This is a genomic window from Reyranella sp., from assembly GCF_044224635.1.
Taxonomy (GTDB): Bacteria; Pseudomonadota; Alphaproteobacteria; order Reyranellales; family Reyranellaceae; genus Reyranella.
This window is the reverse complement of record NZ_JBGAKA010000053.1, coordinates 1-55,308: the sequence shown is the minus strand read 5'-3', so window position 1 is coordinate 55,308 and position 55,308 is coordinate 1. Positions and strand designations below refer to the sequence as shown.

General features: G+C 68.2%; 56 protein-coding genes (1 of these 56 only partly in view). 35 read left to right on the top strand and 21 right to left on the bottom strand.

What is annotated here, in order from left to right; all coding sequences use genetic code 11:
• The 8 genes from queF to ACILR9_RS31700 all read left to right on the top strand — a co-directional run.
• Positions 1–249 carry the 3' portion of a preQ(1) synthase gene (queF, locus tag ACILR9_RS31735; protein WP_395713988.1) on the top strand. It extends 210 nt beyond the left edge of the window, so only the last 249 of its 459 coding nucleotides appear in the window; the start codon falls outside the window, past its left edge; it ends in the stop codon at positions 247–249.
• Between the two features lie 12 nt (positions 250–261).
• Positions 262–1,431: a tRNA epoxyqueuosine(34) reductase QueG gene (gene queG / locus ACILR9_RS31730; protein WP_395713987.1), complete on the top strand. Its 1,170-nt coding sequence runs from the start codon at positions 262–264 to the stop codon at positions 1,429–1,431.
• A 20-nt stretch (positions 1,432–1,451) separates the two neighbouring features.
• Positions 1,452–2,297: a class I SAM-dependent methyltransferase gene (locus ACILR9_RS31725; protein WP_395713986.1), complete on the top strand. Its 846-nt coding sequence runs from the start codon at positions 1,452–1,454 to the stop codon at positions 2,295–2,297.
• Positions 2,298–2,599: 302 nt separating this feature from the next.
• A complete protein-coding gene (locus ACILR9_RS31720; protein ID WP_395713985.1) occupies positions 2,600–2,956 on the top strand; it encodes a PadR family transcriptional regulator in 357 nt (118 codons plus the stop codon).
• Positions 2,953–3,522 (top strand): DUF1700 domain-containing protein, encoded by a 570-nt coding sequence (locus ACILR9_RS31715; RefSeq protein WP_395713984.1) that lies wholly within the window; start codon positions 2,953–2,955, stop codon positions 3,520–3,522. The genes ACILR9_RS31720 and ACILR9_RS31715 overlap by 4 nt, the downstream gene beginning before the upstream one ends.
• Positions 3,523–3,544: 22 nt before the next feature.
• Entirely contained in the window at positions 3,545–4,258 is a 714-nt protein-coding gene (locus tag ACILR9_RS31710; protein WP_395713983.1) for a GIN domain-containing protein, read from the top strand.
• Positions 4,259–4,477: 219 nt separating this feature from the next.
• Positions 4,478–6,643, top strand: coding sequence for a 2OG-Fe(II) oxygenase (locus ACILR9_RS31705; RefSeq protein ID WP_395713982.1), 2,166 nt, complete (start codon positions 4,478–4,480; stop codon positions 6,641–6,643).
• A 43-nt stretch (positions 6,644–6,686) separates the two neighbouring features.
• A complete protein-coding gene (locus tag ACILR9_RS31700) occupies positions 6,687–7,406 on the top strand; it encodes a hypothetical protein (RefSeq protein WP_395713981.1) in 720 nt (239 codons plus the stop codon).
• Between the two features lie 183 nt (positions 7,407–7,589).
• Here ACILR9_RS31700 and ACILR9_RS31695 read toward each other — a convergent pair whose 3' ends face one another.
• Entirely contained in the window at positions 7,590–8,021 is a 432-nt protein-coding gene (locus ACILR9_RS31695; RefSeq protein ID WP_395713980.1) for a nucleoside deaminase, read from the bottom strand.
• A gap of 68 nt (positions 8,022–8,089) precedes the next feature.
• Between ACILR9_RS31695 and ACILR9_RS31690 the strand changes: the two genes are divergently transcribed.
• The 6 genes from ACILR9_RS31690 to ACILR9_RS31665 all read left to right on the top strand — a co-directional run bounded on the left by ACILR9_RS31690 (position 8,090) and on the right by ACILR9_RS31665 (position 13,653).
• Positions 8,090–9,217, top strand: a complete 1,128-nt coding sequence (locus tag ACILR9_RS31690) for an acyl-CoA dehydrogenase family protein (protein WP_395713979.1) — start codon at positions 8,090–8,092, stop codon at positions 9,215–9,217.
• Positions 9,218–9,228: 11 nt separating this feature from the next.
• Positions 9,229–10,491, top strand: a complete 1,263-nt coding sequence (locus ACILR9_RS31685; RefSeq protein ID WP_395713978.1) for an acyl-CoA dehydrogenase family protein — start codon at positions 9,229–9,231, stop codon at positions 10,489–10,491.
• A 177-nt stretch (positions 10,492–10,668) separates the two neighbouring features.
• On the top strand, positions 10,669–11,385 hold the full coding sequence (locus ACILR9_RS31680) for a gamma-glutamyl-gamma-aminobutyrate hydrolase family protein (RefSeq protein WP_395713977.1): 717 nt from the start codon (positions 10,669–10,671) through the stop codon (positions 11,383–11,385).
• Complete coding sequence (locus tag ACILR9_RS31675; protein WP_395713976.1) at positions 11,382–12,173, top strand: pseudouridine synthase; 792 nt, start codon at positions 11,382–11,384, stop codon at positions 12,171–12,173. Before ACILR9_RS31680 ends, ACILR9_RS31675 begins: the two co-directional genes overlap by 4 nt.
• A complete protein-coding gene (gene rsmD / locus ACILR9_RS31670; protein ID WP_395713975.1) occupies positions 12,173–12,742 on the top strand; it encodes a 16S rRNA (guanine(966)-N(2))-methyltransferase RsmD in 570 nt (189 codons plus the stop codon). Before ACILR9_RS31675 ends, rsmD begins: the two co-directional genes overlap by 1 nt.
• A complete protein-coding gene (locus tag ACILR9_RS31665) occupies positions 12,739–13,653 on the top strand; it encodes a histidine phosphatase family protein (RefSeq protein ID WP_395713974.1) in 915 nt (304 codons plus the stop codon). The genes rsmD and ACILR9_RS31665 overlap by 4 nt, the downstream gene beginning before the upstream one ends.
• Here the strand turns inward: ACILR9_RS31665 and ACILR9_RS31660 are convergent.
• The 8 genes from ACILR9_RS31660 to ileS all read right to left on the bottom strand — a co-directional run bounded on the left by ACILR9_RS31660 (position 13,643) and on the right by ileS (position 23,284).
• Positions 13,643–13,828: a hypothetical protein gene (locus ACILR9_RS31660; RefSeq protein ID WP_395713973.1), complete on the bottom strand. Its 186-nt coding sequence runs from the start codon at positions 13,826–13,828 to the stop codon at positions 13,643–13,645. The two genes, ACILR9_RS31665 and ACILR9_RS31660, sit on opposite strands and share 11 nt — an antisense overlap.
• 238 nt (positions 13,829–14,066) lie before the next feature.
• Positions 14,067–14,561, bottom strand: coding sequence for a hypothetical protein (locus ACILR9_RS31655; RefSeq protein WP_395713972.1), 495 nt, complete (start codon positions 14,559–14,561; stop codon positions 14,067–14,069).
• Positions 14,561–16,402 carry a DNA mismatch repair endonuclease MutL gene (gene mutL / locus ACILR9_RS31650; protein WP_395713971.1) on the bottom strand — a complete coding sequence of 614 codons (1,842 nt, stop codon included), beginning with the start codon at positions 16,400–16,402 and terminating at the stop codon, positions 14,561–14,563. The genes ACILR9_RS31655 and mutL overlap by 1 nt, the downstream gene beginning before the upstream one ends.
• A gap of 89 nt (positions 16,403–16,491) precedes the next feature.
• Positions 16,492–17,820, bottom strand: a complete 1,329-nt coding sequence (locus tag ACILR9_RS31645) for a M16 family metallopeptidase (RefSeq protein WP_395713970.1) — start codon at positions 17,818–17,820, stop codon at positions 16,492–16,494.
• An 11-nt stretch (positions 17,821–17,831) separates the two neighbouring features.
• Complete coding sequence (locus ACILR9_RS31640) at positions 17,832–19,052, bottom strand: M16 family metallopeptidase (RefSeq protein WP_395713993.1); 1,221 nt, start codon at positions 19,050–19,052, stop codon at positions 17,832–17,834.
• A 155-nt stretch (positions 19,053–19,207) separates the two neighbouring features.
• Positions 19,208–19,807, bottom strand: coding sequence for a DUF3035 domain-containing protein (locus ACILR9_RS31635; protein ID WP_395713969.1), 600 nt, complete (start codon positions 19,805–19,807; stop codon positions 19,208–19,210).
• Between the two features lie 45 nt (positions 19,808–19,852).
• A complete protein-coding gene (lspA, locus tag ACILR9_RS31630; protein ID WP_395713968.1) occupies positions 19,853–20,311 on the bottom strand; it encodes a signal peptidase II in 459 nt (152 codons plus the stop codon).
• Between the two features lie 174 nt (positions 20,312–20,485).
• Positions 20,486–23,284: an isoleucine--tRNA ligase gene (gene ileS / locus ACILR9_RS31625; protein ID WP_395713992.1), complete on the bottom strand. Its 2,799-nt coding sequence runs from the start codon at positions 23,282–23,284 to the stop codon at positions 20,486–20,488.
• Positions 23,285–23,647: 363 nt separating this feature from the next.
• Between ileS and ACILR9_RS31620 the strand changes: the two genes are divergently transcribed.
• Both ACILR9_RS31620 and ACILR9_RS31615 read left to right on the top strand, forming a co-directional pair.
• Positions 23,648–24,187 carry an adenylate/guanylate cyclase domain-containing protein gene (locus ACILR9_RS31620; RefSeq protein WP_395713967.1) on the top strand — a complete coding sequence of 180 codons (540 nt, stop codon included), beginning with the start codon at positions 23,648–23,650 and terminating at the stop codon, positions 24,185–24,187.
• Between the two features lie 123 nt (positions 24,188–24,310).
• Positions 24,311–25,279, top strand: a complete 969-nt coding sequence (locus tag ACILR9_RS31615; protein WP_395713966.1) for an NAD(P)H-dependent flavin oxidoreductase — start codon at positions 24,311–24,313, stop codon at positions 25,277–25,279.
• Positions 25,280–25,407: 128 nt separating this feature from the next.
• Here ACILR9_RS31615 and ACILR9_RS31610 read toward each other — a convergent pair whose 3' ends face one another.
• Genes ACILR9_RS31610 through ACILR9_RS31595 form a run of 4 tightly spaced genes read right to left on the bottom strand, consistent with a single transcriptional unit; the run spans position 25,408 to position 27,331 of the window.
• Positions 25,408–25,683 carry a DUF2442 domain-containing protein gene (locus ACILR9_RS31610; protein WP_395713965.1) on the bottom strand — a complete coding sequence of 92 codons (276 nt, stop codon included), beginning with the start codon at positions 25,681–25,683 and terminating at the stop codon, positions 25,408–25,410.
• Between the two features lie 4 nt (positions 25,684–25,687).
• On the bottom strand, positions 25,688–25,915 hold the full coding sequence (locus ACILR9_RS31605) for a DUF4160 domain-containing protein (protein ID WP_395713991.1): 228 nt from the start codon (positions 25,913–25,915) through the stop codon (positions 25,688–25,690).
• Between the two features lie 37 nt (positions 25,916–25,952).
• Positions 25,953–26,888, bottom strand: coding sequence for a bifunctional riboflavin kinase/FAD synthetase (locus tag ACILR9_RS31600; RefSeq protein WP_395713964.1), 936 nt, complete (start codon positions 26,886–26,888; stop codon positions 25,953–25,955).
• Positions 26,885–27,331: a MaoC family dehydratase gene (locus tag ACILR9_RS31595; RefSeq protein ID WP_395713963.1), complete on the bottom strand. Its 447-nt coding sequence runs from the start codon at positions 27,329–27,331 to the stop codon at positions 26,885–26,887. Before ACILR9_RS31595 ends, ACILR9_RS31600 begins: the two co-directional genes overlap by 4 nt.
• 85 nt (positions 27,332–27,416) lie before the next feature.
• Between ACILR9_RS31595 and ACILR9_RS31590 the strand changes: the two genes are divergently transcribed.
• The 3 genes from ACILR9_RS31590 (at position 27,417) to ACILR9_RS31580 (ending at position 29,732) form a co-directional block, all read left to right on the top strand.
• Complete coding sequence (locus ACILR9_RS31590; RefSeq protein WP_395713962.1) at positions 27,417–28,427, top strand: phosphotransferase family protein; 1,011 nt, start codon at positions 27,417–27,419, stop codon at positions 28,425–28,427.
• Positions 28,428–28,444: 17 nt separating this feature from the next.
• Positions 28,445–28,804: a DUF6285 domain-containing protein gene (locus ACILR9_RS31585; protein WP_395713961.1), complete on the top strand. Its 360-nt coding sequence runs from the start codon at positions 28,445–28,447 to the stop codon at positions 28,802–28,804.
• A gap of 229 nt (positions 28,805–29,033) precedes the next feature.
• The gene (locus tag ACILR9_RS31580) at positions 29,034–29,732 is read left to right on the top strand and encodes an ArsR/SmtB family transcription factor (protein WP_395713960.1); all 699 of its coding nucleotides are present in this window, start codon (positions 29,034–29,036) and stop codon (positions 29,730–29,732) included.
• On the opposite strand, the gene ACILR9_RS31575 is transcribed toward ACILR9_RS31580, so the two are convergent.
• From ACILR9_RS31575 to ACILR9_RS31560, 4 genes are all read right to left on the bottom strand, one after another.
• Complete coding sequence (locus tag ACILR9_RS31575) at positions 29,688–31,115, bottom strand: metallophosphoesterase family protein (RefSeq protein WP_395713959.1); 1,428 nt, start codon at positions 31,113–31,115, stop codon at positions 29,688–29,690. The two genes, ACILR9_RS31580 and ACILR9_RS31575, sit on opposite strands and share 45 nt — an antisense overlap.
• 5 nt (positions 31,116–31,120) lie before the next feature.
• The gene (locus ACILR9_RS31570) at positions 31,121–31,654 is read right to left on the bottom strand and encodes a PaaI family thioesterase (RefSeq protein ID WP_395713958.1); all 534 of its coding nucleotides are present in this window, start codon (positions 31,652–31,654) and stop codon (positions 31,121–31,123) included.
• Positions 31,655–31,656: 2 nt separating this feature from the next.
• Positions 31,657–32,094, bottom strand: coding sequence for a PaaI family thioesterase (locus ACILR9_RS31565; RefSeq protein ID WP_395713957.1), 438 nt, complete (start codon positions 32,092–32,094; stop codon positions 31,657–31,659).
• Between the two features lie 310 nt (positions 32,095–32,404).
• The gene (locus tag ACILR9_RS31560) at positions 32,405–33,151 is read right to left on the bottom strand and encodes a TSUP family transporter (protein WP_395713956.1); all 747 of its coding nucleotides are present in this window, start codon (positions 33,149–33,151) and stop codon (positions 32,405–32,407) included.
• A gap of 297 nt (positions 33,152–33,448) precedes the next feature.
• On the opposite strand from ACILR9_RS31560, the gene ACILR9_RS31555 reads away from it, so the two are divergent.
• The 11 genes from ACILR9_RS31555 (at position 33,449) to ACILR9_RS31505 (ending at position 45,125) form a co-directional block, all read left to right on the top strand.
• On the top strand, positions 33,449–34,336 hold the full coding sequence (locus ACILR9_RS31555) for a LysR family transcriptional regulator (RefSeq protein ID WP_395713955.1): 888 nt from the start codon (positions 33,449–33,451) through the stop codon (positions 34,334–34,336).
• Positions 34,337–34,458: 122 nt separating this feature from the next.
• Complete coding sequence (locus ACILR9_RS31550) at positions 34,459–35,034, top strand: DUF488 family protein (RefSeq protein ID WP_395713954.1); 576 nt, start codon at positions 34,459–34,461, stop codon at positions 35,032–35,034.
• A gap of 83 nt (positions 35,035–35,117) precedes the next feature.
• Complete coding sequence (locus ACILR9_RS31545) at positions 35,118–36,347, top strand: transporter substrate-binding protein (protein ID WP_395713953.1); 1,230 nt, start codon at positions 35,118–35,120, stop codon at positions 36,345–36,347.
• Positions 36,348–36,561: 214 nt separating this feature from the next.
• Positions 36,562–37,428 carry a branched-chain amino acid ABC transporter permease gene (locus ACILR9_RS31540; protein WP_395713952.1) on the top strand — a complete coding sequence of 289 codons (867 nt, stop codon included), beginning with the start codon at positions 36,562–36,564 and terminating at the stop codon, positions 37,426–37,428.
• A 230-nt stretch (positions 37,429–37,658) separates the two neighbouring features.
• On the top strand, positions 37,659–38,717 hold the full coding sequence (locus tag ACILR9_RS31535; protein ID WP_395713951.1) for a branched-chain amino acid ABC transporter permease: 1,059 nt from the start codon (positions 37,659–37,661) through the stop codon (positions 38,715–38,717).
• Entirely contained in the window at positions 38,714–39,433 is a 720-nt protein-coding gene (locus ACILR9_RS31530; protein ID WP_395713950.1) for an ATP-binding cassette domain-containing protein, read from the top strand. The genes ACILR9_RS31535 and ACILR9_RS31530 overlap by 4 nt, the downstream gene beginning before the upstream one ends.
• Before the next feature lie 184 nt (positions 39,434–39,617).
• Positions 39,618–40,331 (top strand): ABC transporter ATP-binding protein, encoded by a 714-nt coding sequence (locus ACILR9_RS31525; protein WP_395713949.1) that lies wholly within the window; start codon positions 39,618–39,620, stop codon positions 40,329–40,331.
• A gap of 26 nt (positions 40,332–40,357) precedes the next feature.
• Complete coding sequence (locus ACILR9_RS31520; protein ID WP_395713948.1) at positions 40,358–41,881, top strand: amidase; 1,524 nt, start codon at positions 40,358–40,360, stop codon at positions 41,879–41,881.
• Between the two features lie 295 nt (positions 41,882–42,176).
• On the top strand, positions 42,177–43,226 hold the full coding sequence (locus ACILR9_RS31515) for a TRAP transporter substrate-binding protein (RefSeq protein ID WP_395713947.1): 1,050 nt from the start codon (positions 42,177–42,179) through the stop codon (positions 43,224–43,226).
• 19 nt (positions 43,227–43,245) lie between these two features.
• Complete coding sequence (locus ACILR9_RS31510) at positions 43,246–43,842, top strand: TRAP transporter small permease subunit (protein ID WP_395713946.1); 597 nt, start codon at positions 43,246–43,248, stop codon at positions 43,840–43,842.
• Positions 43,839–45,125, top strand: a complete 1,287-nt coding sequence (locus tag ACILR9_RS31505; RefSeq protein WP_395713945.1) for a TRAP transporter large permease — start codon at positions 43,839–43,841, stop codon at positions 45,123–45,125. The genes ACILR9_RS31510 and ACILR9_RS31505 overlap by 4 nt, the downstream gene beginning before the upstream one ends.
• Positions 45,126–45,267: 142 nt before the next feature.
• Here the strand turns inward: ACILR9_RS31505 and ACILR9_RS31500 are convergent, their stop codons facing one another.
• Together ACILR9_RS31500 and ACILR9_RS31495 are read right to left on the bottom strand one after the other, a co-directional pair.
• The gene (locus tag ACILR9_RS31500) at positions 45,268–47,364 is read right to left on the bottom strand and encodes a hydantoinase/oxoprolinase family protein (RefSeq protein WP_395713944.1); all 2,097 of its coding nucleotides are present in this window, start codon (positions 47,362–47,364) and stop codon (positions 45,268–45,270) included.
• Between the two features lie 5 nt (positions 47,365–47,369).
• A complete protein-coding gene (locus tag ACILR9_RS31495; protein WP_395713943.1) occupies positions 47,370–49,199 on the bottom strand; it encodes a hydantoinase B/oxoprolinase family protein in 1,830 nt (609 codons plus the stop codon).
• A 237-nt stretch (positions 49,200–49,436) separates the two neighbouring features.
• On the opposite strand from ACILR9_RS31495, the gene ACILR9_RS31490 reads away from it, so the two are divergent.
• Together ACILR9_RS31490 and ACILR9_RS31485 are read left to right on the top strand one after the other, a co-directional pair.
• Positions 49,437–50,741, top strand: a complete 1,305-nt coding sequence (locus ACILR9_RS31490) for an MFS transporter (RefSeq protein WP_395713942.1) — start codon at positions 49,437–49,439, stop codon at positions 50,739–50,741.
• Between the two features lie 213 nt (positions 50,742–50,954).
• Complete coding sequence (locus ACILR9_RS31485; protein WP_395713941.1) at positions 50,955–51,845, top strand: NAD(P)-dependent oxidoreductase; 891 nt, start codon at positions 50,955–50,957, stop codon at positions 51,843–51,845.
• Positions 51,846–52,020: 175 nt separating this feature from the next.
• Here the strand turns inward: ACILR9_RS31485 and ACILR9_RS31480 are convergent, their stop codons facing one another.
• Positions 52,021–52,935, bottom strand: a complete 915-nt coding sequence (locus ACILR9_RS31480) for a cyclase family protein (protein WP_395713940.1) — start codon at positions 52,933–52,935, stop codon at positions 52,021–52,023.
• A 98-nt stretch (positions 52,936–53,033) separates the two neighbouring features.
• On the opposite strand from ACILR9_RS31480, the gene ACILR9_RS31475 reads away from it, so the two are divergent.
• Both ACILR9_RS31475 and ACILR9_RS31470 read left to right on the top strand, forming a co-directional pair.
• Positions 53,034–53,468 carry a rhodanese-like domain-containing protein gene (locus tag ACILR9_RS31475; RefSeq protein ID WP_395713939.1) on the top strand — a complete coding sequence of 145 codons (435 nt, stop codon included), beginning with the start codon at positions 53,034–53,036 and terminating at the stop codon, positions 53,466–53,468.
• An 81-nt stretch (positions 53,469–53,549) separates the two neighbouring features.
• Positions 53,550–53,864 (top strand): helix-turn-helix domain-containing protein, encoded by a 315-nt coding sequence (locus ACILR9_RS31470; protein ID WP_395713938.1) that lies wholly within the window; start codon positions 53,550–53,552, stop codon positions 53,862–53,864.
• A gap of 81 nt (positions 53,865–53,945) precedes the next feature.
• Here ACILR9_RS31470 and ACILR9_RS31465 read toward each other — a convergent pair whose 3' ends face one another.
• Positions 53,946–54,128: a hypothetical protein gene (locus tag ACILR9_RS31465; RefSeq protein ID WP_395713937.1), complete on the bottom strand. Its 183-nt coding sequence runs from the start codon at positions 54,126–54,128 to the stop codon at positions 53,946–53,948.
• Between the two features lie 98 nt (positions 54,129–54,226).
• Between ACILR9_RS31465 and ACILR9_RS31460 the strand changes: the two genes are divergently transcribed.
• Positions 54,227–55,308 (top strand): rhodanese-like domain-containing protein (locus ACILR9_RS31460; protein WP_395713936.1); only part of this gene is annotated, 1,082 nt, incomplete at its 3' end.

Below are 55,308 nucleotides of genomic sequence, written 5' to 3'. Positions count from 1 at the left end.
CTGGTGGAGAGCAAATCGCTGAAGCTGTTCCTCGGCAGCTTCCGCAATCACGCCGACTTTCACGAGGCCTGCACGCTGGCGATCGGCCAGCGCCTGGCCAAGGTGCTGGCGCCGCGCTGGTTGCGCATCGGCGGCTACTGGTACCCGCGCGGCGGCATGCCGATCGACGTGTTCTGGCAGACCGGCCAGCCACCGAAAGGCCTGTGGCTGCCCGACCAGGGCGTGGCGCCGTATCGCGGTCGGGGATGAGCCGCGACGGAGATGAGCCGCACTCCGCCGACACCCAAGCGCCCGCCGCGCCCGGCGACGCCGGTCGAGCTGCGCGACGCGATTCGCGCCGAGGCGTTGCGGCAGGGCTTCGATGCCGTCGGCTTCGCTCCGGCCGTGCTGGAACCCGACGCGCGGCGTGAGCGCCTGCGGCGCCTCACCGACTTCGTCGATGCCGGCTGGCAGGGCGACATGGGCTGGCTGGGCGAGCGCACCGAGGCGCGGGCCGATCCGCAGCACCTGTGGCGCGACGCCAGGACGGTGGTATCGCTCGCGGTGAACTATGCGCCCGCGGCCGATCCGCTCGCGGTCCTGGATGAGCGCGAGCACGCGGCCATCTCCGTCTATGCCCAGGGCCGCGACTACCACGAGGTGATGAAGAGCAAGCTCAAGGCGCTCGGCCGCTTCATCTGGGACACCTACCGGCACAGCCTGAAGGTCTTCGTCGATACCGCGCCCCTGATGGAGAAGCCGATGGCGCAGGCGGCCGGTCAGGGTTGGCAAGGCAAGCACACCAACCTCGTGTCGCGCCAGTTCGGCTCGTGGCTGTTCCTGGGCGAGCTCCTGCTGTCGGTCGAGCTGCCCGCCGACCCGCCCGAGACCGACCATTGCGGCAGCTGCCATGCCTGCCTCGACATCTGCCCGACGCGCGCCTTTCCGGCACCCTACCGGCTCGATGCCCGGCGGTGCATCTCCTACCTGACGATCGAGCACGCGGGACCGATCGACCGCGAGCTCCGGCCGCTGCTCGGCAATCGCATCTATGGCTGCGACGATTGCCTCGCGGTCTGTCCCTGGAACAAGTACGCGCACCAGGCGCGCGAGAGCGCGCTTGCGCCGCGGGCTCAGTTGAACGCCCCACCGCTCGTCGAGCTGGCGGCGCTCGACGACGCGACCTTCCGGCGCCGCTTCGCCGGCACCGCCATCAAGCGCATAGGCCGCGACCGCTTTGTGCGCAACGTCGCCTACGCGCTCGGCAACAGCGCCGCGCCGGCCACGGCGCTGCCCGCCGTCGAGCGCCTGCTGGGCGATCCTTCGCCGCTGGTGCGCGGCGCCGCGGTATGGGCATTCTCCCTATTGGCGCCCGACCTGATAGCCGAACGACGACGTCTCACCCGGGAGAGCGATCCGGAGGTGCGCGCCGAATGGCAGGCGGCCGCGTAAGGTCTGAGGAGGAAACGATCATGAAAATCCTATTCGCCGCTCTCGCCGCCGTGTTGCTGGCGACGGCGGCAACGAAGGCCCAGACGCTCACCGCCGATCAGGTCGCAGCCATCATCGCCAGCCCCGATCGCACGGCGGCCGATCGCACCAACGATCTGCGCCGCAAGCCCGATCAGATGCTGACGTTCATCGGTATCCGGCCCGGCATCACGGCGCTCGATCTCAGCGCCGCCGGTGGCTACACCACGGAGCTGCTGGCACGCGCCATTGGCCCCGACGGCACGGTCTACGGCCAGAGCCGGCCACGCAATCCCAACCAGCCCGTGACACCGCCGCCGGCGCCCGAAGGCAACAGCAATCCAACCATCCCGTCGCCCGCGCCACCGCCGGCTGCAGCCGGACCGCGGCCATCACCCGTCGCCCTGGCCGAGCGCAGCGCCGCAATGAAGAACGCCGGCATCAAGGCGGCGCCGATCACCGCCCTCGTCCGTCCGTTCGAGGATCCGCTTCCGCCCGAGCTCGCGACCGACCGCTTCGATCTCGTGACCTTGATGTTCAACTATCACGACCTCGGCCATCTCGGGACCGATCGCGCCGCCATGAACCGTGCGGTGTTCAAGGCGCTCAAACCGGGCGGCTTCTATGTCATCGCCGATCACTCCGGCCGTCCGGGAACCGGCATCTCGGAAGCCGGCACGCTCCATCGCATCGAGGAGGCCTTCCTGCGCCAGGAAGTCGAGGCGGCAGGCTTCAAGCTGGCGGCCGAAGGCAACTTCCTGCGCAACCCCAACGATCCGCGCGACAAGAACACGCCGGACCCGCCGCAGCCCAAGGACGAGTTCGTCCTGAAGTTCGTCAAGCCCTAAGGAGGCTACGCCTCGCCCCCGAAGCGCGCGCCGCCAATGCATCGCAATGAGAAGTAGCCACAGATAAACACAGATGACGATGCGATTGTGGCTCCACCGGCGCCCATCCTCGCATCGGTATCGGGCGGCTCTCGTTTCGAGTTCAGCCATCCCTGTTCATCTGCGTTCATGGGTGGCTGAACTTATGGACGTCAGAGAACGACGGACGCAGGCGATCCATGCCCCCTGGACAAGGCTTCCAGAATCCTCTACCTTGTTTTGCAAGGTACCATGTTATATATTGTAGCAAGGAATTGAGCCTCTTGTCCGATTCCCTCCTGGTGCAGCTTCGCAAAGGCGTGCTCGACATGTGTGTGCTTGCCATGCTGGCGCGCAGCGACGGTTACGCCTACGACATCGCGAGCCGCCTGGCCGAGGAGATCGGCATGGGCGAAGGCACGATCTATCCCCTGATGCGGCGCATGCAGGCCGACGGCCTGGTGAAGACGTATCTCGAAGAATCGAGCAGCGGCCCGCCGCGCAAGTACTACCAGCTCACCAAGTCAGGCCACGCGGCACTCGCGACCCAGAAGGCCGAATGGAACAGCTTCACCGCCGCCGTCGCGCGCGTGCTGTCGGCGAGCGGGACGGCAAGCAAACTCTCAGGAGCAGGCCGATGACCAAGGCAGAATTCCTCGACACGCTGCGCCGTCGCCTCGCCGGCATGCCGCAGGACGAGATCGACGACGTCATCATGGACTATGCGACCCACTTCGCCGACGGGAGGGCGGCCGGCCGCAGCGAGGCCGACATCGCCCGCGCGCTGGGCGATCCGATGCGGCTCGCCCGCGAGCTGCGCGCCGAGGCGGGCTTCCGGCGCTGGGAATCGGAGCGTACCCCGTCGAGCTTCTTCGCCGTGCTGTTCGGCCTGCTGGCGCTGATTGCCGTCGACTTCGTGTTCCTGCTGCCGCTGGTCGGCGCCCTCCTGCTGGTCGCCCTGATCGCCGGGCTGGTCTTCTTCGGCCTCTGCCTCGCCGGCCTGGCGGTGCTCACGCACATGTTCAGCTGGCACGGTCTTTTCGCGTTCCCCTCGCCGACGCGTGCGCTGAGCGGGCTTGGCCTGCTCGGCATCGGCATCGGCGGCAGCGCGCTGCTGATGCTGATGGTCGATTACGTCGTGCGCATGCTCGGCCGGTTCGCGCGCCTGCACTATGCGCTGATCGACCGCGCGACCCCGGCAACCTGACCGCTGGCTTCGGAGGATTCCCATGATCAGAGGTCTGGGCTGGGTGGCCCTCGCCGGCTTCGGCGTCGGCGCCGCGTTTCTGTCGCTGGCGTTCGCCATCGGCGGACCCGAGCTCGACGATCTGCGTCGCGACCTATCGCTTGGCGCGTCGTGCGAGGGCGGCGGCCCGGCGAGCAGCGATCGGCGCGAGAAGCAACTCGCCTGGGACGACGGCGACAGCCTCGAGCTGTCGCTGCCGGGCACGGTCTATTTCCGTGGCGGCCAAGGCAGCGACGTGACGGTGCGCGGCCCCGGCGATCTCGTCGACCATGTCGAGATCAAGCACGGCCGTATCACCCTCCATTGCCGCAGCCGGGCCCCGACGCGCGACCTCGAGGTGACGCTGCCCGGTCGCGCCTTTCGCAGCATCCGCATCGCCGGATCGGGCAAGCTTGTCATGGAAAGCGTCGATCAGCCCGAGCTGGCGCTCGCCATTGCCGGCAGCGGCACGATCCGCGCCCAGGGCAAGGTCGATCCTGCAACGGTGAAGGTCGCCGGGTCCGGCGACGCCAGACTTGGCGAGCTCGCAGCCAGGCAGATCACCATCGACATCTCGGGTAGCGGCACGGTCGAGGCCAGGGCCAAGGATTCGGCCGACATCAAGATCTCGGGCTCCGGCGACGTACGCCTGCTCGAACGTCCGGCCGATCTGCGCAGCAAGCTCTCGGGCTCCGGCCGGATCACCGGCGTTCCCTGACGATTCAATCGTCCGGACCGCGCCCGTTGCGATCTGGCCCGCACATCCGTTGTGGGTAAGTCCCGAAGTCCCGGCAATTCAGGATCGACTATGGTTGGGGAACTGTCGCCCTGCTTGCCCGAAATCGCCATGCCCTCGGTCGGTGCCGCCCTCGTCTCCCTGCTTCGACCGGTCGAGCGACCGGGTGACTTCTGCGTCGGTGGTCAGCGGGAAATCATCATGCCGGCGATCGACATCGAAGGCGTCGGCAGGATCTCCTTTCCGCTGCCGCCCGCGCAGGTCGAGCAGCTCATCGGAATTGCCCAGAGCGCGCCGTACGGGCGCGGCGCGGAAACGCTCGTCGACCGTGACGTCCGCAGAACCTGGCAGATCGATACCGGCCACGTCCGGATCGGTGGACGTCACTGGCAGAACACGCTCGACGAGCTGGTCGCCGACATCGCCCTTGGTCTCGGCGTGAACGGGCCGGTCGCGGCCGATCTCTACAAGCTCCTCGTCTACGATTCCGGCAGCTTCTTCGTCGACCACCGCGATACCGAGAAGGTTCCCGGCATGTTCGCGACGATGGTGCTGGTGCTGCCCTCGGCTCATCGCGGTGGCGAGCTGGTGGTCCGGCACCTCGACCGCGAGGTGGTGTTCGACCACCATCCCGAGGAGCCGTCGGAGATCGGCTTCGCGGCCTTCTATGCCGACTGCGTGCACGAGCTTCGTCCCGTCGTCGCGGGCAGCCGCGTGGCGCTGATCTACAACTTGCGCTTTCCGGACCGGAAGCGATTGCCCAAACCGCCCGACCATCGAACCGAGCAGAAGCGGATTGCGGAGCGGCTTCGACAATGGGCCGACTCGGGCGAGGAGCCCGACAAGCTGATCCTGCCGCTCGAGCATGCCTACACGCCAGCCGAGCTGTCGTTCGAAAGGCTCAAGGGGCGCGATGCCGCCGTCGCGTCCGTCCTCGTCGGCGCGGCCGCGCAAGTGGAGTGCGACCTCCATCTGGCGCTGGTCTCGATCGAGGAAAGCGGCAGCGCCACCTATGCCGACGATTATCGCGGAAGGGGTTGGGGAGACGAGGACGACGACGAGGCATTCGAGGTCGAGGAAGTGACTGACCGGGACCTGACCCTGTCGCACCTGCAGCGGCCGGATGGCGGCGCATCGGACTTCGCCGATTTCCCCTTCTCGGAGAAGGAGTTGTGCCCGCCCGACGCCTTCGAGGATCTGACGCCGGACGATCAGCATTTTCACGAAGCCACGGGCAATGAAGGCGCCTCGTTCGACCGCACCTACGTTCGCGCCGGCCTGGTGCTGTGGCCGCGCGCCCGGCGGCTCGCCGTGCTGAACCAGGCCGGGCTCGCGGCGACGCTGCCGCATCTCGAGGATCTGGCGGCCCGCTGGCGGGCGAGCGGTGCTTCGGGAACCGACTCGCCGCTCTGGCGGGAGGCCGACGAGCTTGCCCGGCACATGCTGGGCACCTGGCCCTCTTGGCGACGCGACGACGATGCCAATGCGCGCCGGATGCTCGAGGCGCTGGTGCAGCTGGGCGCCATCGCCCGCATCGATGCGTTTCTCGCCTCGCGCTCGGCCGAGGGAGACTATGCCGCGTCCGACAACGAGGCGATCGTACGCGCCGCGGCGCTGCTGGCGCCGTCGCGGGCGAGCGAGCTGCTGATCCGGATCGTCCGGCGCAACACGGCGACCCGGCCCGGAGCGTGCGCCGACCTGCTGAAGCGCTGCACGATGGCCTCGGGCGGCCGCGTCGGCGACCTGGCGAGCATCGCGGCGGCGTTCATCGACGTTTTGCCGGGCGCATCGGGCGGGCGAGCGGAGAAACTCACCTGGCAACGTCCCGATCCCGTGACCGCGGACCTGGTCGACGATCTCCTGACGGCGACGAGCCTGGTCGATTCGGGACTTGCGCGGCGGGCGGTCGACCACGTTCTGGCCTGGCCCAAGACCTACAAGCTCGACTCCGTGGTGGTGCCGGCCGCTGTCGCCCTGGCCAAGCGGCCCGAGTGCAGAGGATGGCCGGCCGTCGAGCAGTTGCGCGAAGCCTCCCTGCATCATTTGCGCAAGCGCATCGCTGTCGAGCTGGAGGCGCCACGAGACTGGACGCGCGACGACCCGATCAAGTGCAAGTGCGCCGACTGCCGTGATCTCGGCGTGTTCCTGGTCGATCCGAAGCGATCACAATGGCACCTGAAGGCGGCTCAGCAGCGCCGCAATCACGTGGAGACGAACGTCCGGAACTACCTGTGCGACGTCGACGTCGCGACGGATCGGCGCGGCAACCCCCACATGCTCGTCGCGACCAAGAATCAGGCGAGCTACGAACGGCGGGCGGCACAGCGCCAGGCAGACCTCGAGCGCGAGGCGGCGCTGGCCGGATGACGGCCGGCCTTGCGCGTTCGCCGGACCGGCGCATCATGTCGCCATGAGCCGGAAGAATCGACGCCCCATTGCCGACCGCGTCGCCGAGGCTGCCGAGGCCTCGCTGGCAGCCCAGCACTATGTCAGCGCCATCGACGTGCTCGTCCGCATCGGCTGGCTCGATCCGGGCGCGGTCAAGCTCTGGCGGCTCGGACGGGTCCCGTGCCTCGAGCGCGTCGTCCAGACCAATCTGCCGCGCATATCCGAGGCCATGAAGCTCTTGCGGTCGTGGGCTGCCGCGAAGGGCTTGTTCCCCAGCGAGACTCACTACGTTGCGCGCACGCCGCAACGCCAGACCCTGCGCTTCAGCCAGAGCGGCGACCCGACGATCGAGAGACTCTACAGGACGCACTGGGTATCGAACGTTCTTTCGGAGAGGAAGCGCGAGCGCCTGGCGGAGAAGGCGAGCAAGGCGCCCGAGCTGGTCGTGATCCTGCCCTTGAACAGCGATTGGACCTGTCACCGTTGCGGCGGTAGCGGCGGCATGCTGATCATGGAAAATGCCGGACCGGCGTGCCTGCGCTGCATGGGCCTCGATGACCTGGAGTTCCTGGCGGCAGGCGATGCGCTGCTGACGCGCCGCGTCAAGGCGAAAAGCGCCAGGAGCGCGGTCGTCGTCCGGCTCAGCCGGACCCGCAAGCGCTACGAGCGGCAAGGCCTGCTGGTCGATCCGCAGGCCCTGGCGGAGGTTCAGCGCGGCCTGGGAGAGCGCGATCGCCCGTAAGGGCATGTGGCGAAACAGCGGCTTTGGGTTGAAAGACTTCTTCTGGACCGCGGGCATCTTGCCCGCTCCTGATTCTGAGCGGGCAAGATGCCCGCGGTCCAGAAGAGGCTCCTCGCCGTCACAAACGCCAAGCCGGCGAGCTGCCAGCTCTGAGCCGGCCGCCGGCGAATCGAGGGCTGCAGGTCACCGCCGCTCCTTGAAGAAAGCACGCAGCAGCTCGGCCGAGTCGCGCTCGCCGAGCCCGGGATAGAGTTCCGGCCGGTGATGGCACGAGGGCTGATCGAACAGGCGCGGGCCGTGCTCGACGCCGCCACCCTTGGGATCGGACGCTCCCCAATAGAGCCGCCGGATGCGCGCGAAGGAAATCGCCTGGGCGCACATCGGACAGGGCTCGAGGGTGACGTAAAGATCGCAATCGACCAGGCGCGGCGCACCGAGCGCCGCCGCCGCCCGGCGAATCGCCAGCATCTCGGCATGCGCCGTCGGATCGCGATCCTCCTCTGTGCGATTGCCAGCCTCGGCCAGCACCGCACCATCGGGACCGACGATCACGGCGCCGACCGGCACCTCCCCCCGCACAGCGGCTGCACGCGCCGCGGCCAGCGCACGTTCCATGGGCGACGGTCTTGTCGGGCCGGTCATAAGGAGGAAAATAGCGTCAACACGAGTGGGAGGAGTATGCCATGCGATTCAGCTTCACGCCCGAGCAGGAGGAGTTCCGCGCCGGCCTGCGCCGTGCACTCGAAGCCCGCTCGCCCACCAAGGAGGTGCGCCGCCTGATGGCCACCGAGGCGGGCTGGGAGCGCGACGGCTGGCAGCGACTCAATACGGAGCTCGGCCTGACGGCGATCCAGATCCCCGAGGAGTATGGCGGGCAGGGCTTCGGTTTCGGCGAGCTCGGCATCGTGCTCGAGGAGATGGGCCGCAGCCTGCTGTGTGCGCCGTTCCTGTCGACGGCGCTCGCGGCCATGGCAATCCAGAATGCCGGCAGCGAGGAGCAGAAGCGCGCCCTGCTGCCGGCCCTCGCCGACGGCAGCAAGACCGCGACGCTCGCCGTCAGCGGCGACAGCGGACGCAACGATGCCGACGGCGTGGCGATGACGGCGACGCAATCGGGCGGCGCGTGGCGGCTGGTCGGGACCAAGAGCTTCGTGCTCGACGGCCACACCGCCGATCTGATCGTGGTGCTCGCGCGCCTGGCCGGCACCAAGGGCGAGAACGGCCTCGCTTTCTTCACCGTGCCCGGCGATGCGGCAGGGCTCACGCGACAACGGCTCGACACGATGGACGAGACGCGCAAGCTCGCCCGCCTGCAATTCGCGTCGGTCGAGGCGACGCCGCTCGGCGAGCCGGGCAAGGCGGCCGCGGCTTTCGCCCGGACCATGCAGCAGGCTGTCATCTGCCTCGCCAACGAGATGGTGGGCGGCGCCGACCGGCTGCGCCAGGACGCGCTGGAGTACACCAAGATGCGCATGCAGTTCGGCCGCTCGATCGCCTCCTTCCAGGTCACCAAGCACAAGACGGCCGACATGCTGGTCGATGTCGAGATGGCGAAATCGGCGGCCTATTACGCGGCGGCGGCACTCGACGAGGGCGATGACGACCTGCCGGCGCTGGCGGCGCTGGCCAAGGCGTCGGCGTCGGAAGCGTACCTGCAGACCGCGATCCATGCCGTGCAGATGCATGGCGGCATCGGCTTCACCTGGGACAACGACACGCATCTCTGGTTCAAGCGCGCCAAGAGCTCGGAAATCATGTTCGGCGACGCCAACTGGCATCGCGAGCAGATGATGCGGCACTGGAAGCATTGAGGAGCGGGATCATGAGCGAGCACGACGAAGCCCAAATCCGCGCCGAAGTCCGCGCCTGGCTGGAAGCCAACTGGAATCCCGAATACGGCCTGATCGAATGGCGCACCAAGCTGATCGAATCGGGTTGGGGCGCGCCGCACTGGCCCAGGCAATGGTACGGCCGCGACCTCCCGGTGGCGATGAACGCCGTGGTCGACGAGGAGTTCGCCCGCGTGGGCGCGGTCGGCGTCGCCAAGGCGGGCATCCGCACGCTCGCTGCCGCGACTATCCTGGCGCACGGCACCGATCTCCATAAAGAGAAGTTCCTGCGCCGCATCCTGACGGGCGAGGACACCTGGTGCCAGCTGTTCTCCGAGCCCGGCAGCGGCTCGGACATGGCGGGCGCGGTGACGCGCGCCGACCGGCGCGGCAACCAGTGGGTGATCAACGGCCAGAAGGTGTGGACCACCAGTGCGCACAAGGCGCATTGGGGCCTGCTGCTGGCGCGCGCCAACTGGGACGTCGCCAAACACAAGGGGCTCGCCTACTTCGTCCTCGACATGAAGCAGCCCGGCGTGCAGGTCCATCCGCTGAAGCAGATGAACGGCCATGCCTCGTTCAACCAGGTGTTCTTCACCGACGCCATCGTCGAGCCCGAGATGATGATCTGCGACGTCGGCGATGGCTGGACGGTGGCGACCACCACCCTGATGCACGAGCGGCGCGGCGCCGACGGCTTGCGCAGCTGGGCGACCGGCTCGGACCGCAAGGGCCGCATCTACGAAGAAGAGCGCGCCGAGGTCGCCACGACCATGGAGCCTTACAAGTGGTACCCGCAGCGCGCCGGCCGCGTCGACCTTGTGCTCGAGCGCGCCAAGGAGACCGGCAAGATCGACGACCCGATCGTGCGCCAGGAGATCGCCAGGCTGCTCATCATGTCCAAGACCGCCGAATGGACCGCCCGGCGCGCGCGCGCCGCCCAGGAACAGGGCCGGCCGCAGGGCCCCGAGGGCTCGCTCGGCAAGCTGGTGTCGAGCAACGTCGCGCGCCAGGCGGCGCGCGTGCACACCTACATCACCGGGGCTGACGCCCTGCTGCGCGGCAAGGACAGCCCGATGGGCGGCGTCATCGCCGAGATCCTGATCTCCGTCCCCGCCACCTCGATCGCCGGCGGCACCGACGAGATCCAGCGCAACATCATCTCCGAACGCGTGCTCAAGATGCCCAAGGAGATCAGCGTCGACACCGACAAGCCGTTCCGCGACGTGCCGCGGAATATCGTGTCCTCTTCATGATCTTCCGGACCGCGAGCGTCCCGCTCGCTCATGGATCATGAACTCTTCCTGATCCGCGGGCGCCTGCCCTGAGCTTGCCGAAGGGTCTCGCCCGATCCCGGCCATGAGCGAGCGGAACGCTCGCGGTCCGGAAGACCATGAGTGGCGTCCGAGGCCCGGCGCGCGTATCTTGCCGACATGCCTCGTCCCTTCATCGGAGTCACCCTGGATGCGGAAAAGCCGGGGGGCTATTCGAAATTTCCCTGGTATGCGCTGCGCCAGAACTATCTCGACGCCATCGACGCGGCGGGCGGCCTGGCGGTCGCGCTGCCGCACGAGCCCGACCGCGTCGGCGACTATCTCGAGCGCATCGATGCGCTGGTGGTGACCGGCGGCGCCTTCGACGTCGACCCGTCCTACTATGGCGGCGGGCCGGCCCACGCCACCGTCGTCACCAAGGATCGCCGCACCGCCTTCGAGTTCGGCGTCACCAAGGGCGCGCTCGACCGCAACATGCCGGTGCTCGGCATCTGCGGCGGCCAGCAGCTGCTGCACGTCGTGCTGGGCGGCAAGCTGATCCAGCACATCCCAGACGCGGTGGCCGAGGCGCTGGCGCACGAGCAGCCCAACCCGCGCAACGAGCCCGGCCATGTCGTGACCGTGGCGCGCGGCACGCAGTTGCATGGCATCGTCGGCGCCGACGAGCTCGCCGTGAACAGCGCCCATCACCAGGCGGCGGCCGATTCACCCGCCGGCATCGTGGTCAACGCGACCGCGCCGGACGGCGTGATCGAGGGCATCGAGGCGCCACGCTATCGTTTCTGCATCGGCGTGCAGTGGCATCCCGAGTTCCTGATCTCCGAAGGCGATGCCCGGCTGTTCCGCGCCTTCCTGGGGGCGGCCGCGGCGACGTGAGCGAGCCGGAAAGAATCGCCAAGCGCCTGGCGCGCGCCGGCCTGTGCTCGCGACGCGACGCCGAACGGTGGATCGCCGCCGGCCGCGTCAAGGTCGACGGCAAGGTGCTCGAATCGCCCGCCTTCACGGTCACCGACAGGAACGTGATCGAGGTCGACGGCAAGAAGCTGCCCGATAGCGATCGGGCGCGGCTGTGGCGCTACCACAAGCCGCCCGGCGAGCTGGTGACGGCGCGCGATCCCGAGGGCCGGCGCACCATCTTCGACTCGCTGCCCAAGACCTTGCCGCGCGTGGTCACGGTCGGCCGCCTCGATTTCATGTCAGAGGGCCTGCTGCTGCTGACCAACGATGGCGGCCTGGCACGCCGGCTGGAGCTGCCGGCCAACGGCTGGCCCCGGCGCTATCGCGCGCGCGTGCACGGCACGGTCGACCCGGCGCGGCTCGCCGGGCTGGCCAATGGCATCACCCTGGAGGGCGTCCGCTACGGCGCCATCCAGGCCCGTCTCGAGCGCCAGCAGCGCACCAATGCCTGGCTCGAGATCGCGCTCACCGAGGGCAAGAACCGCGAGGTGCGCCGCGTGCTCGCCCATCTCGATCTGCCGGTGATGCGCCTGATCCGCGTCGCCTTCGGCCCGTTCTATCTGGGCGAGCTCGAGCGCGAGCAGGTGGAGGAAGTGCCGCCGCAGGCGCTCGACAACCTGCTGGGCCTCGAGGCGCCGCGGCGCAAGCAGGGCTGGGCCAAGCCCCAGGTCAAAGCCAAGCCCAGGCCAAAGAAGCGGCGGGCCTGATGCTGCGGGTCATCGGCGGCAAGCATCGCGGACGCCCGCTGGCGGCGCCCGAAGGGTACAGCGTGCGGCCGACCGCGAGCCGTGCCCGCGAATCGCTGTTCAACATCCTGATGCACGCCAACTGGCGCGACGACAGCGCCTCGCCCCTGATCGACGCGCGCGTGCTCGACGCCTTCGCCGGCTCCGGCGCGCTCGGCATCGAGGCGCTGTCGCGCGGCGCCGAGCATGCCACCTTCCTCGACAAGGACGCCGACGCGATCCGCTCGATCGGCGAGAACCTGCGCAAGCTGGGCGAGACCGGTGCAGCCAAGGTCGTGCGCGCCGACGCCACGCGCCCGCCGCCCGCGCAGGCCGCCTGCGACCTGATCTTCCTCGACCCGCCCTACCGTTCCGGCCAGGCTGCACCGGCGCTCGCCGCCCTCGACGCCGCCGGCTGGCTCGCCCGCGAGGCCATCGCCGCCATCGAGCTGGCGCACAACGAGGATTTCGATCCTCCGCCGGGGTTCGAAGCGATCGACGAACGCCGCTATGGTGCGGCCAAGATCGTGATCCTGCGAAAGAGCCGATGACCCTGACCGTTCCGCTTTACGTGCTGCGTCACGGCGAGACCTTCTGGAACACCGAACGGCGCATGCAGGGGATGCGCGATTCCAAGCTGACGGAGCGCGGGCGTCTGCAGGCGGAGGCGATGGGCCGCACCCTCGAGCGCGAGCTCGAGGCCGCCGCGGGGCCGACGGTGTTTCTCCGCAGCCCGCTCGGCCGGGCCTGCGAAACCGCCGAGATCATCGGTCGCGCGATCGGTCTCGATCCCGGGCAATGGCGCGACGACCCGCGACTCGTCGAGCTGGGCTACGGCGACTGGGAAGGCCTCCACTGGAAAGAGATCGAGGTCACCCATCCGACGGCGCTGGCCGACTGGCGCGCCGATCCGCACGGCTACTACCCGCCCGGCGGCGAGACCCACACCGACTTGCGCGCCCGCTCGGCCGCCGTGCTGGCCGAGATCGCCGCCTCCGGCGTGCGCACGGCGTCAGCGGCGCCGTCCTGCGCGGCCTCAATCTCGGCCTCGATGCCCGCGCGATGTTCGTCCTGGAGAAACCGCAGGACGCCTTCTTCCGCTTGCTCGCTGGCCGCGAGGACCGGATCATCTGCGGGTAGTGTGCCCATGGTCCAAGACGTAGTGGTGTACAGTTTGCCGGTTAGTGGCCGGACCGGGCTTGGATTAGTTGGCGCTCCAGCCGTTCGTGTGATTTCACCCTCGGCTGGCACCGTAATCATGAACGTTTGCCTTGCTGGCGGAACCGGGTTGGGACGCGAGCACACCAAGTCGACACCGAAGGGATTGCCATTCGACCAGAATCTAAGTCACAGGCTGGTCGAGCGTCTGCGAGAAGAGTTTCCCGATTCTCTCCATGTTCGTGAGTCCATCGAGGCGCCGCCAACGACCCCTCGCAGATCATCAAGATCGTCTAGAGCGTGATCGTCTTTGGTTGAAGCGCCAACAAGGCCTTGCGCACAAGCTCGCCATCCTCTTCTGGCGCGTCATGGTCAAAGGCATGGATTATGTCGAACAGGGTCTCGCCCACTACGAGGCCCAGGTCCTTCAAACCCGGCAACGCCTCCTCCGCAGTCTCGCCAAACAGTTCGGTCAGCAACTCATCCCAATCCAGGCCAATCCCCCTGACCCCGATCACAAGCCGGTCTGGCACTCCCAAGCCTATGTGTTCATGGAGAGAGAGGAGCCACGCGCAGCGTGGCGTCTCGATTCGGGCGAAGTAACCTTCGCCCTGTTGTCGGCAACAGACGTGATTCGGCCCACCCTTCGAGACGCGGCCTGCGACCGCTCCTCAGGGTGAGGTAGCCTTTGGGGCCTCAACCTAAGAAAATCACGCTCTAACCGCGCGCCAGCCGGGCGGTGCGGCGACAACCGCTGGTTTCGCTGATCACCAGACCACCGCCCTCGCTTTGGACGGTCAGCTTGCCCGAGCGGCGGTCGGCGGCCTTCACCGAGGCGACGGTGACCAGCGAGAACGGGCCAGGGCTCTTGGCGACGCCGTGGATCTGCCACAGGCTCGGCGTCGGCGCCGGCGGCGGTCCCTTGCGCTGGTTGGGCACCGGGCCGTGCGCGGTGGTCTCGTAGGCCGAGCCGTCGACAAAGCCGTTCTCGATGACGAGCAGGAAATCGAGCGGCGCGTTGCAGGAGCCGCCATCGCTGCGGCCGCGCCACTGGCCGTCGAGGGGTGAAACCGGAGCGGCCGTGCCGTCGCGCGAGGTCGCCGCCGGCGGCACCGCGGCTGGCCGCGTCTGGGCATTGGCGGCCGGTCGCGTCTGGGCACTGGCTGTGACGGCACTCGCCAACAGCAGCAGCAGAACGACCAGGGCGCGCATCACCGCCTGCCGAACAGGCGCTCGATGTCGGCGAGTCTCAGCTCGACATAGGTCGGGCGGCCATGATTGCACTGGCCGGAATGCGGCGTCGCCTCCATCTGGCGCAGCAGCGCATTCATCTCCTCGACGGAGAGACGCCGGCCGGCGCGCACCGAGGTGTGGCAGGCGAGCGTGCCGCAAACTTCTTCGACTTTCTCCTTGAGCGACAGGTGATCGCCCAGCTCGGCGAGCTCGTCGGCGAGATCGCGCACCAGGCCCTGCACGTCGAGCTCGCCCAGCACGGCTGGCGTCTCGCGCACCACCACGGCGCCCACGCCGAACGGCTCCAGCACCAGGCCCATGTCGGCGAGCTCGCCCATCCGGCCGGCGAGGCGGCGCGCGCCGTCCTCGCCAACCTCGACGACCTCGGGCAGCAGCAGCGCCTGGCGCTTCACGCCGTCGGCCTCGAGCTGACCCTTCAGGCGCTCGTGCATCAACCGCTCGTGCGCGGCGTGCTGGTCGACGATCACCACGCCCTCGGCGGTCTGGGCGACGATGTAGGTCTCGTGCAATTGTGCGCGCGCCACGCCCAGCGGCCAGGCGGCGCCGTTGCCGTTGGCGGCAGGCCCGGCAGCCGCCGGCTCGACGCGCGCCGACGGCTGGCCAAGCGGCGCCATGAACTGCGCCGCCGCTTCGGCGAGGCCGCGCGGCGGCAACGTTACCGGCCTGCTGCCGCCCATCGGCAGTGCCAGCGCGTGACCGGTGTGCGGGCGGAAGGCGCCAAGGGCGGCGTCCGCCACTGTCGTGCTGGCGCGATGGCCGGCCGCCGCCAGCGCCGTGCGCAAGGCGCCGACGATCAGGCCGCGCACGATTCCGGCATCGCGGAAACGCACCTCGGTCTTGGCCGGATGGACATTGACGTCGACCAGGCCGGTCGGCGCTTCGAGGAACAGCGCCACCATGGGATGGCGGTCGCGCGCCAGGAAATCCTGGTAGGCGCCACGCACCGCGCCGACCAGCAGCTTGTCGCGCACCGGCCGGCCATTGACGAACAGGTATTGATGCTGGCTGGTCGGCCGGTTGAGCGTCGGCAGGCCGGCGAAGCCGGTGAGCCGGAAGCCTTCGCGATTGGCATCGATGGCGACCGTGTTGTCGGCGAACTCGCGGCCCATGATGGCGCTGAGCCGCCCCAGCCGGCCCGCATCGGACCCGCCTGGCCGAGCGCTGTCGATCAGCGACGGCGCCACCGGCGGCAGGTCGATCAGGGTGCGCTCGTCGCTGTCGAGGCGGAAGCCGATGCCGGGATGGGCCATCGCCAGCCGGCGCAACGCATCGGCGACGTGGCCCGACTCAGTGCGCGGCTCCTTGAGGAACTTCAGCCTTGCCGGCGTGGCGAAGAAGAGATCGCGCACCTCGACGCGCGTGCCCAGGGGATGCGCCGCCGGCCGCGGCTCGCTCTTGGCGCCGCCATCGATTTCCAGGGACCATGCCGTCTCCGCGCCGGCCGGCCGGGAGGTGACCGTCATGCGGCTCACCGAGGCGATCGACGGCAGCGCCTCGCCGCGGAACCCCAGGGTGCGGATGTCGTCGAGATCGTCGTCGGGCAGCTTGGAGGTGCAGTGACGCTCGACCGCCAGCACCAGCTCGTCCGCCGTCATGCCGACGCCGTCGTCGACCACCGACAGGAACGTCCGCCCGCCCTCCTTCAGGCTGACGACGATGCGATGCGCGCCGGCGTCGATGGCGTTCTCGACCAGTTCCTTGGCAGCGCTGGCCGGCCGCTCGACCACCTCACCGGCGGCAATGCGGTTGACCAGGGTCGACGGAAGGCGCCTCAGGTGTTGTTGGGGTCGCACGCTCATGCGGCGCCGATTTTACGCCTGCCGCCTTGCGGAAAGATACTGGCGGGTGATGATCTTGCTGACCTGCTCGTGCCACATGGGAAACCTCGTCAGGGGTCCGAGACGATTCCGGCGGGCTTGCCGACGACGATTGTGGTCAGAAGCTCGTCGTTCAGCAGACGCTGGGCGAGCCGGCGGACGTCGTCGAGGGTGACGGCGTCGATCAGCTTGCTGCGTCGCGTCAGATGATCGGGCGACAGATTGTCGACCTGCATCGACAGCAGCAGGCCGGCGATCGCCGGCGATGAGTCGAGCGACAGCGACAGCGCGCCGCCGAGATAGGTCTTGGCGTCGGCCAGCTCCTGCTCGGTCGGACCGTCGGCCCTGAGGCGCGCCAGCACGCTGCGCACCACGGCAAGCGCGTCGGCGATGCGCTCGTTGGCGCTCGCCGTCGAGATCACGATCAGCCCGGCCTTGCGATAGGCGCGCAGGCTGCTCGAGGCGCCATAGGCCAGGCCGCGCTTCTCGCGCACCTCGGTGAACAGGCGCGACTGCTGGCCGCCACCGCCCAGGATGTGGTTCAGGGCGACAACGGCATACCAGTCGGGGTCGTCCCGCCGCACGCCGGGCAGGGCAAGCAGGGCCGTGCTCTGCGGCACCGGCCGTTCGACCACGACGGTGCGCGGCCGGGTTGGCGGCGTCCAGTCGGACAGCAGCGGCGGCACCTGGCCAAGCGGCATGGCACCGAAGGCGTGATCGAGCAGGCGCGCAAGCTCGGGCTCCTCGATGTCGCCCACGACCGCGATCACGAGGCCGCTGCGCTCCAGCAGGGCCGCGGCACGCTGCTCGAGGAACTGACGGGTGATCTTGCGAAGATCGTCCGGCGTACCATCGGGATCGGCGGCATAGGGATAGCCCGCGAACTCCGTCGCCATCATCGTGCGCGCGGCGAGCGCGGCCGGACGCTGGCTTGCCTGGTTGAGCGCCGCGATGGTCTGGGCGCGCCGCTGCTCGATCATGTCCGGATCGAAGCGCGGCTGGGTGAGCGCCAGCCGCAACAACTCGAAGCCCTCGTCGCGCGTCGCGGCCAGGACGCGCAACGATCCGCCCAGCCGGTCGAGCGAGGCACTGAAGCCGATCGAAGCGGCGGCATCCTCGAGGCGCTGACGAAAGGCCTGGGCGTCGAGCGGACCCGCCCCATCGGTCAGCAGCCCGACCATCAGGCTGGTGACGCCCGACTGGCCTGCCGGATCGGAGGCCGTGCCGCCGGGCAGCGAGAACGAGACCGACAGCGCCGGCGCACTCTTGTCCTGCACCAGCCAGGCCTTGAGCCCGAGCCGCGTCGTCACGATCTTGATGTCGACTGCCCAGGCCGCCGTCGGCAGCCCCAGCAAGGTTGACGCGAGCGCGCCCCAGAGAAGACGACGGCGGGTCGTCATCGGCTGTCCCCTCATCGGCTCCCTGAGGGCGGCGTCAGCAATGACGTCACGAGCCGCGACGGCTGCCAGACATGCCGCGCCGCGGCGACCACCTCGTCCGGCCGGACGGCGCCGATACGCTCGGGCCAAGCGGCGACGTCGGCGATGGTGCTGCCGGTGCTGAGCGCACCGCCGTAGATGCGCGGGCCGTTTTGCAGGGAGTCCTGCGAGTAGATCGCTGCGGCCAGCAGCTGGTTCTGCGCCCGCTCGACCTCACCGGCGCTGATGCCGCCGTCGACCAGCCGGGCGAGCTCGGCGGATACGGCGCTTTCGACATCGGCCATCGTCACCGACGATGCCGGATGGACGCCGACGTCGAAGCTCGTGAGGCCGAGACTGTTCGGACGGTAGCCGGCCCAGGTCGAGAGCGCCTGCTTGCCATCGACGACCAGCGCGCGCCACAGCCGGCTGGTCTCGGTGCCACCCAGCAGCTGGGCCAGCACCTGCAGGGCATGGGCATAGTGCGACTCGCCCTTGCTGAAGGACGGCGCCAGGTAGTGACGCGACCAGCGCGGCTCGACCACGCGCGGGTCGGCCCGGCTCACGGTCTGCGGCAGGTCGGAGGCGCCATGGTCGGGGCGGCGGCGCGGCGCGACCGGCCGGGCGGGAATCGGTCCATAGTATTTCTCCGCAAGCCCGCGCACCTGCTCTGACGTGGTGTCGCCGCCGACAATCAGGATCGCGTTGTTGGGCATGTAGTGCCGGCGATAGAACTCCATCAGGTCGGCGAGCGTCAGCGCCTCGACGTCGGCCACGGTGCCGCTGATCGGCATGCCGTAGGGCTGGCCCCGCCCGTACAACCGCTCGTGCACAACCTCGTCGAGCAGGGCGGATGGCGAATTGTCGATCCGCATGCGTCGTTCCTCGAGCACGACCTGGCGCTCGGGCGCCAGCTCCTTCTCGGTCAGGCGCAGATTGGCCATGCGATCGGCCTCCATGCGCATGACCAGCTCGAGCCGGTCGGGCGAGACGGTCTGGTAGTAGCCGGTCGAATCGTAGGTCGTGTAGGCGTTGTCGCGCCCGCCGTTCTTCGACACGATGCGCGAGAATTCCGACGGCCCCACCGTGTCGGTGCCCTTGAACATCATGTGCTCGAGGAAATGGGCGATGCCGGTCTTGCCCGCAACCTCGTCGGCGCTGCCGACCTTGTAGACCACCAGCTGGGTGACGATCGGCGCGCGCGAGGACGGCAGAACGACGACCTCGAGGCCGTTGGCCAGAGTGAAGGTCTCGACGCGGCGTCGGCCGACGCTGAACAGCTTGGCGCTCGCCGACCATGCCGGCGCCAGCGCCGCCGCGGCGGCGAGACCGCCGCACAGCGCCCGGCGGCCGATCTTGGCGGACGTCGTCAGAAGATGCCTTCGAGGATGCCGCGCTTGCGCCGCGTGATGGTCGGCGTGTTGCCGGTCGCGGGCTGGCCTGCCGCCTGGGCATCGCGAATGCGCTGCTGCTCCTTGGCCGGATCGACCACGGTGCCGGCCGGCAGGGGCTCCTGCCAGAAGATCAGGCTGTCGATGAAGCCCTTGTCGTTGTTGTTGATCGTCTTGGTGTCCTGGTTGACCCGGCTGCGGATCTCGGGATCGATACCGCCCTGCCCGGCGCGCGCCACCAGCGCCTGCTCCGAGCCACCGCGCGTCGGGGCGGCACCGGCGCCTCCGCCTCCTGCGGTACGCTGCTGCACGCGCCCGGCCAGCGCCGGCGACAGGGCTTCCTTGGCCTGGTCAGCCGGCGTCATCTCCTGCGGCCTGGGCTCGCCCGGCCGCGGCGGACGCAGCTCGGCATTGGGCGGCATGGTAAGAGGCGAATGCGAGACGATCTTGAATTCGTCGGGCGATACCTTCTTGCCGCCGCCAAGGTTGGCGAAGGCGCCGCAGCCGCTCAGCGCGAGGCCGCACAGGACGGCCGCGAAAGGCAGGAGACTCGAGGAGGTAAAGGTCGTCCGTCGCATCGTTCGTCCTTCGAATTTCATTTTTGTCCGTCGATCATGGCCGCTTCAGGGCGCACGCCGCCGGTCGCCGATCAGGGAATCGATGAGCATCAGGCCGACACCGACCACGATCGCCGAATCGGCAACGTTGAACGCCGGCCAGTGCCAGCGGCCTATGTGGAAATCGGCAAAGTCGAACACCGCTCCCCATCGAGCGCGATCGATAACATTGCCGATGGCGCCCCCCATGACAAGGCCGATGCCCCACGCGGTGAGCGCGCGGTCGGTTCGTCGCAGCCAGACGAAAAGCCCGATGCAGACCGCGATGGCAGCCGCCGACAGGATCCACGGCGGCAGCGCACCGTCGCCGCCCAGCAGGCCGAAGCTGACGCCCTGGTTCCACACGATGACCAGCCGGAAGAACCCGTCGATCACCGGCACGACGGCGCCCGCTTTCTTGAGATAGCCGAGCAGCAGCTGCTTGGAGGCCTGGTCGGCCAGCAGCGTGATCACGACCAGGACCATCGCCTCAGGGGGCGGAGGGGGAAAGCCTCAGAGGCGATCCATCACCTTCCGACGTCGAAATCAGAGACATCTCGATTGGCGCTCTCCCCCTCCGCCCCGTGAGACGGGGCACCTCCCCCGTAAGACGGGGGAGGCAAACGAAATGACGAGGGAACCAGACAAAGCTGTTCTTCATCACCCATCCACCGCCGCATCGCAGCGCAGGCAGAGCAGCGGATGCCGGGTGGACTTGCCGACGTCCTCCAGGACCTGCCAGCAGCGGGCGCACTTGTTGCCGTGGGCGAGCACCGGTTCGACGGCGACACCGGCCACGTCGGCAAGGGCGAAGGCGCCGGCCGGCGCCGCGCCCTCGACCAGCTCGCCGCCCGATGTGATGCAGATCTCGGCCAAGTCGAGGCCTGCTAATGCGGTGCGATATTCGGGCGCCACGTGAACCCGCGGCGCCGCCTGCAGGCTGGAGCCGATGCGCTTCTCGGCGCGCTCGAGCTCGAGCGCGCCGGTGACCACGCGGCGCAGGTTGCGCACCGTCCGCCATTTATCGCCGAGGGCGGCATTGAGCCAGAGGTCGGGGATCGTCGGATAGAGCCGCAGATGCACGCTTTCGCGCTCGCCGTCGGGCACGTCCTTGGGCCGCGCCAGCCATGCCTCCTCCGCCGTGAAGCAGACGATCGGCGCGAGCCATGCCGTCAGGAACGAGAACAGCTCGGCCATCACCGTGCGCGCAGCACGCCGGCGCAAGGTAGAGGCGGCATCGCAGTAGATCGCATCCTTGCGGATGTCGAAGTAGAAGGCCGACAGATCGACCGCGCAGAAATTGTGCAACTCGGTGGCGATGCGGTGGAAGTCGTAGTCGTCGACCGCCGGCCGGAAGATCGCGTCGAGCTCGGCCAGGCGATGCAGCACCCAGCGCTCCAGCTCGGGCATGTCGGCGTAGGCCACGGTCTCAGTCGCGCTAAATCCGTCGAGGCTGCCCAGCAGGTAGCGCAGCGTGTTGCGCAGCCGGCGATAGGCCTCGGCCTGGTGCTTCAGGATCTCGGGCCCGATGCGCTGGTCCTCGGTGTAGTCGGTGCCGACCACCCACAGGCGCAGGATGTCGGCGCCGTACTGGTCGCACACCACCTGGGGCGCGGTGATGTTGCCCAGCGACTTCGACATCTTGCGGCCCTGCTCGTCGAGCGTGAAGCCGTGCGTCAGCACGCCGTCATAGGGCGCGCGGCCGCGCGTGCCGCAGCTCTCGAGCAGCGAGGAATGGAACCAGCCGCGATGCTGGTCGGAGCCTTCGAGATAGAGGTCGGCCGGCCATTTGAGGTCGGGATTGCCCTCGAGGGTGAAGACGTGGGTCGAGCCCGAATCGAACCAGACGTCGAGGATGTCCTTCACCTGCTCGAAATCCTGCGCCTTGTACGCGTTGCCGAGGAAGCGCTCGGGCGGGCTCTCGAACCAGGCATCGGCGCCCTCGCTGCGGAACGCCTCGACGACGCGCGCCATCACTTCAGGGTCGCGCAACGGCTCGCCGGTCTGCTTGTTGACGAACACCGCGATCGGCACGCCCCAGGCGCGCTGGCGCGAGACGCACCAGTCGGGGCGTTGCTCGATCATGCTGCGCAGGCGGTTGTAGCCGGCGCGCGGCACGAAGCGCGTGGCGTCGATCGCCGCCAGGGCCTTCTCGCGCAGGGTGCCGCCGATCTCGGCGATCGGCTGGTCCATGGCGATGAACCATTGCGGCGCGTTGCGGAAGATCACCGGCGCCTTGGAGCGCCAGGAGTGCGGGTAGGAATGGGTGATGCGGCCCGACGCCAGGAGCTTGCCCGCCTTGTCGAGGGCCTCGGTCACCGCCTTGTTGGCCGGCCCCTTCTTGCCGACCGACGTATAGACCAGCAGGCCGGCGAACAGCGGCACGTGCGGATAGTAGCTGCCGTCCTCGGCCACCGTGTCGGGCACCTCGACGCCGTTCGCCACGCCGAGCTCGTAGTCATCGGCGCCGTGACCCGGCGCGATGTGCACGAAGCCGGTGCCGGCATCGGCGGTGACAAAGCCGCCGGGCAGCGGGCGCACGTCGAACTCGTAACCCTGGCCGCGCAGCGGATGGCTGGCGAGGAGGCCGTCGAACTCGTCGGCCGCGACGTCACGCACCAGGCGTGGCGTGAACTTGCACGCCTCCGCCACGGCGCCGACCAGCTCGCGCGCCACAATGAGCCTCTCGCCCGCGACCGCCCGGCTGCCCTCGCCCACGGCGGCGACCTCGATCAGCGCGTAGGCGATGTCGGGCCCGAAGGCCAGCGCGCGATTGCCGGGGATGGTCCACGGCGTGGTCGTCCAGATCACCACGGAAGCGCCGTCGAGCGTGCCGTCCTTCGACGTCACGACCGGGAAGCGCACATGCACGGTGTCCGACGTGTGGTCGTGGTACTCGATCTCGGCCTCGGCCAGCGCGGTCTTCTCGACCACCGACCACAACACGGCTTTCGAGCCCTTGTAGAGGCCGCCATTCATCAGGAACTTGCCGAGCTCGCCCACGATGGTGGCCTCGGACTCGTAGGCCATGGTCGAGTAGTAATTGTCCCAGTCGCCGTCGACGCCGAGCCGCTTGAACTCCTCGCGCTGCACGGTGATCCAGTGGTCGGCGAAGGCGCGGCACTGGCGGCGGAACTCGCCGACCGGCACCGTGTCCTTGTCCTGCTTGCGGGCGCGGTACTCCTCCTCGATCTTCCATTCGATCGGCAGGCCGTGACAGTCCCAGCCCGGGACGTAGTGGCTGTCCTTGCCCAGCATCTGCTGGGTGCGGCTCACCAGATCCTTGAGGATCTTGTTGAGGGCGTGGCCGATATGGAGGTTGCCGTTGGCGTAGGGTGGACCGTCGTGCAGGACGAATTTCGGCCGCCCCTTGCTCTCGGCGCGCAGCCGGTCGTAGAGGCCCATCTCGGCCCACCGCTTCAGCAGCTCCGGCTCCTTCTTGGGCAGGCCGGCGCGCATGGGAAAGTCGGTCTTGGGCAGAAAAACGCTGGATTTATAGTCGGTTGTCACGGGCAACTCGATTACGAAGGAGGAGCGTGGAGCGACCGCTGGAAGGCAGTCACAGGAAGACTGGACACCCGGCCGCAGTCAGCGGACCGGGCGGATAATTCGCTCCTGCAGGACCCCGGTAGACATAGGGCCGGCAATCTAGGGATGGGGGTGCGGAGGGTCAAGGCGGCGCGCCCTTGACTGGCCACCGCTTCGATCCCGATAATTCGGGCACTGCCGGACATCGGGCCGGCGATTTTCTCCCCTACTGGCGGACCGCCCACCGGGCGAACCCGGGCCGCCTGCGCACACAGCAACAGCACGGAGACAGCCATGTCCTTCTGGACAGACCTGCGCCTGCCGGCGGAGCACGAGTTCCTGGTGGGCTTCTATGACCTGCGCGGCTACATGCGCTACGCCGAGGCGACCGAGCCGCGGCCGCTGCTCGATCTCATGGCCGGCTATTTCGCCTGCACCGGGCAGATTATCGCCGGCGCCGGCGGCCGGCTGATCAAGACGCTGGGCGATGCCGGCCTGGTCGCCTTTCCCGCCGACCACGTCGACACCGGCGTCCAGGCGGTGCGCACGCTGCAGGCGACCGGCCGCGACTGGCTGGGCGCGCGTGGCTTCAAGACCAGCATCCTCGCGAAGCTGCATATCGGCCCGGTCGCGATCGGCCGCGTCGGCAGCCCGGACGAGGAGATCATCGACGTCTATGGCCGCACGGTGAACATCGCGGCCGCCCTGCCCAGCACCGGCCTCGCCGTGACCCCGGCGGTGTTCCGCAGCCTGCAGCCCGAGACCCGCAAGCTGTTCAAGAAGCACACCCCGCCGATCACCTACATCGACGCCGACGATCAGCGGCCGATGTAGGAACCTCGTCGCTTTCATGCTCTTCTGGACCGCGCGCACCTGCCCTGAGCTTGCCGAAGGGTCTCGCCCGCTCATCATGGAATCCCGAGCGGGCAAGATGCCTGCGGTCCAGAAGAGGAACCCGTGGCCACCATCGACACTGAGCTGACTCGCCTCCTGGGAATTCGCCATCCGATCCTGCTCGCCCCGATGGGTTCGGCCGCGGGTGGAAAGCTGGCCGCCGCCGTCACCCATGCCGGCGGCCTCGGCCTGCTCGGCTCGGGCTATGCCGACGAAAAGGCGATCCGGCGCGAGCTCTCCGAGGCGGGCAATGCGCGGGTCGGCATCGGATTCATCTTGTGGGCGCTCGACAAGAACCCGACGGCCTTGGACGTGGCGCTGGATGCCAGGCCTGCGGCTGTCATGCTGTCGTTCGGCGACCCCTCACCCTACACGGCTCGCATCAAGGCGGCGAACTGCAAGATCATCTGCCAGGTGCAGACGCTCGATCAGGCGAAGCAAGCGGCCGATGCCGGCGCTGATGTGATCATCGCCCAGGGACGCGACGCCGGCGGACATTCGGGCACGACGCGCGGCACCATCGGCCTCGTCCCCGCCGTGGTCGATGCCGTCGGGCCGATCCCGGTGGTCGCGGCGGGCGGCATCGCCGATGGCCGAGGCCTCGCCGCCGCGCTGTCGCTGGGCGCCGCCGGCGTGTCGATGGGCACCCGCTTCACCGCGACCCGCGAATCGCTGTGGAGCCAGGCCATGAAGGAAAAGACGGTCGCATCGGGCGGCGACCAGACCGCGCAAACTCGCGTCTTCGACATCGTCCGCGCCGCGGCGTGGCCGGCGATCTACCCTGGCCGCGCGCTGCGCAACGACTTCTTCGAGCGCTGGCACGGCAAGGAGGAGGCGTTGACCGAGCAACAGACGGAAGTCGATGCGCGCTACTCGGCCACGCCGCCCGACGATCTCAGCCAGCGCGTCGTCTGGGCCGGCGAGAGCGTCGACCTCGTGCGAGATATTCCATCCGCACGCGATCTGATCGAGCGGATCGTCGACGAGGCAGCGGCGGTGTTGCGGACGGGCGCGGCGCTGGTGCGCGCGTAGTTCTCATGCTCTTCCGGACCGCGCGCGTCCCGCTCGCGGTCCGGAAGAACATGAGCGGCGTGACGCGGAAAGGGCCACGCACAGCTGATGCATCGCTGCATTCGCAATGCGCCAGCCACAGCGATGCATCAAGAAGCGACCGGGGCCCTCGTCCCGGCCTCGTCGACGCGAACACGCGCATACAGCACCTGCGTATCCAGATCGGCACCGCAGGGCCATGATACAGACCCCAACTCGCGATTGACGAACACGCGGGCGAACTCGCTCTCCGAACGCAACGGCGCGAACACCCCTTCGAACGGCACAATCTTCGCAACGTCGATCACACCGCGGATGCCATCGTCGAAGGTGATGGCGAGTCGGTAACCATTCAGGGCCTTTGCCTCAATAACGTCCCGCAACATCGAGCTATTCCAATGGAGCGATAGGGTCGATCGGCTCGCGCCGCCGGGCCTGATCCCAGGCCCGCGCGAGTTCCGGTCGATGCAACATAGCCCACTCTACCACAAGACCAACGACGCGCGGCGACAGTCGCCCTTCAAGAATTCGCAAAGTTTCGATGTCGAAGATTGCCTGCTGGCTGCCGTATCGAACATGGAAATGTGGCGGCGGGTGATCTTCGTAGAAGATCGCGATAATGATGCCAAAGAAACGGCAAATTTCCGGTACGCCGCTATCCGCGATCGTCGCGCAATATCCGCCGCGCCGACTCGCCGTCGGCCGCGATCTGCGCCTTGAGCTGGTCGAGGCCGGCGAACTTCATCTCGGGACGAATGAAATCGACCAGCTCGACGCGCAGCGTCCTGCCGTAGAGGTCGCCGGCGAAGTCGAACAGGTGGACCTCGAAATTCTCCTGGATCTTGCCGAAGGTGGGGCGGCGGCCGAGATTGGCCACGGCATCGCGTCGCGCGTCGTCGACCAATACGCGCACGGCGTAGACGCCGAAGCGCGGCCGCAGATGCTCGCCCAGCGCCACGTTGGCGGTCGGGAAGCCGATGGTGCGGCCGCGCTGGTCGCCCAGCTCGACCGCGCCCTCGATCTCCCAGCCATGGCCCAGCAGCTCGGACGCCTCGCTCACCCAGCCGGCCCGCAATGATTCGCGAATGCGGGTCGAGGAATAGATCTCGCCCTCGCGCATCACCGGATCGAGCACGCTGACACCGAAGCCCTTGGCCTTACCCTGCTTGCGCAGCTTCTCGACATTGCCGCTGCGCCGCGCCCCGAAGGTGAAGTCGTAGCCGCACACGACATGGCGGGCGCGCAGGCCCTGCAGCAGGACCTCGTCGATGAAGGCGTCGGACGACAGCGCGGCGAAGGCCTGGTCGAAATGCTGTGCCAGCACGGCCTCGACGCCGCACCCGGCGAGCAGCCGCAGCTTGGCCGGCGGCAAGGTCAGGCGGAACGGCCCGGTATCAGGCACGAAGAAGCGGCGCGGATGCGGCTCGAAGGTGAGCACGACCAGCGGCGCGCCGAGCGCTTTCGCGCGCTCGCCGGCATGGGCCAGCAGGGCCTGGTGACCGCGATGCACGCCATCGAAATTGCCCAGCGCGACCACGCCGCCCTGCCAGACGGCAGGCAGGCTCCGCCAGTCGTCGAAGGCCGGGATCATGCCGCGTCGCGCCGGGGCACCAGCACCACCGCCTCGCCGTCGATCACCACCTTGTCGCCGTTCAGGCACTGGGTCTTGAGCGTCACGCGTCGTCGGGTGGTGTCGATGGCGGTGATGGTGGCGACGGCCGTGATGGTCTCGCCGATCAGCACCGGCGCCATGAAGCTCAGGGTCTGCGAGATATAGACCGCGCCCGGCCCGGGCAGCTTGGTGCCGATCACCGTCGAGATGAAGCTCGAGCCCAGCATGCCGTGGGCGATGCGCTGGCCGAACCGCGTGGTGCGGGCAAAGCCGTCGTGCAGATGGATCGGGTTGGTGTCGCCGGAAACGCCGGCGAAGGCCATGATGTCGGCCTCGGTCACCGTCTTGCCGAACATCGCCGACATGCCCGGCTTCAGGTCTTCGAGATAGAGGCCGTTCATGGCCGCGAAGGCATTGCTCACTGTCGCTCGATCTCCCCCATTTGGGCGCGCCCTCTTACCACGCAGCGGGGCCTGTGCCACAGTCCGGTGAATGACCGTTCATGCGATGTCCGAACCGCAAATCGTCGCGGCCGCCCTCGCCCGCGCCGCCGGCCGCCATTTCGGGGGGGCGGCAACCATCGAGAATCTCGGCCAGGAATCGGGCGGTGCCTCGCGCCAGACCTGGAGCTTCGACGCCCGCGTGAACGGCGAGCCCCATGGCCTGATCCTGCGGCGCGACCCGCCGCTGCACGGCCGGCCGGGCGGCGAGCGTTCGAGCTCGCTCGACCGCGCCACCGAGTTCCGCGTCATCGCCGCCGCCTGGAAGGCGGGCGTGCGCGCGCCCGAGGTGCTGTTCGAGATGCAACCCGAGGATGGGCTGGGCGAGGCCTATGTCATGCGCCGGGTCGGTGGCACCGCGATCGCCCGCAAGCTGCTGCGCGATCCGCCCTACGCCGCCGCACGCGGTCGCGTCACCGGCCAGCTGGGCGAGATCCTGGCGCGCATCCACGCCACCGACCTCGCCACCCTGCCGCCTCTGGTCACGCGCCAGGCGGCCGACCAGATCGCCAACCTGCGCCACTCGCTCGACCAGCTGGGCTCGCCGCAGCCGGTGCTCGAGCTGGCGCTGTCGTGGCTCGATCGGCGCAAGCCGCCGCCGATCGACCGGCCGCTGCTGGTGCACGGCGACTACCGCACCGGCAACTACCTGGTCGACGAGACCGGCGTGACGGCGATCCTCGATTGGGAAGGCGCCCATCTCGGTGATCCGGTCGAGGATCTCGGCTGGCTGTGCGTCAAGAGCTGGCGCTTCGGCGCCGTCGACAAGCCGGCCGGCGGCTTCGGCAGTCGCGCCGAGCTGTGGGCCGCCTACGAACGCGCTGGCGGCGCCAGGGTCGACCCGGCGCGCGCCCACTGGTGGGAAGTGCTGGGCACGGCACGGTGGGGCATCATCTGTCACACCCAGGCGTGGCGGCATCTCTCCGGCGCGGTGAAGTCGATGGAGCTCGCCTCGATCGGCCGCCGCGCCGTCGAGACCGAGGTGGACCTGTTGCAATTGCTGAAGGAAGGCGCGTGACATGGTGCAGGCCTGACATGGCGCAAGATCGTCCGACCGCCGCCGAGCTGCTGGCCGCCATCGCCGACTTTCTGAGAGAGGAGGCGACACCGGCGCTCGACCGAGCCGAGCCGCGTCTCGGCTTCCAGATGCGCGTCGCCGCCAACTCGCTCGCCATCCTCGAACGCGAGGCGCGCCTCGGCGCCGCCGCCGACTCGGGCGAGCATGCCCGCCTCTCGGCATTGCTGGGACATGACGGCACACTCGAGGACCTCAACCGTGAGCTCGCCCGCCAGCTGCGCACCGGCGAGCGCGACGAGCGGGACGCCGAGCTGATGGCCCACCTCGACGCCACGATCGCCGACAAGATCGCCATCGCCAATCCGCGGTGGCGGTGACTTCTTCTTCTCCTCCCCAAGCTTCGCTTGGGGAGGTGTCGCCGTCTTCGGCGACGGAGGGGTCATGAGCCTCAGGCTCGACCCTCTCCCATGACTCATGACCCCTCCGTCGCGTATGACGCGACACCTCCCCAGCTTCGCTGGGGAGGAGAATATGAGCGATGATCCTTCGTTGGCCACCGAACTATTGACCATGGCGACGCTTCGCGCGCGCGCATAGATTTCCCGCATGACAACCATCAACGCTCTCTCCGAAGTCGCCGCCCTGATGGGCGACCCGGCGCGCGCCGCCATGCTGTCGCTCCTGATGGATGGCCGCGCCCACACCGCATCCGAGCTCGCGCTGACCGCCGGCATCACCGCCCAGACCGCGAGCGGGCACCTGTCGCGCATGATCGCCGGCAACCTGCTCGCCGCCCGCGCACACGGCCGTAACCGCTTCTATCGGCTGGCCTCACCCGAGGTGGCGCACGCCATCGAATCGCTGATGAACGTCGCCGGCCTGCGCGCGCCGCCGGCCTCGGCAAACGCCGCGTGGCGGCGCGATCCCGACCTGCGCTTCTGCCGTACCTGCTACGATCATCTGGCGGGGCAGGTCGGCATCGCCGTGACCGACGCGCTGACGCGGGCGGGCCATATCGAGCCGGAGGGTGCGCGCGACTGGAAGCTGACCGACGGCGGCGACCTGTTCTGCCAGCGCATCGGCGTCGATGTCGACGGCGCCCGCCGCGCCGGCAGCCGTCACTTCGCGCGCCAATGCCTCGACTGGAGCGAGCGGCGGCCGCACATCTCGGGTGCGCTGGGCGCGGCCATTGCCGACACCTTCTTCCGGCGCGGCTGGGCCGAGCGGCTGCGCCGCAGCCGCACTGTGCGGCTCACCGATTCAGGGCGGCGGGCGCTCGGCAGCCAGTTCGGCGCGACGCTCTGACAGGGCGTCGACCAGGCCGAACGACACCTGCAGCGCCGATCCTCGAAACGGCTGATCGCCGGCGACGCGCGACGCCCCGCCGACCGTCCAGCGCGCCGGCCAGTGTAGCCGCTCGGTGCCCCACGGCGACGCGGCCGAGAGCGATGACCAGCGCGGATCGGCGCCGCTGCAACAGATCACGCCGCCGGGGCCCATGCCGGCATGGAGGACAAGCCGCACGTCGAAGGCCGCGTTTGGCGCGAGGGCGGGACCGTGCCAGTAGTACGGGCTGCGCCGCGGCTCGCGTCCGATGACGACGGTCAGACGCTGCTCGAGGCCGCCGAAGCCAATCCACAGCGCCGGCAGGAGGCCGGGCTGGAAAGCCGTTACCAGCGCTTGCGGCGAGCCGTCGCCCGACGGCGCGGTGCGGCCGACAAAACGGAACGCGGCGATCCGGTCCGCAAAAGGACTACCGCTGAACGGCGCTGCCTGCTCGCCAGCCGCCAGCGTCTGCCACTGCTCGACCGCGGGCAGGTGCAGCGGCCACCCCAGCCTCTCCCGTACAATGCCTTCCGTATCGAGTACCTGATAGCGCAGTCCGCTGGCATCGAGCGCCGCCTGCACGCAATGGAGATACTCGACGCCCTCGGGCATGCGATGCGCCGTCCCTGCGCCGGCCGTGCAGATCTGCAGCACGCCGCGATGGACCTGCACGTCGAAGGCCAGGATGTGGCTGCACAGGTAGGCAAGAACGCCATGATCGACCAGCGCATCCCAGAAGTCGGCGGCGTGCTCCGGTCCGATCTCACGCTGATAGGCGCCGGAGAACCCGTTGATCGGATGCACCGGATGATGGCCGACCACCAGCTTGTGCCGGGCATCGGCATGCCGGCCGAGCACGTCGCGCAGCCATGCCGTCTCGACGCGGCCCTCGCCACCGAGACCCGACCACTGCGTATGGACGAAGACCAACAGCAGGTCGCCGCGTCGCACCCAGTAGGAAAGGCCTTCCTGCCCGGGCGGACCGTTGCGCGGCAGGTGGCCCAGCATCTCGCGGAACACAGCCTCGCTCATCGTGTCGTAGGTCGTGTGGTTGCTGGTGCAGTTCCATAGCGGAATCGCGTTGCGGTCGAGCCACGCCATCTCGTGCTCCAGCCAGTACCGCCACTCGGTGCGCAATTCGTCCGGATCGGCGCTGAGGCCGGCAATCTCGTCGCCGAGGAACAGCACGAACTCCGGCGCCGGCTCGAGTCGGCGCACGATGGTGTTGACCGAAGCGAAGGTGCGTTCGTGCGGTGCTCCGGCAATGCCCGAGCACGAATCGCCATAGACGACGAAGCGATGACCCGGGCCCTTGGCGACGAGAACGGCAAGCGGCCGGGCGCGCGAGGTTGCGTCCGGCACCGCGATCAGCCTTGGGTCGGCGATGAAGGCGCGGCCACCACCTTTTCGTCGCGCACCAGGCGCGCCTTGCCGAAGGCCAGCCCATCGCCCGAGGGGATCTTGGCGATTTGCGAGGCGCGCAGGAACCGCTCGTCGCCCACCGTCAGGGAGATGTCGGTGAACAGCAGGGAGCGCGTCTGGCGGACCACCTCGGCCCTGCCCTCGACCCAGTCGCCGACCCGGGCGGGCGCGACGAAGTCGAAGGTCATGCTGACGGTCGGCAGGAACTTGCGCAGGCCGACGAGCGTGCCGCCGCCCATCGTGCCCACGAGATCCGCCACCGTCATCATCATGCCGCCATGCAGGCCGCCGGCCGGGTTGCACATGTGCTGGTGGACGCGAAAGCCCAGCACGAACTCGTCGCGCGTCCCCTTCGGGCCGCGCTTGGCGTAGAGGTTGCCGATATGGCCGTTGAAGGTGGGATCTGGCCGGTCGCGGTCGAAGTCGATGCGCCGGAATCCCTCCGGCGGGTCGTCGAGGGCCTGGCTGTGGTCGGGCAAATCTAACTCCGGGTCTTGAGCGGACGCAGGCGGCTCAGCAGGGCGAAGACGCCGAGGCCCGCCAGCACATCGTGGCGCGGACCATAGAGACGGCCCCGCACCTGCGCCACATGCTCGTCATGGCCGATCACCTCGGCTTCGGCCTGCAGCCAGTCGCCGACGCGACCCGGCCCGAGATAGTCGATCGACAGCCGGGCGGTGACGGCACGCCGCTGCAGGACGTGCATCACGGTCGAGCCCATCGCCGAATCGAGGAACGCCGCCAGCATGCCGCCATGCACGATGCCCAGCGCATTGGCGTGCTGCGGCCCCGGCAGGAAGCCGCGCACCAGCCGCCCCTCCTCGATCCTCTCAAACCATGGCCCGTTGGCGGCGGCGAAGCCGGTCGCTTCGCTGAGCTCGCGAAAGCCGGCGGGTGGTGCGGATTTTCTGTCACGCATCGCGCTTCGGCCGCAGCGCGGCGAATTGCCGGACGATCGTGGCCGGTGCAACAGAAAAGAAAACGTCAGCCATGTCCGCGAATTCTCGACCGCCCCCTCTCTCAGGGCCAGCGGGAAATGACCAGGCCATTCGTATATGGGCGTGCCTTTCACTCTCCTCCCCAGCTTCGCTGGGGAGGTGCCCCGTCATACGGGGCGGAGGGGTCATGAGCACCCACACTGATGCTCATGACCCCTTCGTCGCCGAAGACGGCGACACCTCCCCAGCGATGACGCTGGGGAGGAACATGAGAGAGCGCCCCTATGCGATTCAGGCGAGGTTCGCCAGCAGCGCCAGACCATAGCCGACATAGTAGGTGGCCAGAACCGTGATGATACGGTTCGACCATGACCGAAACTGGATGTCGGACAGCCGCTCGAGCAGCAGCTTGCCGAACGACGTGCCGATCATCGACGCGGCGATGGCCACGGCCAGGAACCACGGCTCGACGGAGCCCGACTGCTCGATCAGCAGCCCGAAATAGACCAGCTTGAGGCCGTGGTTGAACAGCTGGCAGGCGGCCTTGGTGGCGATGATCTCCTTCCGCCCGAGGTTCGACCGCAGGAACAGCGTGTCGAGCAGCGGACCGGTGACGCCGCTGATCAGCATCAGCATCATGCAGACGGCGCTGCCGCCCAGCATCTGGCCGACATCGAGCCGGCGCGGCAGGACGCTTTCAGGGATCGCCCGGACGGCGAACGGCGAGAGACCGAGCAGCAGCAGCGCCACCGCCTTGTCCGGGACATAGAGCCAGATCGACCACAGGCCGACCGAGAGCACGCTGCCCACCAGGTTGGCGAGCGTCAGCTTCCAGACGATGTTCTGCCGCCAAAGCAAGGCGCGCCAGCCGTTGGACGCCATCTGGGTCACCGCATGCAGGACCATGGCCTGGGGCAGCGGCATGACGACCAGCAGCACGCCGACCAGGATCAGGCCGCCGGCCATGCCGAAGACCCCCGACAGCAGGGCCGTACAGACCATGAGAAGGGAAAGGCTGAGAGCAAGTGCGGCAGACATGGCGGCATCCCCCGGAAAGCTGCCCCAACATCGGGCTCGGCTGTCCACACTTCAAATATATGATAAGTGGCTTTACGATATGTCTTGCATATTGATCTTGGACTGTGCGAATCGCGGCGATCATTCCCCTCCCCAGCTCTGCTAGGGAGGTGTCGCCGTCTTACGGCGACGGAGGGGTCATGAGCATCAGCACTGTTGCCCATGACCCCTCCGTCCGCGAAGACGCGGACACCTCCCCAGCAGAGCTGGGGAGGAGAATGAGGGACACGCGATCCGCAAACCCGACGGAACCAAGCCATGGAACTGCGCCACCTCCGCTACTTCGTCGCGGTCGCCCACGAAGGACACATCACGCGGGCGGCCGAGCGGTTGCACATCGCCCAGCCACCGCTGTCGCAGCAGATCAAGGACCTCGAGCGCGAGATCGGCGCAGCGCTGTTCGTCCGCCATCCGCGCGGCGTGGCGCTGACCGACGCCGGCCGCGCCTTCCTCGCCGATGCCGAGGCCGTGCTGGCCTCCGTGGCGCGCGCGGCCGATCACGCACGGCGCGCGGCGCGCGGCGAAAGCGGGCGCATCGCCGTCGGCTTCACCACCTCGGCGCCGTTCCATCCGCTGGTGGCGCGCGCCATCCGCGAGTTCCGCACCAGCCGGCCGAACGTCTCCTTCGTGCTCGAGGAGAGCAGCTCGGGGGATCTCGTGGCCGGCCTGCGCAGCGAGCGCCTGGACGTGGCCTTCATCCGCTCCGGCCTCGCCGATCCGGCGGGCCTTGCCGTCCACGCGCTGCTGCAGGAGGACATGATGGCCGCCCTGCCCGTGCGCCATCGCCTGGCACGCCGTCCGCGCCTCGGCCTCAGGGACCTGGCGGAGGAGACTTTCATCCTCTATCGCCGGCCGGACGGGCGCGGCCTCTACGACGTGATCATCACCGCCTGCGCCGAGGCAGGCTTCAGCCCCCATGTCGGCCAGGACGCTCCGCGCATCGTCTCGACGCTCAATCTGGTCGCCGCCGGGCTCGGCATCACCATCGTCCCGGCTTCGTTGAGCCGCCTGCCGCTCGAGGGCGTGCGCTACCGTCCGCTGGTCGGCAAGCCCGCCCTCGAGGTGCCGCTCAATCTGGCCTGCCGCGCAGACGAGGGCTCGGCGGCGACGCTGGGCTTCGTCGATCTGGTGCGCCGCATGGCGTAAGTCATACTCCTCCTATGAAAATCGGGGCGGGCACCGCCCCGATTTTCTCAGCATCGTGGTGCGCGCCGGCGTGCTGGGGGTCTCCCCAGCGAAGCTGGGGAGGAGAACTGCGGAGCCGCCCCATGCGCCGGATCAAGACGATCGGTCATTCCAATCATCCCATCGAGCATTTCCTCGGCCTGCTCGAGGGCGGCGGCGTCGAAGCCGTGGTCGATGTGCGCTCGGTGCCCTACTCGCGCCGCTTTCCGCAGTTCGGGCGCGAGCGGCTGGCGCAGAGCCTAGCGAGCCGCGGCATCCTCTATCGCTACGAAGGCGGTGCCCTGGGCGGCAAGCCGAGGAGCGGCGAGGATTACGAGGCGCTCGCGGCCGCGCCGGAATTCGCCGAGGCGCTGTCGCGCCTGATCGCCGGCGCGGCGAACACGACGCTCTGCCTGATGTGCGCCGAGAAGGACCCGCTCGACTGCCATCGCACCGTCCTGGTGTCGCGCCGCCTCGCCGAGCGCGGCGTGGCCATCGACCACCTGCTGGCCGACGGCAAACAGACATCGCATGATGCGATCGAGGACGCCCTGCTCGGGCACAGCGGGGACGGTGTTCCCGATCTCTTCACGTCGTCGCAGGAGCGCGCCGTGCGATTGGCGCGCGCCTACACGCATCGCGAGCAGGCCATGAAGCGTGGCCAGAGCCGACGCAAATAAATCATCGCCGTACCATTTCGCAAAAGCTTCATCTCTGGCACTTTTCTTGCTGCGTTCTTCCCTATCAGCAGAGGGGTCCCCGCATGTTCCTCAATCGTCGCAAGCTTCTCGCCTCCACGGCCGCCGGCGCCGTTGCCGGCGCGGCAGGGCCGTTCGTCATTCGCGATCTCCACGCCCAGGACGTGGTCAAGGTGGCTGGCATCCACGACACGTCGGGCGGTCTCGACATCTACGGCAAGCAGATGGTCGCCACGATGGATCTGGCGATCAACGAGATCAACGCGGCGGGCGGCATGCTCGGCCGCAAGATCCAGCTGATCAACTACGATCCGCAATCGAACATCCAGTTCTACACCCAGTACGCCACCGAAGCGGCGACCAAGGAGAAGGTCGCGGTGGTGCATGGCGGCATCACGTCGGCGTCGCGCGAGGCGATCCGGCCGCTGCTCAAGCGCTTCAACACGCTCTACTTCTACAACACGCTCTATGAAGGCGGCGTGTGCGACCGCAACATCTTCTGCACCGGCTCGACGCCGGCGCAGACGGTCGAGAAGCTGGTGCCCTACGTGCAGAAGAAGTGGGGCAAGAAGATCTACACCATCGCCGCCGACTACAATTATGGCCAGATCACCGCCAAGTGGGTGAAGAAATACGCCCAGGACAATGGCGGCGAGGTCGTGCAGACCGACTTCTTCCCGCTCGACGTCACCGATTTCGGCCCGACCATCAAGAAGATCCAGGCGGCCAAGCCGGATCTCATCATGTCGGCGCTGGTCGGCGCAGCGCACATCTCGTTCTACCGGCAATGGGCCGCCGCCGGCATGAACAAGCAGATCCCGCTCGCCTCGACGACGTTCGGCAACGAGATCGTCATCACCACGCCCGAGGAGCACAACGGCTACGTCGTGGCGTTCGGCTATCTCGAAGGCATCGACACGCCGGCCAACAAGAAGTTCGTCGAGATCGTGCACGGCAAGTACGGCATCCCGCACATGACCGAGCTCGCCACCATGACCTATCACGGCGTGCACCTGTGGGCCGACGCCGTCAAGAAGGCGGGCAGCCTCGACCGCATGAAGGTGATCGAGGCGCTGGAGGCCGGCGCCGCCTATGACGGGCCGGCCGGCAAGACGACGATCGATCCCAAGACCCATCATACGGTGCTCGACGTCTATATCGGCGAAGCGAAGGACAAGAAGTTCGTGGTCCTCGAGAAGTTCCTGCAGCAGACCCCGGCCGACACCGCGGCGGTCTGCGATCTCAAGAAGAACCCGAACGAGAGCAAGCAGTACGTGATCGACGTCAAGACGTGAGATTTCGCTCTCCTCCCCTTCGCGTCATCGCGAAGGGGAGGTGTCCGCGTCATCGCGGACGGAGGGGTCATGAGTCTCATGGGTCATGTTTCATCACTCATGACCCCTCCGTCGCCTAGGCATTTTGGCCGCAGAGCGGCCAAAAGCCCTTAGACGGCGACACCTCCCCAGCGAAGCTGGGGAGGAAGGTCAGATTCGCAACGGGTCACTCGCATTGGACTACGTCGTCATCCTCCTGCTGCAGATCGGCAGCGCCATCGCGGGCCTGGTGCTGCTCAGCATCGGGCTGGCGGTGATCTTCGGCATGATGCGGGTGATCAACCTGGCGCATGGCGAGTTCCTGATGCTGGGCGGCTATGCTGCCATCACCGCGCACAACAAGGGCGTCAACCTTTGGGTCGCGATGCTGGTGGTGGCGCCGCTCACCGTCGGTCTGTTCGGCGCGCTGATCGAGCGGCTGGTGATCCGCCATCTCTACGGCCGCCTGATCGACACCATGCTGGCGACCTGGGGGCTGAGCCTCGCCATGATCGGCTTCGTCACCGTGGTGTTCGGCAACACGGTGTCGGGCATCTCGGCGCCGCTCGGCAGCCTGTCGATCGGCGGCTACCGCACCGGCCGCTACGAGATCTTCCTGATCGGCGTGGCGGCGCTGCTGCTGGTCGTGGGCCTGCTGGTGCTGCGCTACACGCGGCTCGGCCTGATCGCCCGCGGCACCATGCAGAACTCGGCCATGGCGGCTGCGCTCGGCACCAACCCGTCAGCCGTCTATGCCGTCACCTTCGCCGTCGGCTCGGCGCTCACCGGGTTGGCCGGCGGGCTGCTGGCGCCGCTGTCGGGCGTCGTGCCGACGATCGGCGCCGCCTACATCGCCAAGGCCTTCATCACCGTGATCAGCGGCGGCGCCGCCATCCTGTCGGGCACGGCGCTCGCCTCGACGCTGCTCGGCGCGATCAACACGCTCACCACCTTCGCCTTCACCTCGGTGCTGGGCGAGGTCGCCCTGCTCGCCGCCGCCGTCGTGCTGCTGCGCCTGCTGCCGCAGGGCATCACCGGCCGCTTCTTCCGGAGAGCGCTGTGAGCCCAGGGCATTCGCATACGGGCGCTCTCGCATTTTCCTCCCCAAGCGTAGCTTGGGGAGGTGTCGCCGTCTTCGGCATCAGGCGCGGCTCGCGAAGCGAACGCGCCGCAGGAGGGGTCATGAGCCTCAGTCTCGCTGCTCATGACCCCTCCGCCCCGTATGACGGGGCACCTCCCCAGCGAAGCTGGGGAGGAGAGTGAGTCGGAGAGGCCCATGAATCGGAGGAGAGCGTGAGTCGCGTTGCACCCCATCTCGGCAACGTCGTCGTGCTGATCGTCGGGCTCGGCGTGCTGTTCGGCCTGCCGGCCCTTGCCGAGACCTACCTGATCATCAATGCGACGATCTTCGCCGCCTTCGCCATCCTCGCCCTCTCGCTGGCGCTGATCTGGGGCTATGCCGGCATCCTGTGCTTCGGCCAGGCCGCGTTCTTCGGCCTCGGCGGCTACACCTATGCCGTGGCGGCGATCAATTTCGGCGAGACCACGGCGGCGGCGGCGCTGGCCATCCTGCTGCCCACCATCTTCGCCGCCCTGCTCGGCTACTTCATGTTCTGGGGCCGCATCAGCGACGTCTATCTCGGCGTGATCACGCTCACCGTGTCGTTGATCCTCTACCGCTTCGTCAACCAGACGGCAGGCGAGCAGTGGAACATCGGCGATGCGCCGCTCGGCGGCTTCAACGGCATTCCCGCGACGCCCATCCTCAACTGGCCGGGCCGGCCGGGCGATCAACTGGCGCCGGAGAACATCTTCAGCCTGACGGTCGCCCTGCTGCTAATCGCCTACTTCGCCTGCAAGATCCTGCTCGCCACGCGCTTCGGCCGCATCATCGTGGCGATCCGAGAGAACGAGACGCGGGCCGAGCTGCTGGGCTACGACGTGCGCCTCTACAAGCTCGCCGTCTTCATGATCGGCGGCGCGCTCGCCGCCCTGTCGGGCCTGCTGTTTGCCAACTCGGTGTTCGTCAGCCCGACCATGTTCAGCCTGCCGGTCAGCGGGCAGATCATCATCTGGGTGATCATCGGCGGGCTCGGCACGCTGATCGGGCCGCTGATCGGCTGCATCCTGATGCAGGTCCTGACCAACCAGCTCGGCACCTTGAACCAGGTGAAGGGCTTCGCCTGGGTCGATCCCAACCTGGTGCTGGGCGTCCTGCTGGTGATCTTCGTGCTGCTGGTGCCGCGCGGCCTGACCGGGCTCGCCAGCGATGCCTGGCGCCGCCTGGCCGGCCTTGTCCAGCGCCCGCCGCCGTCAGCGCAACCGGCGCAGGAACGGACCTCAAACCCATGAACGAGCCGCTGCTGCAGACACGCGGCCTCACCATGCGCTTCGGCGGCGTGGTCGCCGTCGACCGCGTCGACTTCGCCCTGCAGGAGGCCGAGCTGCGCTGCGTCATCGGTCCCAACGGCGCGGGCAAGAGCACCTTCTTCAAGTGCCTGACCGGCCAGCTGCGGCCGAGCGCCGGTGACGTCCTGTTCCGCGGCGCGCCGATCGCCGGCATCGGCAGCCATGCCATCGCCCGCCTCGGCGTCGGCATCAAGACGCAGGTGCCCAACGTGTTCGATGGCCTGTCGGCGCGCGACAACGTGTGGACGGCGGCGGCGCGGGTGGCGCCCGGCCGCATTGCCGAGCAGCGCACCGACCAGGCGATGGAGCGGGTCGGCATCACGGCCATCGCCGGCCGCACCGTCGGCCAGCTCGCGCACGGCCAGCGCCAGCTGGTCGAGCTCGCCATGGTGATCGCGCCCGAGCCCGACCTGATCCTGCTCGACGAGCCGGCCGCCGGCATGACCGACGAGGAGGTCGACCGCCTGGTCGGCCTGATCGGCGAGCTCAACCGGCGCCACGCCCTGGTCGTGGTCGAGCACGACATGCAGTTCATCCGCCGCATCGCCCGCACCGTCACGGTGTTCCACCAGGGCGCCGTCCTGGTCGAAGGCGACGTTGCGCACATCATGTCCGACGAACGCGTGCGCGACGTCTATCTCGGCAAGCAGGCGGCGTGATGCGGGTGATTTCGGCTCTTCTCCACTCCTCCTCAGCTCCGCTGGGGAGGTGTCGCCGTCATACGGCGACGGAGGGGTCATGGCGCCGCTGGAATGGCGCACGCCCAGCCGTGAGACTCATGACCCCTCCGCCCCGTATGACGGGGCACCTCCCCAGCGAAGCTGGGGAGGAGAAGACATACCCATGACCGCCCTCCTCGAAATCCGCGGGCTGGCCTCGGGCTACCAGAAGATCCCGATCATCCTCGGCGTCAGCCTCGAGGTCGCGGCGGGGGAGTTCGTCGGCATCCTGGGACACAACGGCATGGGCAAGACGACGCTGCTCAGGACCGTGGTCGGGCAGCTGCCGGCGACCGCCGGCACGATCCGCTTCGACGGCCAGGGGATCGAGACGCTGCCGTCGCATCGCCGCGCCCGGCTCGGCATCGGCTACGTGCCGCAGGGCCGGCAGATCTTTCCCGGCCTGTCGGTGCTCGACAACATGCGCATGGGGGCGGCCAGCGCCGGGCTGGGCGATGACGTGCTCGACGAGGTGATCGAGGCGCTGCCGCGCCTGAAGCCGATCCTGGCGCGCGCCGGCGGCGTGCTGTCAGGCGGCGAGCAGCAGATCCTGGCCCTCGCCCGCTGCCTGTGCGGCAAGCCCAGGCTGATCCTGCTCGACGAGCCGACGGAGGGCATCCAGCCCTCGATCATCGACGAGATCATCGACATCCTGCAGGGCCTCAAGGGCAAGCGCGGCCTCACCATCGTGCTGGTCGAGCAGAACCTCGAATTCATCCGCCGGCTGTCCGACCGCGTGCTGATCATCCAGAAGGGCCGCATGACCGGCGAGGTTCCGCCCGACCATCTGGGCGACGACGATCTGGTCGCCGAGTTCGTCGGCATGAGTGCGCATTAGCTTTCGTTTCTGAAGGGGAGAAGTCCATGGCAAGCGTCAAACTGCCGACACCATCCGAGCTGTCCAAGGTCGGCGCCGATCTCGGCATGAACCTGTCCGAAGCGGACGTCGCGTTCTTTCTCGAGACGATGGGCGGCAACGTCGCTGCCTACAATCTGCTCGAATCGCTGCCCGACAACCTGCCGGTGGTGAAGTATCCGCGCACGCCGGGCTATCGGCCCGATGCCGAGGAGAACAAGTACAATCTCTGGTACGTCAAGAGCGAGATCAAAGGCGCGCCCGAGGGCAAGCTCAAGGGCAAGCGCGTGGCGCTCAAGGACAATGTCTGCGTCGCCGGCGTGCCGATGATGAACGGCGCCTCGACGCTCGAAGGCTACGTGCCCGACGTCGACGCCACCGTGGTGACGCGCCTGCTCGATGCCGGCGCCACCGTGGTCGGCAAGGTGCATTGCGAGTATTTCTGCTTCTCCGGCGGCAGCCACACCTCCTCGCCCGGCCCGGTCCACAATCCGCGCAAGTACGGCTACTCGGCCGGTGGCTCGTCGTCGGGCAGCGCCGCAATCATCGTCACCGGCGAGGCCGACCTGGCGATCGGCGGCGACCAGGGCGGCTCGATCCGCATGCCATCGGCCTATTGCGGCATCGTCGGGCTCAAGCCGACGTGGGGCCTGGTGCCCTACACCGGCATCATGCCGATCGAGCTGACGCTCGATCACACCGGGCCGATGACGGCCACCGTTGCCGACAACGCACTGATGCTGGAAGCGATCGCCGGCCCCGACGGACTCGATCCGCGGCAGATGGGCTGCACCGTCGATGCCTACACCAAGTCGCTGGGCGGCAGCGTCGCCGGCCTCAAGATCGGCGTGGTCAGGGAAGGCTTCGGCCATCCGCAATCGGAGAACGTGGTCGACGAGCTGGTGAAGGGAGCGGCCGCGCGGTTCACCAAGCTCGGTGCCACCGTCGAGGAGATCTCGATCCCCTGGCATCTTACCGGCATGGCGGTGTGGTCGGCGATCGCCGTCGAGGGCGCGACCTGGCAGATGATGCTGGGCAACGGCTACGGCTTCAACTGGAAGGGCCTCTACGTCACCAGCCTGGTCGACGCTCATTCGGCGTGGCGCGAACGCGCCGACGAGCTGTCGGACACGCTCAAGACCACGATCCTGTTCGGCAAGTACGCGCTCGACAAGTATCGCGGCCATTACTACGCCAAGGCGCAGAACCTGGCGCGCAAGCTCGGCGCCGCCTACGACACGGCGCTGGCAAAGTACGACCTGCTGCTGATGCCGACCCTGCCGTTGCGCGCCACCAAGCTGCCCGACCCGGCCGGACCGCGCATGGACATCATCAACCGCGCCTTCGAGATGCTGCCCAACACTGCGCCGTTCGACGTCACCGGCCATCCGGCGATCACCCTGCCCTGCGGCATGAGCGAGGGCCTGCCCGCCGGCGTCATGCTGATCGGCAAGCACTGGAACGAGTCCACGATCTACCGCGCCGCCGACGCCTTCGAGAAGAGCCACGACTGGAAGACGGTGACGGCTTAGGCGGAAGGCCTCACCGCCGCTCCTCTTCTCCTCCCCAACGAAGTTGGGGAGGTGTCGCCGTCTTACGGCGACGGAGGGGTCATGAGCCCCAGTCGCGATGCTCATGACCCCTCCGCCCGCGATTACGCGGACACCTCCCCAAGCTTCGCTTGGGGAGGAGAAGAGGAGCGCCACGTCGGCGGAGGTTACTCCGCCTCAAGTGGCGCGCTCCCGGCAAGGCGCCGTCTGGACACGTCTTCTCCCGGCATGCATCCTGCATCGGGATTCCAGCGCCAACAGGGGGAGGCGAAGGGTCATGCTCAAGCGATTGGTCACGGGATTCGTGCTGGCGACCGCGGTCGCCGCGACGGCAGCGGCGCAGGATCTGCCCAAGGCTCAGTTCAAGGTGATCGGGCTCAACAGCCCGACGCCGGTGTCGATCCACGACGAGCTGCCGTTCTGGCGCAAGACCCTGCCCGAGGCGTCGAAGGGGGCGATCAACGCCGACATCACGCCGCTCGACCAGATGGGCATCGACGACAAGACCATGCTGCGCCTGCTGAAGCTCGGCGTCATGGATTTCGGCGCCATGGACATCTCCAAGATGGCGGGCGACGATCCGCGCTTCGAGGCCTGCGATCTCGCCGGCCTGACGCTCGATCCCGACAAGGCGCGCGCCGCCTGCGCCGCCTACCGCGACGTTCTCGACCGGCAGATGCAGAAGAACTGGAACACCAGGCTGCTCGCCTTCGGCGGCAATACCCCCCAGGTGTTCTGGTGCAAGGACGTGATCGGCGGGCTCGATGCCTTCAAGGGCAAGAAGGTGCGGGTGTTCAACAACACCATGCGCGATTTCCTGGGCGGCGTCGGCGCATCGGCGGTCAGCATGGCCTTCGCCGAGGTCGTGCCGGCGCTCAGCGCCGGCGTGGTCGATTGCGGCGTCACCGGCAGCCTGTCGGGCAACACCGCCGGCTGGACCGAGGTCACCAAGTCGATCTACCCGATGTCGCTCGGCTGGAGCATCAACGTGCTGGCGGTCAACCTCGACAGCTGGAAGCGGCTCGATCCCAAGACGCAGGCCTTCCTGCTGGAGCAGCTCAAGGCCTACGAAGACAAGATGTGGCAGACCATCAAGACCACGACCGCCGAGGCCGAGAACTGCAACACCGGCAAGCAGCCCTGCACCATGGGCAAGCTCGCCAAGACCACCATCGTGCCGGTCAAGCCGGAAGAGGCCGAGACGCACAAGAAGCTGGTCGAGGGCGCCGTGCTGGCCGGCTGGGCCAAGCGCTGTGGCGCGGCCTGCGCCAAGGAGTGGAACGACACCGTCGGCAAGGCGCTGGGGCTCAAGGCGCCGACGCCCTAGGCCGGATCGCGACCCACAGATGCTTCGCCTGCAGTCGGTTGCCGAAGGGATCGCGCGCGCGGGCTCGATCGCCGGCGGCGCGCTCCTGCTCATCGCCTCCATCCTGGTCTGCATCGACATCACGCTGCGCTATACGCTCTCGATCACGCTGGGCGGCGCCGACGAGCTGTCGGGCTATGCGCTGGCGATCGGCAGCGCCTGGGGCTTCTCGTCGGCGCTGCTCAGCCGCTCGCATATCCGCATCGACACGGTCTATGTGCGTGTGCGGCCGCGCGTGCGTGCCCTGCTCGATCTGCTGAGCCTCGCCGTCCTCGCCTTCTTCTTCGGGCTGGTGAGCTGGTACGCCTGGGGCGTGGTCAAGCAATCCTGGGACTCGAATTCGCACTCGTTGTCGGAGATCGAGGCGCCCCTGGTCGTGCCGCAGGCCCTGTGGTTCGCCGGCCTGGTGTTCTTCGTGGCGCTGACGCTGTTCCTGCTGCTGCGCGGGCTGATCGCCTTGTTCACCGGCGACCTCTCCACGCTGTTCCGGCTGATCGGCTCGAAATCGGCGGTGGACGAGGCCCAGGAGGAGGTCGTCAACGTCGAACGGGCCTTCGAGCAGGAGCGCAAGGAATGACGGCCGGTGTTTCGCTCCTGGTGCTGCTGGCGATCCTCGGCAGCTCGATCGCCGTCGCCGCCGGCATGGGTCTGACCGGCGTGGTGCTGCAGCAGCTCTACTCGTCGATGCCCATGCAGCGCATGCTGGGCGAGCTGTCGTGGTCGACCACCAGCAACTTCATCCTGACCGCGATCCCGTTCTACATCATGTTCGGCGAGATCCTGCTGCGCAGCGGCATCGCCGAGCGCATGTACGCCGCCCTGACGCAGTGGCTGTCGTGGCTGCCGGGCGGACTGATGCATTCCAACATCGGCTCGTGCGCCCTGTTCGGCTCGGTCTCCGGCTCGAGCGTCGCCACGGCGGCGACCATCGGCGTCGTGGCGATGGGCGAGATCGACAAGAACGACTACAACGAGCCGCTGTTCCTCGGCACGCTGGCGGCGGGCGGCACGCTCGGCATCCTGATCCCGCCCTCGATCAACATGATCATCTACGGCGTGATGACCGATACGTCGGTGCCCAAGCTCTATCTTGGCGGCTTCATCCCGGGCTTCATCCTGACGGTGCTGTTCAGCCTGACCGTGCTGATCGCCTGCCTGTGGCGCCCGCAATGGGGCGGCCGCAAGGTCGAGACCAACTGGGAGGCGCGCATCCGCCTGCTGCCCGACCTGCTGCCACCCCTGGTGCTGCTGATGATCGTGATCGGCGCGATCTTCTTCGGCGTCGCCACCGCCACCGAATCGGCGGCCGTCGGCATCGTCGGCGCGCTCGTCATCACCGCCTGGCGCGGCCGGCTGTCCTTGCGCATGCTGCGCGACGTCTGCGAGGCCACGGCGCGCACCACGGCGATGGTGGTGGCGATCCTTGTCGGCGCCTTCTTCCTCAACGTCATCATCCAGACGATCGGCCTCACCCAGCAGCTCAGCAGGCTGATCACCGCCTACAACCTCGGCCCGGTCGAGGTGCTGGGCGCCGTCATCGTGCTCTACCTGGTGCTCGGCACCTTCATGGAAGAGCTGTCGATGATGATCTCGACCATCCCCATCACCACGCCGCTGATCGTCCAGGCCGGCTACGACCCGGTGTGGTACGGCGTGCTGATCGTGCTGCTGATCCAGACGGCGATGATCTCGCCGCCGTTCGGCATCAACCTGTTCGTCATCCACGGCATCCGCGGCCGCGGCCGCCTGACCGACGTCGAGAAGGGCTCTGCGCCGTTCGTCATCGCCCTGCTGATGATGATCGCCATGATTTGCATCTGGCCGGACATCGTGATGCTGCTGCCGCGGTGGTTCGGGTGAGTTCCACGTGTCGTCCCGAGAGCCTGTGACTTAATTCAGAGCAGGCGCGCCTCTCATGTCATCCTGAGCGCAGCGAAGGATCTCATCGCCGGAAGTTCCAAACTACGCCGGTACCAAGCGGCGATGAGATCCTTCGCTGCGCTCAGGATGACATGATGCTGATCACGACGTTGCCGGTCTCGTCGCATTCCGCGGTCGCGCCGGGCGGGACGACGCAAGTGGCGTCGTATTCCTCGATGATCAGCGGGCCGGGCCGGCTGGCTGACAGGTCGGCGCGGCCCAGCACCGGGGTGTCCAGCCAGCCGTGCTTGTCGCCGAACCACGCCTTGCGTGCACTCGGCGCGACTGCCGCGGTGCGGCTCGGCGCGGCGCGCTGCAGGGCGCCGCCGTCGTCGCGCAGGCCGGCGCCGACCAGCTGGATGGCCACCAGCTCGACCGGCTCCTCGGGGCCGGCGCGATGGCCGTAGGTGCGCTCGTGCTCCTCGCCGAACGCTTCCTCGAGATGCCCGAGCATCGCCGCGTCGATCGGCCCGTCCGGCACCGCCACCGTGAGCTCGTAGCTCTGGCCCTTGTAGTGCAGCGCGGCCGAGCGGCGCAGCCGCGCCGTCGCCCTGGTGAAGCCTTCGGCGGCGAGCTGCCCGCTTGCCTGGCGCGCCATCTCCTGCCACGCCGCATCGATCTCGCCGGCATCGGATTGACGCAGCAGCCGGCGGAAGGTCCTGGCGTAGTGATGCTCGACGTCGGCGTAGAGCAGGCCGAACGAGGAGAACAGGCCGGCCGATGGGGGCACCACCACGCGGTCGATGCCGAGCTCGGCCGCCATGCCTGCGGCGAACAAGGGACCATTGCCGCCGAAGGCGAACAGCGAGAATTCGCGCGGATCGCGGCCCCGCTCGGTCGACACCGCCTTGATGGCGCGGATCATGTTGGAGGCGACGATCAGGTGCGCACCGTAGGCGGCGCGCTCGACCGTCATGCCGAGCGGACCGGCGATCTTGTCGGCGAAGACCCGGCGCGCCTTTTCCGCGTCGAGCTTCAATGCTCCTCCGACCAGGTGCGCCGGGTTGATGTAGCCCAGCAGCACGTTGGCGTCGGTGATGGTGGGCACCGTGCCGCCCAGGCCGTAGCACACCGGCCCGGGCGCCGCGCCGGCGCTCTCCGGCCCGGCCTGCAGGGCGCCGCCGGCATCGATCCAGACGTGCGAGCCGCCGCCCGCGCCCACCTCGGCGAGGTCGATCGCCGGCACCTTCAGCGTATAGCCGGCGCCGGTCAGCAGCCGCGAGCCGATCATGATGCCGGCGCCCACGGCATATTCCTGGGCGCGCGCCACCTCGCCATCCTCGACCATCGAGGCCTTGGCCGTCGTGCCGCCCATGTCGAAGGTGATGATCTTGCCGAGGTCCTTGGCGCGGGCCAGCGCCTGGGCGCCGACCACGCCGCCGGCCGGCCCCGATTCGATGATGTTCATTGGCCGCTCGGCCGCCGCCGTGTCGGTGGTCAGCCCGCCGTTCGACTGCATCAGCAGCAGCCGCGCCGGGATGCCGGCGGCGTCGAGCCCCTTGCGCAGCGCCCGCAGGTACGTCGCCACGATCGGCATGACGTAGGCGTTGATCACCGTGGTCGAGGTGCGCTCGTATTCCTTGATCTCGGGCAGCACCTCGAACGACAGACTGTGCGGCAGATGCGGCGCCTTGCGCTGGATGATGCGCTTCAGCGTCGCCTCGTGCGCCGGATTGGCGAACGAGTTCAGCAGGCAGACGGCGATCGCCTCGACCTTCTCGCCCAGCAGCGCGTCGACGGCGCGCTCGGCGTCGGCCGGATCGAGGGCGCGATCGACGTGGCCCCGGTGATCGATCCTCTCGTCGACGACCTTGCGCAGGTAGCGCTCGACCAGCGGCGGGGGCTTGGTCCAGCCGAGATCGTAGAGCTTGGGCATGCGCAAGGTGCGGATCTCCAGCACGTCGCGAAAGCCCTTGGTGGTGATCAGCCCGACCCGCGCGCCCTTGTGCTCGAGGATGGCGTTGGAGGCGACGGTCGTGCCGTGGCGAATCTCCTCGATCGCCGTGCCGCCGAGGCCCGCCTCGGCGAACACCTCGCCCAGCCCGTCGACGATCGCCTGGGCGTAGTTGCCGACGCTCGACGAGATCTTCTTGGTGTGCACGGTGCCGTCGGAGCCGAGCAGCACGATATCCGTGAAGGTGCCGCCGATATCGACACCGGCGCGATACGTGACGGGCATCGGGGCTACTCCGCGGCGCGCCGCAGAGCGGTCTCGGGATCGTCGCGTTGGACTTTCGGCACGTCGCGCCAGCCCCGCGCACGGCGGATTTCCTCGCGTCGCCGTGCCGTCGCCTTGGCGTCGACCGTCCAGGCGGCGAGATCGATCACCACGCCGTAATCGGCCTGCGCCTTGGCCGACGACAGCAGCTCGTTGCGCACGTCACGCAGCACGGCGGCCGGGTCGCGCTCCAGCGGATCGCCCCAGCCACCGGCGCCGGCCAGGATGTGGCGGAACACCGCGCCCTTCGTGATCGTCATGGTGAGCTTGGACGGCAGCATGCGGTTCTCGCCGTCGGGATCGAGGCGGTTCTCCGACGGCGCGCCGGGGCTGCCGCCGTAGAGGCCGAACGGCCGATGGTCGCGCCGGTCGGAGCGGACCTGCAGCATGCCCTCGCCTTCCAGGAAGCGGTAATCGCGCAGGAACGGCACGCCGCCCCTGTACTTGCCGGCGCCGGCGCGGTCGGCGACGAACTCGTAGGCGGTGAGCTGGATCGGCTGCTCGGCCTCGGTGACCTCGATCGAATGCGAGGCCATGTTGGCGAACATGTGCGAGTTGCCGTCGAGCCCGTCCGCCCACGGCCGGGCACCCCAGGCGCCGCAGGTGAAGTCAACATAGACGAACGGCTTGCGCGCCGCGTCGTAGCCGCCGATCGAGATGCCGGTGTTGCCGCCATCGCCCGCCGCCTTGACCTTGTCGGGCAGCATCATGGCGAGCGCGCCGAACATGCAATCGACCATGCGGAAGCCGGTGAGGCCGCGCGCCGCGCAGGCCGCCGGCAGCACGCCGTTGCCGACCGTGCCGGGCGGACAGATCACCTCGATGGCGCGGAACACGCCCTCGTTGTTGGGGATGCCGGGCGGCAGCACCGAACGCACGCCGCAATAGGAGGCCGCCTTGGTGAAGGACAGCGTATTGTTGATCGCGCCCTTGACCTGCGGGTTGGTGCCGGTCCAGTCGATCACCATGTGACCGCCCGACTTGCGGATGGTGACGAACAGCCGGATCGGCTTGCCGTAATCGACGCCGTCGTCGTCGATCCAGTCCTCGAAGCTCCATTCGCCGTCGGGCAGCTCGCCGATCGCCGCGCGGGTCAGCCGCTCGGCATAGTCGATGACCTCCGTGAGGTAGACCTTGGTCTGCTCGGGCCCGTAGCGGCCGACCAGCTCGGCGAACTGCTTCTCGCCGATGTGGCAGGCGGCGAGCTGGGCGCGCAGGTCGCCCATCAGCTGGACCGGCAGGCGGACGTTCTTCTCCAGGAACGTCATGATGGTCTTGTTGAGCTTGCCCGCCTCATAGAGCTTCATCGGCGCGATGCGCAGGCCCTCGGCGTAGATCTCGGTCGAGTCCGAGGCATTGGAGCCGGCGACGCGGCCGCCGACGTCGATGTGATGGCAGACCGTGCAGGCGAAGGCCAGCCGCTCGCCCTCATGGTAGAGCGGCTTCATGACGAAGATGTCGGGCAGGTGCATGCCGCCGTCGAACGGGTCGTTCATGATGAAGACGTCGCCCGGCGCCATGTCGTCCTTGAAGTGGCGCATGATGGCGTCCATGGCCGTCGGCACCGAGCCGAGATGGCCCGGCAGGGTCAGGCCCTGGGCCGCGAGCTTGCCGTCGGCGTCGGCGAAGCCCGTCGAGTAGTCCATGTTGTCCTTGAGCACGCCCGAGTAGGTGGTGCGGAACACGGTCAGGGCCATCTCGTCGGCAATCGAGAAGATGGCGTTCTTGAACAGCTCGAGCGCGATTGGATCGTGAACGGGCGGATCGTGAGTAGGCGGATCGTGAATGGGGGCCACCGGCAATTTCCTCTTCGGTCGTCATTTCACTGCAAGTGCCGCGCCACTGGCAAGGCTGGCGGCGACCGCGTGGCGAACGGGCGCCAGCGATTCTCCTCCCCAGCAAAGCTGGGGAGGTGTCGGCGTAATCGCCGACGGAGGGGTCAGAGGCCTCCTCACGTGACTCATGACCCCTCCGTCGCGTATGACGCGACACCTCCCCAGCGCAGCTGGGGAGGAGAATGAAGGTGCCGATCGATGAAACGTGCGGTGCTCGCCAGCCTGATCGGGGCAACGCTCGAATGGTACGACTTCATCCTCTACGGCGTCGTCGCGGGCATCGTCTTCAATCGGCTGTTCTTTCCGGCGCAAGACGAGCTCGTCGCCACCCTGCTGGCCTACGCGACCTTCGCCGTCGGCTTCGTGGCGCGCCCGGTGGGCGGGATCGTCTGCGGACATTTCGGCGATCGGATCGGGCGCAAGAGCATGCTGGTGCTCACAATGATGACCATGGGCGTCTCGACCGTCCTGATGGGCCTGCTGCCGACCTACGAGCAGGTCGGCCTGGCCGCACCGCTTCTGCTCCTGGCCCTGCGCGTGCTGCAGGGACTGGCGCTGGGCGGCGAATGGGGTGGCGGCGTGCTGATGGCCTACGAGTACGCGCCAGCGCACCAGCGCGGCCTCTATGCCAGCATTCCCCAGGTCGGACTGGCCATCGGCCTGTGTCTGGCGTCAGGCGTGGTCGGGCTGATGTCGAGCCTGCTGACGGAAGCCCAGTTCCTCGCCTGGGGCTGGCGCGCCGGCTTCATCGTCAGCATCGCTCTCGTCGCGGTCGGTCTTTATGCCCGGCTCGCCGTCGCCGAGACACCGGCCTTCACGCAGGCCAGGGCGAGCGGACCGAAGATCGAGGTCCCTCTTCTCGAACTGCTCAAAAATCATTCCGGGAGCGTCGTGCTCGGCATGGGCGCCCGCTACGTCGAAGGCGTGTTCTTCAACGTCTTCGCGGTGTTCTCCATCGGCTACCTTGCGAACGTTATCGGCATCTCGCGCACAGAAGCCCTGTGGGCCGTGTCGAGTGCTGCGCTCACCATGGTGCTCACGATCCCGCTGTTCGGCGCCCTGTCCGACCGTCTCGGCCGGCCGGCGACCTATGCCGTCGGATCGCTTCTCCTGGCGCTCTGCGTCTTTCCGGCATTCGTGGCTTTCCACACCGGCAACACCGCGGTGATCTATGGCGCCATGATCGTCGCCTTCGGCATCGTGTACGCAATGTGCTACGGCCCCGAAGCGGCGCTGTTCTCGGACCTGTTCTCGACCGGAGTCCGCTACACGGGCGTTTCCTTCGTCTATCAGGTCTCCGGCATCTTCGCGTCGGGCGTCACGCCCCTGGTTGCGACCTGGCTGCTCGAGGTCGGCGGCCACAAGCCCTGGCTGCTCTGCGGTTATGTCGTCTTCGCCGGCCTGGTCAGCATGACATCGGCTCTGCTGATCGGTCGGCGCCAGCATCGCCACGGATCGCCAACCGATCAGGCGGCGGCAACCTCGACGGCGGTATCGTTGTAGCAGGCGCCGGATTCATGTGCAGCCTGGGCGCGGCGCGCGACGGCGCGAGATCGCCGAGCGTCGAGGAGATGCGCCTGGGGGGTTCCTCCGTGGCGTTTGGCTGGGACGTCGCCGCTCCCTTGCTCGCAGTCTAGACTGAGCTGAGTCACTATTCTCCCCCCCAGCTTCGCTGGGGAGGAGAAGTTTGACGCGTCAGCCCAAGGGGAGAGTTACGTGAAAGTAGGATTCATCGGCGTCGGCAACATGGGCGGTCCCATGTGCCGCAACATCGTCAAGCGCAGCAATCATCAGGTGACGGTGTTCGACCTGAACGCCAGCGCGGTGAAGGCGTGCACGGACCTCGGCGCCACGGCAGGTCAATCGATCGCCGATGCGACTTCGGGCGCGGACGTCGTGATGACCTCGCTGCCGATGCCCAAGGACGTCGAAGCGGTCACCCTCGGCGAGAGGGGCATCCTCGCCAGCATCAAGCCCGGCCAGACCTATATCGATCTCAGCACCAATGCCCCGTCGATGGTGAAGAAGATCGGCGCGGCGATGGCGGCCAAGGGCATCGCCATGCTCGATGCGCCGGTGAGCGGCGGCACGACCGGCGCCGAGGCGGCGACCATCGCCATCATGGTGGGCGGCGACAGGAAGGTGTTCGACGACGCCCTGCCGGTGCTGCAGTCGTTCAGCGCCAACGTGATCCACATGGGCGGGCTGGGCACCGGCACGGTGGCCAAGCTGGTCAACAACATGCTGTCTTTCTGCAACATGGCCGCCCTCAGCGAAGGCATGATGCTGGGCACCAGGTATGGGCTCGATCCTGACAAGCTGCTCCACGTCATCGCGAGCTCGAGCGGCAACTCGAACGCGATAAAAAACTTCACCCTGCGCGCCCTGCCAGGGAAATACTCGCCGCCCTCCTTTGCCCTCGACCTCGCCTACAAGGACCTCCACCTCGCCCTCGAGCTCGGCGACGAGCTCGGCATCCCGTTGCCGCAGGGCTCGTCGACCCACACCCTGCAGCGCCTGGCGCGCGGCATGGGCTTCGGCGGCGACGACAGCTCCTCCGTCCTGCGCGTCTACGAAAAGATGCTGAACCACAAGGTCAAGCCGTGACCGACCTGGAGCGTGATCTTCTTGGGTTGAAGCACCAAAGGAAAACCTCACCCTGAGGAACGCCCGTAGGGCGTGTCTCGATGGGTGGGCAGCAGCAATGTTGTCGCCCACCCTTCGAGATGCATCGCTCCGCGATGCTCCTCAGGGTGAGGTTTCCACCTGAAGGAATCACGCTCTAGACCAGCGCGATCGGGCGCACGGGGCAGCCGGTCGCGCCCTTGAATTTCGCCGCCAGCAGGATGAAGCAGAAGCTCGCAACCCGATCGCGGGCAATCTCGTCGAGCGCGAGGTTCTCGATCAGGTGAACCCCCGCCTCGACGAGGACGTGCTGATGCACCGGCATCGCGATGCCGCGGTCCGGGTTGGGCAGCACCTCGACCGCCATGTTGTCGCAGCCGATCGCCACGACGTCGTGCCGGGTCAGCCAGCGGGCGGCGGGCACGTCGATCCCGGGCTCGCCCTGCAGATAGCGCGCGTTGTCGACGCCGAAGAAGCGGCCCCAGCCGGTGCGGATCAGCACGATATCGCCGGCTTCGATCGCCACGCCGGCCGCATCGGCGGCCCGCGCCAGGTCGTCCGGCGCAACGACCCGGCCCGGCTCGAGGAAGCCGCCGCCATCCAATCCGGAGATGTCGAGCAGCACGCCACGACTGATCATCGGCGGCATGTGCTCGATACCGAGACGGTCGAGCCCCCAGTCGGTCACCACGTCGTTGGCGTTCAGCCCGTTGTACAGCTTGCCGCCGATGCTGAAATGGCCGAGCGCGTCGATGTGCGTGCCGACATGCATCGTCATCTCGACACGCTCGACGTTCGAGCCGGCGTCGTTGGTGGCACCGGCGGCGCGGCGGCGCCGGATCGAATCGCGCCAGGATGCCCAGATCGACTGAAGAAACGGCGTCTGGTTCGGCATCAGGAACGGCGCCTTGGGGCTGATCTCGTGGCTGAGATCGTAGAGCGCGCCGGTCTGGATCGAGCGCAGGGCCGAGAGGCGCCGTTCGGGAGTCAGCAAATTCCCGGCACCCAGCTGGTCGTCTCGTCCCCAGCGGGAATGCCCCCAGCTGGAATGGTCGTTCAGGACCTCGTTCATGTCGTCGCTCCGTTGATCGACCGCCGCGTCGCAATCGAGCAAGATGTTCCACGAAACGATGCGAGCAGCCAAGCGGCGCAACTGGCGGGAGACGAGGCATGACGGGCGACGTAAAGCGGCTGGGCGCCGCCGACCTGAAGCGGCAACTGCATGACGGCGGCGAGATCGCGCTGCTCGACGCCCGCGAGGAAGGCGTCTTCCACGCGCGCCATCTGCTGCTGGCCTCCTGCGTACCGCCCGGCCGCCTCGAACTGCTGATCGATGACCTGGTGCCGCGGCGCGGCACCCGGGTCGTGTGGTGCGACGATGGTGACGGGGGCGGCGACGGACCGGCGCTGCGCGCCGCCCGACGCATGAGCGCGCTCGGCTACAGCGACGTCGCGGTGCTGGAGGGCGGCATCGCCGCCTGGAAGGCGGCCGGCTTCCGCCTCTACAGCGGCGTCCACGTGCCGAGCAAGGCGTTCGCCGAGGTCGTCGAGCACGAGGCCGGCACGCCGTGGATTTCCGCGTCGGACCTCAAGGCGCTGCATTGAGTTTTGCCTTTTTCCCAAGAAGACGCAGAAGACGCCGCGCCGAGAGATTGAATACGCCCTGAGACGAGCGAAGGAGGTAGAATGACCAGGAAGATGATTCCTGTTGAAGAATCCCTGGCAAAGTGGCGCAAGGAGCCCAAGTACCGAGCGGCGTATGCCGCGCTGGAGGAAGAGTTCTCGCTGGCCTCGGCGCTGATCGAAGCCCGGTCGCGGGCCGATATGACCCAAGCCCAGGTGGCGCGCGCCATGGGAACGACGCAGGGCGTCATAGCCCGCATGGAAAGCGGACGGGTTGCCCTGACCACCAAAACGCTGCAGCGATTTGCCAAGGCGACGCGCTCCCGGTTGCGCGTCACGTTCGAGCCCGAAGGCCCCGGCCCCTCCAAACATCAGTAGTCGAACAGGCTGTTGCCGGCCGTGAGCGCACGCGCCTCATTGCGAAGGACGATGCATCGCCCGCCCAGCATGGCGGAATGATTATTCGCGCGAGGGATCGTTACCGAGCGGCGCCTTGGGGCCGATCTCGTGGCTGAGATCGTAGAGCGCGCCGGTCTGGATCGAGCGCAGCGCCGAGAGGCGCCGTTCGGGCGTCAATAAATTCCCCGCGCCCAGCTGGTCGTCTCGTCCCCAGCGGGAAGGGTCGTGCAGCACCTCGTTCATGTCGTCACTCCGTTGATCGACCGCCGCGTCGCAATCGAGCAAGATGTTCCACGAAACGATGCGAGCAGCCAAGCGGCGCAACTGGCGGGAGATGAGGCATGACGGGCGACGTAAAGCGGCTGGGGGCCGCCGAGTTGAAGCGGCAACTGCATGACGGCGGCGAGATCGCGCTGCTCGACGCCCGCGAGGAAGGGGTCTTCCACGCGCGCCATCTGCTGCTGGCCTCCTGCGTGCCGCTCGGCCACCTCGAATTGCTGGTCGATGACCTGGTGCCGCGGCGCGGCACCCGGGTCGTGTGGTGCGACGACGGCGACGGGGGCGGCGACGGACCGGCGCTCAGCGCCGCCCGGCGCATGAGCGCGCTCGGCTACAGCGACGTCGCGGTGCTGGAGGGCGGCATTGCCGCCTGGGAGGCGGCCGGATACCGCCTCTATAGCGGCGTTCACGTGCCGAGCAAGGCGTTCGCCGAGGTCGTCGAGCACGAGGCCGGCACGCCGTGGATTTCCGCGTCGGACCTCAAGGCGCTGATCGACCGCGGCGCCGACATCGCGATCTTCGACAGCCGCTCCTACGAGGAGTACCACAACAACAGCATCCCGACCGCGACCAGCGTGCCGGGGGCGGAGCTGGTCTACCGCTTCACCGACATGGTGCCGTCGCCCGACACGACGGTGATCGTCAATTGCGGCGGCCGCACGCGCAGCATCATCGGCGCCCAGGCGCTGCGCAACGCGGGCGTTCGCAACAAGATCATGTCGCTGAAGGACGGCACGATGGCCTGGCACCTCGCCGGGTTCGAGGTCGTGAAGGGCGCGACGCGGCGGCCGGCGGACGTGTCGGAGCGCGGACGGCGCGCGGCTGCGGAGGCGGCGGCGCGGGTCGCCGCACGCTGCGACGTAAGGCGGATCGACAAGGCGACGCTCGCCGCCTGGCAGGGCGAAGCCGGCCGGCGCACCCTCTACCTGCTCGACGTCCGCACGCCCGAGGAATACCGGGCCGGGCATCTCGCCGGCGCGCGCTCGGCGCCGGGCGGGCAGCTCGTGCAGGAAACCGATGCCCACATCGCCACCTGGAACGCCCGAATCGTGCTGGTCGACGACAACGGCGTGCGCGCGACGATGACCGCCTCGTGGCTGAAGCAGATGGGTTTTGACGACGTGGCGGTGCTGGTCGACGACGG

What these genes read in the sequence shown, in the direction of transcription:
- ACILR9_RS31510 (WP_395713946.1), top strand. Translation starts at nt 43,246, where the DNA reads ATGCTTCGCCTGCAGTCGGTTGCCGAAGGGATCGCGCGCGCGGGCTCG.
- ACILR9_RS31645 (WP_395713970.1), bottom strand. Translation starts at nt 17,820, where the DNA reads ATGACGACCCGCCGTCGTCTTCTCTGGGGCGCGCTCGCGTCAACCTTG.
- ACILR9_RS31530 (WP_395713950.1), top strand. Translation starts at nt 38,714, where the DNA reads ATGAACGAGCCGCTGCTGCAGACACGCGGCCTCACCATGCGCTTCGGC.
- ileS (WP_395713992.1), bottom strand. Translation starts at nt 23,284, where the DNA reads ATGCGCGCCGGCCTGCCCAAGAAGGAGCCGGAGCTGCTGAAGCGGTGG.
- ACILR9_RS31470 (WP_395713938.1), top strand. Translation starts at nt 53,550, where the DNA reads ATGACCAGGAAGATGATTCCTGTTGAAGAATCCCTGGCAAAGTGGCGC.
- ACILR9_RS31490 (WP_395713942.1), top strand. Translation starts at nt 49,437, where the DNA reads ATGAAACGTGCGGTGCTCGCCAGCCTGATCGGGGCAACGCTCGAATGG.
- ACILR9_RS31690 (WP_395713979.1), top strand. Translation starts at nt 8,090, where the DNA reads ATGCGATTCAGCTTCACGCCCGAGCAGGAGGAGTTCCGCGCCGGCCTG.
- ACILR9_RS31505 (WP_395713945.1), top strand. Translation starts at nt 43,839, where the DNA reads ATGACGGCCGGTGTTTCGCTCCTGGTGCTGCTGGCGATCCTCGGCAGC.
- lspA (WP_395713968.1), bottom strand. Translation starts at nt 20,311, where the DNA reads ATGGTCCTGGTCGTGATCACGCTGCTGGCCGACCAGGCCTCCAAGCAG.
- ACILR9_RS31565 (WP_395713957.1), bottom strand. Translation starts at nt 32,094, where the DNA reads ATGCGTGACAGAAAATCCGCACCACCCGCCGGCTTTCGCGAGCTCAGC.
- ACILR9_RS31465 (WP_395713937.1), bottom strand. Translation starts at nt 54,128, where the DNA reads ATGAACGAGGTGCTGCACGACCCTTCCCGCTGGGGACGAGACGACCAG.
- ACILR9_RS31635 (WP_395713969.1), bottom strand. Translation starts at nt 19,807, where the DNA reads ATGCGACGGACGACCTTTACCTCCTCGAGTCTCCTGCCTTTCGCGGCC.
- ACILR9_RS31590 (WP_395713962.1), top strand. Translation starts at nt 27,417, where the DNA reads ATGTCCGAACCGCAAATCGTCGCGGCCGCCCTCGCCCGCGCCGCCGGC.
- queG (WP_395713987.1), top strand. Translation starts at nt 262, where the DNA reads ATGAGCCGCACTCCGCCGACACCCAAGCGCCCGCCGCGCCCGGCGACG.
- ACILR9_RS31525 (WP_395713949.1), top strand. Translation starts at nt 39,618, where the DNA reads ATGACCGCCCTCCTCGAAATCCGCGGGCTGGCCTCGGGCTACCAGAAG.
- rsmD (WP_395713975.1), top strand. Translation starts at nt 12,173, where the DNA reads ATGCTGCGGGTCATCGGCGGCAAGCATCGCGGACGCCCGCTGGCGGCG.
- ACILR9_RS31600 (WP_395713964.1), bottom strand. Translation starts at nt 26,888, where the DNA reads ATGATCCCGGCCTTCGACGACTGGCGGAGCCTGCCTGCCGTCTGGCAG.
- ACILR9_RS31545 (WP_395713953.1), top strand. Translation starts at nt 35,118, where the DNA reads ATGTTCCTCAATCGTCGCAAGCTTCTCGCCTCCACGGCCGCCGGCGCC.
- ACILR9_RS31550 (WP_395713954.1), top strand. Translation starts at nt 34,459, where the DNA reads ATGCGCCGGATCAAGACGATCGGTCATTCCAATCATCCCATCGAGCAT.
- ACILR9_RS31710 (WP_395713983.1), top strand. Translation starts at nt 3,545, where the DNA reads ATGATCAGAGGTCTGGGCTGGGTGGCCCTCGCCGGCTTCGGCGTCGGC.
- ACILR9_RS31685 (WP_395713978.1), top strand. Translation starts at nt 9,229, where the DNA reads ATGAGCGAGCACGACGAAGCCCAAATCCGCGCCGAAGTCCGCGCCTGG.
- ACILR9_RS31725 (WP_395713986.1), top strand. Translation starts at nt 1,452, where the DNA reads ATGAAAATCCTATTCGCCGCTCTCGCCGCCGTGTTGCTGGCGACGGCG.
- ACILR9_RS31500 (WP_395713944.1), bottom strand. Translation starts at nt 47,364, where the DNA reads ATGCCCGTCACGTATCGCGCCGGTGTCGATATCGGCGGCACCTTCACG.
- ACILR9_RS31610 (WP_395713965.1), bottom strand. Translation starts at nt 25,683, where the DNA reads ATGTTGCGGGACGTTATTGAGGCAAAGGCCCTGAATGGTTACCGACTC.
- ACILR9_RS31480 (WP_395713940.1), bottom strand. Translation starts at nt 52,935, where the DNA reads ATGAACGAGGTCCTGAACGACCATTCCAGCTGGGGGCATTCCCGCTGG.
- ACILR9_RS31655 (WP_395713972.1), bottom strand. Translation starts at nt 14,561, where the DNA reads ATGCGCGCCCTGGTCGTTCTGCTGCTGCTGTTGGCGAGTGCCGTCACA.
- ACILR9_RS31695 (WP_395713980.1), bottom strand. Translation starts at nt 8,021, where the DNA reads ATGGAACGTGCGCTGGCCGCGGCGCGTGCAGCCGCTGTGCGGGGGGAG.
- ACILR9_RS31560 (WP_395713956.1), bottom strand. Translation starts at nt 33,151, where the DNA reads ATGTCTGCCGCACTTGCTCTCAGCCTTTCCCTTCTCATGGTCTGTACG.
- ACILR9_RS31715 (WP_395713984.1), top strand. Translation starts at nt 2,953, where the DNA reads ATGACCAAGGCAGAATTCCTCGACACGCTGCGCCGTCGCCTCGCCGGC.
- ACILR9_RS31620 (WP_395713967.1), top strand. Translation starts at nt 23,648, where the DNA reads ATGTCCTTCTGGACAGACCTGCGCCTGCCGGCGGAGCACGAGTTCCTG.
- ACILR9_RS31680 (WP_395713977.1), top strand. Translation starts at nt 10,669, where the DNA reads ATGCCTCGTCCCTTCATCGGAGTCACCCTGGATGCGGAAAAGCCGGGG.
- ACILR9_RS31555 (WP_395713955.1), top strand. Translation starts at nt 33,449, where the DNA reads ATGGAACTGCGCCACCTCCGCTACTTCGTCGCGGTCGCCCACGAAGGA.
- ACILR9_RS31705 (WP_395713982.1), top strand. Translation starts at nt 4,478, where the DNA reads ATGCCGGCGATCGACATCGAAGGCGTCGGCAGGATCTCCTTTCCGCTG.
- ACILR9_RS31475 (WP_395713939.1), top strand. Translation starts at nt 53,034, where the DNA reads ATGACGGGCGACGTAAAGCGGCTGGGCGCCGCCGACCTGAAGCGGCAA.
- ACILR9_RS31515 (WP_395713947.1), top strand. Translation starts at nt 42,177, where the DNA reads ATGCTCAAGCGATTGGTCACGGGATTCGTGCTGGCGACCGCGGTCGCC.
- ACILR9_RS31520 (WP_395713948.1), top strand. Translation starts at nt 40,358, where the DNA reads ATGGCAAGCGTCAAACTGCCGACACCATCCGAGCTGTCCAAGGTCGGC.
- ACILR9_RS31665 (WP_395713974.1), top strand. Translation starts at nt 12,739, where the DNA reads ATGACCCTGACCGTTCCGCTTTACGTGCTGCGTCACGGCGAGACCTTC.
- mutL (WP_395713971.1), bottom strand. Translation starts at nt 16,402, where the DNA reads ATGAGCGTGCGACCCCAACAACACCTGAGGCGCCTTCCGTCGACCCTG.
- ACILR9_RS31580 (WP_395713960.1), top strand. Translation starts at nt 29,034, where the DNA reads ATGACAACCATCAACGCTCTCTCCGAAGTCGCCGCCCTGATGGGCGAC.
- ACILR9_RS31585 (WP_395713961.1), top strand. Translation starts at nt 28,445, where the DNA reads ATGGCGCAAGATCGTCCGACCGCCGCCGAGCTGCTGGCCGCCATCGCC.
- ACILR9_RS31700 (WP_395713981.1), top strand. Translation starts at nt 6,687, where the DNA reads ATGAGCCGGAAGAATCGACGCCCCATTGCCGACCGCGTCGCCGAGGCT.